55 protein-coding genes (2 of these 55 only partly in view) are annotated in these 56,993 nt (G+C 53.4%); 41 read left to right on the plus strand and 14 right to left on the minus strand.

What is annotated here, in order from left to right; genetic code table 11:
- A protein-coding gene (locus WKR14_RS01670) for an SO_0444 family Cu/Zn efflux transporter (RefSeq protein ID WP_335923320.1) crosses the window boundary here: on the plus strand, positions 1-919 show its 3' portion. 416 nt of this gene lie to the left of the window's left edge; 919 of the gene's 1,335 nt are visible here — the last part of the coding sequence; its start codon lies beyond the left edge, outside the window; the stop codon is at positions 917-919.
- 83 nt (positions 920-1,002) lie between these two features.
- Here the strand turns inward: WKR14_RS01670 and WKR14_RS01675 are convergent, their stop codons facing one another.
- Entirely contained in the window at positions 1,003-1,134 is a 132-nt protein-coding gene (locus WKR14_RS01675; protein WP_263619495.1) for a hypothetical protein, read from the minus strand.
- A 428-nt stretch (positions 1,135-1,562) separates the two neighbouring features.
- Positions 1,563-2,450, minus strand: a complete 888-nt coding sequence (locus WKR14_RS01680) for a DMT family transporter (RefSeq protein ID WP_165564325.1) — start codon at positions 2,448-2,450, stop codon at positions 1,563-1,565.
- A 125-nt stretch (positions 2,451-2,575) separates the two neighbouring features.
- Between WKR14_RS01680 and WKR14_RS01685 the strand changes: the two genes are divergently transcribed.
- Positions 2,576-3,379 carry an AraC family transcriptional regulator gene (locus WKR14_RS01685; RefSeq protein WP_165564326.1) on the plus strand — a complete coding sequence of 268 codons (804 nt, stop codon included), beginning with the start codon at positions 2,576-2,578 and terminating at the stop codon, positions 3,377-3,379.
- Between the two features lie 353 nt (positions 3,380-3,732).
- Here WKR14_RS01685 and WKR14_RS01690 read toward each other — a convergent pair whose 3' ends face one another.
- Together WKR14_RS01690 and WKR14_RS01695 are read right to left on the minus strand one after the other, a co-directional pair.
- Positions 3,733-4,122 (minus strand): GreA/GreB family elongation factor, encoded by a 390-nt coding sequence (locus tag WKR14_RS01690; RefSeq protein ID WP_224867961.1) that lies wholly within the window; start codon positions 4,120-4,122, stop codon positions 3,733-3,735.
- A gap of 229 nt (positions 4,123-4,351) precedes the next feature.
- Complete coding sequence (locus WKR14_RS01695; RefSeq protein ID WP_339087257.1) at positions 4,352-5,326, minus strand: LysR family transcriptional regulator; 975 nt, start codon at positions 5,324-5,326, stop codon at positions 4,352-4,354.
- 651 nt (positions 5,327-5,977) lie between these two features.
- On the opposite strand from WKR14_RS01695, the gene WKR14_RS01705 reads away from it, so the two are divergent.
- Together WKR14_RS01705 and WKR14_RS01710 are read left to right on the plus strand one after the other, a co-directional pair.
- Positions 5,978-6,445 (plus strand): GNAT family N-acetyltransferase, encoded by a 468-nt coding sequence (locus WKR14_RS01705; RefSeq protein WP_198552052.1) that lies wholly within the window; start codon positions 5,978-5,980, stop codon positions 6,443-6,445.
- On the plus strand, positions 6,446-6,763 hold the full coding sequence (locus WKR14_RS01710) for a putative quinol monooxygenase (protein ID WP_101056237.1): 318 nt from the start codon (positions 6,446-6,448) through the stop codon (positions 6,761-6,763).
- A 57-nt stretch (positions 6,764-6,820) separates the two neighbouring features.
- On the opposite strand, the gene WKR14_RS01715 is transcribed toward WKR14_RS01710, so the two are convergent.
- Entirely contained in the window at positions 6,821-7,072 is a 252-nt protein-coding gene (locus WKR14_RS01715) for a hypothetical protein (RefSeq protein ID WP_025011550.1), read from the minus strand.
- A gap of 210 nt (positions 7,073-7,282) precedes the next feature.
- On the opposite strand from WKR14_RS01715, the gene WKR14_RS01720 reads away from it, so the two are divergent.
- A complete protein-coding gene (locus tag WKR14_RS01720; protein ID WP_101056238.1) occupies positions 7,283-8,161 on the plus strand; it encodes a radical SAM protein in 879 nt (292 codons plus the stop codon).
- Here WKR14_RS01720 and WKR14_RS01725 read toward each other — a convergent pair whose 3' ends face one another.
- The gene (locus WKR14_RS01725; protein ID WP_287589649.1) at positions 8,162-9,007 is read right to left on the minus strand and encodes a mechanosensitive ion channel family protein; all 846 of its coding nucleotides are present in this window, start codon (positions 9,005-9,007) and stop codon (positions 8,162-8,164) included.
- 123 nt (positions 9,008-9,130) lie between these two features.
- On the opposite strand from WKR14_RS01725, the gene WKR14_RS01730 reads away from it, so the two are divergent.
- The gene (locus tag WKR14_RS01730) at positions 9,131-9,622 is read left to right on the plus strand and encodes a hypothetical protein (protein WP_101056240.1); all 492 of its coding nucleotides are present in this window, start codon (positions 9,131-9,133) and stop codon (positions 9,620-9,622) included.
- 19 nt (positions 9,623-9,641) lie between these two features.
- Here WKR14_RS01730 and ygiD read toward each other — a convergent pair whose 3' ends face one another.
- Positions 9,642-10,421, minus strand: a complete 780-nt coding sequence (gene ygiD / locus WKR14_RS01735; protein ID WP_226565111.1) for a 4,5-DOPA dioxygenase extradiol — start codon at positions 10,419-10,421, stop codon at positions 9,642-9,644.
- Between the two features lie 411 nt (positions 10,422-10,832).
- On the opposite strand from ygiD, the gene WKR14_RS01740 reads away from it, so the two are divergent.
- Positions 10,833-12,008: a type III PLP-dependent enzyme gene (locus tag WKR14_RS01740; RefSeq protein WP_101056242.1), complete on the plus strand. Its 1,176-nt coding sequence runs from the start codon at positions 10,833-10,835 to the stop codon at positions 12,006-12,008.
- Between the two features lie 73 nt (positions 12,009-12,081).
- On the opposite strand, the gene WKR14_RS01745 is transcribed toward WKR14_RS01740, so the two are convergent.
- Entirely contained in the window at positions 12,082-12,294 is a 213-nt protein-coding gene (locus tag WKR14_RS01745) for a YdcH family protein (protein WP_101056243.1), read from the minus strand.
- Between the two features lie 307 nt (positions 12,295-12,601).
- Between WKR14_RS01745 and udp the strand changes: the two genes are divergently transcribed.
- Positions 12,602-13,360, plus strand: coding sequence for a uridine phosphorylase (udp, locus tag WKR14_RS01750; protein WP_101056244.1), 759 nt, complete (start codon positions 12,602-12,604; stop codon positions 13,358-13,360).
- 63 nt (positions 13,361-13,423) lie between these two features.
- Here the strand turns inward: udp and WKR14_RS01755 are convergent, their stop codons facing one another.
- On the minus strand, positions 13,424-14,176 hold the full coding sequence (locus WKR14_RS01755; RefSeq protein WP_101056245.1) for an outer membrane protein OmpK: 753 nt from the start codon (positions 14,174-14,176) through the stop codon (positions 13,424-13,426).
- A gap of 411 nt (positions 14,177-14,587) precedes the next feature.
- Between WKR14_RS01755 and WKR14_RS01760 the strand changes: the two genes are divergently transcribed.
- The 4 genes from WKR14_RS01760 (at position 14,588) to WKR14_RS01775 (ending at position 17,907) form a co-directional block, all read left to right on the plus strand.
- On the plus strand, positions 14,588-15,049 hold the full coding sequence (locus WKR14_RS01760; RefSeq protein WP_101056246.1) for an NfeD family protein: 462 nt from the start codon (positions 14,588-14,590) through the stop codon (positions 15,047-15,049).
- A 22-nt stretch (positions 15,050-15,071) separates the two neighbouring features.
- Positions 15,072-15,998 (plus strand): SPFH domain-containing protein, encoded by a 927-nt coding sequence (locus WKR14_RS01765; protein ID WP_101056247.1) that lies wholly within the window; start codon positions 15,072-15,074, stop codon positions 15,996-15,998.
- Positions 15,995-16,951 carry an SPFH domain-containing protein gene (locus WKR14_RS01770; RefSeq protein WP_101056248.1) on the plus strand — a complete coding sequence of 319 codons (957 nt, stop codon included), beginning with the start codon at positions 15,995-15,997 and terminating at the stop codon, positions 16,949-16,951. The genes WKR14_RS01765 and WKR14_RS01770 overlap by 4 nt, the downstream gene beginning before the upstream one ends.
- A 425-nt stretch (positions 16,952-17,376) precedes the next feature.
- Positions 17,377-17,907, plus strand: a complete 531-nt coding sequence (locus tag WKR14_RS01775; RefSeq protein WP_339087260.1) for a hypothetical protein — start codon at positions 17,377-17,379, stop codon at positions 17,905-17,907.
- Between the two features lie 54 nt (positions 17,908-17,961).
- Here WKR14_RS01775 and rarD read toward each other — a convergent pair whose 3' ends face one another.
- Both rarD and WKR14_RS01785 read right to left on the minus strand, forming a co-directional pair.
- Complete coding sequence (gene rarD / locus WKR14_RS01780; RefSeq protein WP_101056250.1) at positions 17,962-18,846, minus strand: EamA family transporter RarD; 885 nt, start codon at positions 18,844-18,846, stop codon at positions 17,962-17,964.
- A gap of 106 nt (positions 18,847-18,952) precedes the next feature.
- On the minus strand, positions 18,953-19,417 hold the full coding sequence (locus WKR14_RS01785; RefSeq protein WP_044733531.1) for a thioesterase family protein: 465 nt from the start codon (positions 19,415-19,417) through the stop codon (positions 18,953-18,955).
- Positions 19,418-19,621: 204 nt separating this feature from the next.
- On the opposite strand from WKR14_RS01785, the gene recQ reads away from it, so the two are divergent.
- A complete protein-coding gene (gene recQ / locus WKR14_RS01790) occupies positions 19,622-21,409 on the plus strand; it encodes a DNA helicase RecQ (protein WP_373455063.1) in 1,788 nt (595 codons plus the stop codon).
- On the opposite strand, the gene WKR14_RS01795 is transcribed toward recQ, so the two are convergent.
- The gene (locus WKR14_RS01795; RefSeq protein WP_339087261.1) at positions 21,391-23,154 is read right to left on the minus strand and encodes a diguanylate cyclase domain-containing protein; all 1,764 of its coding nucleotides are present in this window, start codon (positions 23,152-23,154) and stop codon (positions 21,391-21,393) included. The genes recQ and WKR14_RS01795 overlap by 19 nt on opposite strands.
- Before the next feature lie 20 nt (positions 23,155-23,174).
- Here WKR14_RS01795 and WKR14_RS01800 point away from each other — a divergent pair, with 20 nt between their 5' ends.
- The 11 genes from WKR14_RS01800 (at position 23,175) to WKR14_RS01850 (ending at position 35,759) form a co-directional block, all read left to right on the plus strand.
- Positions 23,175-23,378 carry a hypothetical protein gene (locus tag WKR14_RS01800; protein ID WP_146144605.1) on the plus strand — a complete coding sequence of 68 codons (204 nt, stop codon included), beginning with the start codon at positions 23,175-23,177 and terminating at the stop codon, positions 23,376-23,378.
- A gap of 254 nt (positions 23,379-23,632) precedes the next feature.
- On the plus strand, positions 23,633-25,201 hold the full coding sequence (leuA, locus tag WKR14_RS01805) for a 2-isopropylmalate synthase (protein WP_339087262.1): 1,569 nt from the start codon (positions 23,633-23,635) through the stop codon (positions 25,199-25,201).
- Positions 25,198-26,292: a 3-isopropylmalate dehydrogenase gene (gene leuB, locus WKR14_RS01810; protein ID WP_224867935.1), complete on the plus strand. Its 1,095-nt coding sequence runs from the start codon at positions 25,198-25,200 to the stop codon at positions 26,290-26,292. The genes leuA and leuB overlap by 4 nt, the downstream gene beginning before the upstream one ends.
- The gene (gene leuC / locus WKR14_RS01815) at positions 26,292-27,701 is read left to right on the plus strand and encodes a 3-isopropylmalate dehydratase large subunit (protein WP_339087263.1); all 1,410 of its coding nucleotides are present in this window, start codon (positions 26,292-26,294) and stop codon (positions 27,699-27,701) included. The genes leuB and leuC overlap by 1 nt, the downstream gene beginning before the upstream one ends.
- Before the next feature lies 1 nt (position 27,702).
- Complete coding sequence (gene leuD / locus WKR14_RS01820) at positions 27,703-28,308, plus strand: 3-isopropylmalate dehydratase small subunit (RefSeq protein WP_101056255.1); 606 nt, start codon at positions 27,703-27,705, stop codon at positions 28,306-28,308.
- A 508-nt stretch (positions 28,309-28,816) separates the two neighbouring features.
- Positions 28,817-30,163 carry an outer membrane protein transport protein gene (locus WKR14_RS01825; RefSeq protein WP_165564338.1) on the plus strand — a complete coding sequence of 449 codons (1,347 nt, stop codon included), beginning with the start codon at positions 28,817-28,819 and terminating at the stop codon, positions 30,161-30,163.
- A gap of 178 nt (positions 30,164-30,341) precedes the next feature.
- Positions 30,342-30,812, plus strand: coding sequence for a nuclear transport factor 2 family protein (locus WKR14_RS01830; RefSeq protein WP_286995912.1), 471 nt, complete (start codon positions 30,342-30,344; stop codon positions 30,810-30,812).
- A 26-nt stretch (positions 30,813-30,838) separates the two neighbouring features.
- Positions 30,839-32,344, plus strand: a complete 1,506-nt coding sequence (gene glpK, locus WKR14_RS01835; protein ID WP_286995914.1) for a glycerol kinase GlpK — start codon at positions 30,839-30,841, stop codon at positions 32,342-32,344.
- 89 nt (positions 32,345-32,433) lie between these two features.
- Positions 32,434-33,147, plus strand: coding sequence for an NUDIX hydrolase (locus WKR14_RS01840; RefSeq protein ID WP_165564339.1), 714 nt, complete (start codon positions 32,434-32,436; stop codon positions 33,145-33,147).
- A gap of 152 nt (positions 33,148-33,299) precedes the next feature.
- Positions 33,300-34,166, plus strand: a complete 867-nt coding sequence (gene prs, locus WKR14_RS01845) for a ribose-phosphate diphosphokinase (protein ID WP_165564340.1) — start codon at positions 33,300-33,302, stop codon at positions 34,164-34,166.
- Positions 34,167-34,178: 12 nt separating this feature from the next.
- Positions 34,179-35,759, plus strand: a complete 1,581-nt coding sequence (locus WKR14_RS01850; RefSeq protein WP_339087265.1) for a nicotinate phosphoribosyltransferase — start codon at positions 34,179-34,181, stop codon at positions 35,757-35,759.
- Between the two features lie 31 nt (positions 35,760-35,790).
- Here WKR14_RS01850 and WKR14_RS01855 read toward each other — a convergent pair whose 3' ends face one another.
- Positions 35,791-36,093 (minus strand): hypothetical protein, encoded by a 303-nt coding sequence (locus tag WKR14_RS01855; RefSeq protein WP_411911896.1) that lies wholly within the window; start codon positions 36,091-36,093, stop codon positions 35,791-35,793.
- A 568-nt stretch (positions 36,094-36,661) separates the two neighbouring features.
- On the opposite strand from WKR14_RS01855, the gene mraZ reads away from it, so the two are divergent.
- From mraZ to lpxC, 15 genes are all read left to right on the plus strand, one after another.
- On the plus strand, positions 36,662-37,120 hold the full coding sequence (gene mraZ, locus WKR14_RS01860) for a division/cell wall cluster transcriptional repressor MraZ (RefSeq protein ID WP_339087266.1): 459 nt from the start codon (positions 36,662-36,664) through the stop codon (positions 37,118-37,120).
- Between the two features lie 29 nt (positions 37,121-37,149).
- Complete coding sequence (rsmH, locus tag WKR14_RS01865) at positions 37,150-38,091, plus strand: 16S rRNA (cytosine(1402)-N(4))-methyltransferase RsmH (protein WP_165564343.1); 942 nt, start codon at positions 37,150-37,152, stop codon at positions 38,089-38,091.
- A 7-nt stretch (positions 38,092-38,098) separates the two neighbouring features.
- Complete coding sequence (gene ftsL, locus WKR14_RS01870) at positions 38,099-38,413, plus strand: cell division protein FtsL (RefSeq protein WP_039035250.1); 315 nt, start codon at positions 38,099-38,101, stop codon at positions 38,411-38,413.
- Entirely contained in the window at positions 38,410-40,146 is a 1,737-nt protein-coding gene (locus tag WKR14_RS01875) for a penicillin-binding transpeptidase domain-containing protein (protein WP_101056264.1), read from the plus strand. Before ftsL ends, WKR14_RS01875 begins: the two co-directional genes overlap by 4 nt.
- Entirely contained in the window at positions 40,143-41,612 is a 1,470-nt protein-coding gene (murE, locus tag WKR14_RS01880) for a UDP-N-acetylmuramoyl-L-alanyl-D-glutamate--2,6-diaminopimelate ligase (protein WP_339087267.1), read from the plus strand. The genes WKR14_RS01875 and murE overlap by 4 nt, the downstream gene beginning before the upstream one ends.
- Positions 41,609-42,985 carry a UDP-N-acetylmuramoyl-tripeptide--D-alanyl-D-alanine ligase gene (locus WKR14_RS01885; RefSeq protein WP_420884225.1) on the plus strand — a complete coding sequence of 459 codons (1,377 nt, stop codon included), beginning with the start codon at positions 41,609-41,611 and terminating at the stop codon, positions 42,983-42,985. The genes murE and WKR14_RS01885 overlap by 4 nt, the downstream gene beginning before the upstream one ends.
- Entirely contained in the window at positions 42,986-44,068 is a 1,083-nt protein-coding gene (mraY, locus tag WKR14_RS01890; protein ID WP_101056267.1) for a phospho-N-acetylmuramoyl-pentapeptide-transferase, read from the plus strand.
- 6 nt (positions 44,069-44,074) lie between these two features.
- Entirely contained in the window at positions 44,075-45,394 is a 1,320-nt protein-coding gene (murD, locus tag WKR14_RS01895; RefSeq protein ID WP_101056268.1) for a UDP-N-acetylmuramoyl-L-alanine--D-glutamate ligase, read from the plus strand.
- A complete protein-coding gene (gene ftsW / locus WKR14_RS01900) occupies positions 45,384-46,601 on the plus strand; it encodes a cell division protein FtsW (RefSeq protein ID WP_039035202.1) in 1,218 nt (405 codons plus the stop codon). Before murD ends, ftsW begins: the two co-directional genes overlap by 11 nt.
- A complete protein-coding gene (gene murG / locus WKR14_RS01905; protein ID WP_165564347.1) occupies positions 46,598-47,701 on the plus strand; it encodes an undecaprenyldiphospho-muramoylpentapeptide beta-N-acetylglucosaminyltransferase in 1,104 nt (367 codons plus the stop codon). The genes ftsW and murG overlap by 4 nt, the downstream gene beginning before the upstream one ends.
- Positions 47,698-49,167: a UDP-N-acetylmuramate--L-alanine ligase gene (murC, locus tag WKR14_RS01910; RefSeq protein WP_286998616.1), complete on the plus strand. Its 1,470-nt coding sequence runs from the start codon at positions 47,698-47,700 to the stop codon at positions 49,165-49,167. The genes murG and murC overlap by 4 nt, the downstream gene beginning before the upstream one ends.
- A gap of 96 nt (positions 49,168-49,263) precedes the next feature.
- Complete coding sequence (locus WKR14_RS01915; protein ID WP_101095164.1) at positions 49,264-50,028, plus strand: cell division protein FtsQ/DivIB; 765 nt, start codon at positions 49,264-49,266, stop codon at positions 50,026-50,028.
- Positions 50,029-50,031: 3 nt separating this feature from the next.
- On the plus strand, positions 50,032-51,267 hold the full coding sequence (gene ftsA / locus WKR14_RS01920) for a cell division protein FtsA (protein WP_039035199.1): 1,236 nt from the start codon (positions 50,032-50,034) through the stop codon (positions 51,265-51,267).
- 35 nt (positions 51,268-51,302) lie between these two features.
- Complete coding sequence (gene ftsZ / locus WKR14_RS01925) at positions 51,303-52,475, plus strand: cell division protein FtsZ (RefSeq protein ID WP_224867922.1); 1,173 nt, start codon at positions 51,303-51,305, stop codon at positions 52,473-52,475.
- 178 nt (positions 52,476-52,653) lie between these two features.
- Positions 52,654-53,574 carry a UDP-3-O-acyl-N-acetylglucosamine deacetylase gene (gene lpxC, locus WKR14_RS01930; RefSeq protein ID WP_101056273.1) on the plus strand — a complete coding sequence of 307 codons (921 nt, stop codon included), beginning with the start codon at positions 52,654-52,656 and terminating at the stop codon, positions 53,572-53,574.
- Positions 53,575-53,582: 8 nt separating this feature from the next.
- On the opposite strand, the gene WKR14_RS01935 is transcribed toward lpxC, so the two are convergent.
- On the minus strand, positions 53,583-54,035 hold the full coding sequence (locus WKR14_RS01935; protein WP_025010897.1) for a DUF721 domain-containing protein: 453 nt from the start codon (positions 54,033-54,035) through the stop codon (positions 53,583-53,585).
- A gap of 28 nt (positions 54,036-54,063) precedes the next feature.
- On the opposite strand from WKR14_RS01935, the gene WKR14_RS01940 reads away from it, so the two are divergent.
- Together WKR14_RS01940 and secA are read left to right on the plus strand one after the other, a co-directional pair.
- On the plus strand, positions 54,064-54,963 hold the full coding sequence (locus WKR14_RS01940; protein WP_101056274.1) for a M23 family metallopeptidase: 900 nt from the start codon (positions 54,064-54,066) through the stop codon (positions 54,961-54,963).
- Between the two features lie 58 nt (positions 54,964-55,021).
- Positions 55,022-56,993 carry the 5' portion of a preprotein translocase subunit SecA gene (gene secA / locus WKR14_RS01945; RefSeq protein WP_101056276.1) on the plus strand. It continues 752 nt past the right edge of the window, so only the first 1,972 of its 2,724 coding nucleotides appear in the window; the start codon lies at positions 55,022-55,024; the stop codon falls past the right edge of the window.

The following is a 56,993-nucleotide window of genomic DNA, read 5'->3' on the forward strand; positions in this document are numbered from 1 at the left end:
AGTGAAGAAGAGCGATCCGGAAGGGGCTCAAGTCAAAACTGCGGCTCAGTTCAAGCCGGTAGGCGCCGCCAACTACAGTCCTCTCAAGGCCGCGCCGACACAAGCTCAGAGTTCCTGCTGTGCCCCGGCCAAGGTGCAAGAGGCAGACTGCTGCAGTACGGCTAAGATCAGTACCGCTAAGGCCAGCACCGCCGGCAGCTCTTGTTGCTCTTCAGTCAAGGAGGAAGCCACTCAGTCCTGCTGCTCTCAACCTAAGGTAGAGGCGGCTTCATGTTGTTCATCATCGCAATCGGCCTCAAGTTGCTGCGACAGTGACGACATGGCAGCTGAACTCAAGTCGAAGTCTGTCTTGCATAGAGTGCTGGCCGGTCTCAAGTATGCCGCCACGGATCTGGTGCGTGACACCGCCATCTGGTTGCTGGTGGGGTTGTTCTTTGCCGCACTGGTACAGACCTATGTGCCGGGAGACTTCCTGGCCCAATGGGGCGGCGGTATTCTGGCCATGCTGGTGATGGTTCTCATCTCAATCCCCATGTATATCTGTGCCACTGCTTCGACGCCGATAGCGGCAGGTTTGCTGCTGGCCGGGGTTTCCCCGGGCGCCGTGTTGGTGTTTATGCTGGCGGGACCTGCCACCAACATAGCCACCCTGGGCGTAGTCGCTAAAGAGATGGGTAAACGGGCGCTTTACGGCTATCTTGGCGGGGTACTCGGAGTGGCGCTGCTGGCTGGAATGCTGGTGAACCTGCTGGTGGCGAACTTTGGTTTTGAAGTGATGCCGCAGATAGGGGAAGAGCACCAGTTACTGCCACAGGCCGTGGTCAACTGGTCGGGGATTGTTCTGGCGCTGCTGATGGCCAAGGTGATTTACGATAAGATCCCCAGGCGTTGGCTGCGGCGGGATTGCTGCTCCGGCTGACACTCCACTGCACAAGGGAAAGGCGCTCGATTGAGCGCCTTTCGTTTTATCTATTGCCAAACAGGGGCTGCGAAAGGAGAGGGTCATTTGCCTTGTTTGATATTCTCCACAGGATTGAGTTTGGCCTGCTTCTTGGCCATTTTGGCGGCCCGCTTCTCCTTGGCAGAGTGCATGGGTTTCTTCTTTTGCTCTTTGCTGTTTTTGTGCTCTTTCATGGTGTTGATTCCATTGATAGCGAAAGCCTGGCTGGGGTTTTTCTCCCCGCTTCCTGCAATTTAAGATCCACTTACAGCTGGCATACCGGTCAGTCAGACACCGGCGTGATTCAACCAGTTGGTCGGCCTGGGCCGACCTGGATATTTTACGCCTGTTGCCGAAATACTGCTGTCGGCTTCAATAGAATATTTGAGAATAACGCTTTGCTTTTGAGATGGTATTTGACTAAGGAGCGCGAACAAGTTTTATCTGTGCACTGTGTCGGCTTGCATGCCTGAATGCAAGGCGCGGTTCGCAGCCAATGGCCCTGGTCCTTTGCGAGAATTTCCCAAGAGTATTTCACTACAAAGTGGCCAGGTTCGTGCGAAAGGTTGTGCGAGAGAGCGAGTGAAAGCCTGGGCGAATCAGTCTCTGCCACAACCTTCCTTTAAAGCGCTTCCGCCTTGAGCATGGCTCTTGGGCGTCTGGCACGGTACTGCACCAGGCTGACCCCGGTCAGCACCAAGGCCCCGCCGACATAGTGAGGGACTCCCAATTGCTCATCCAGTAACGTGGAAGCCAGCACTGCGGTGAAGATTGGCATCAGATTCATAAAGATGGCGGTTCTCTCTGTACCCAGCAGGGCAATCGCCTTGATCCAGGCCCAAGGCGCCAGAATCGAGGCACAGATAGCGGCATAAGCTATCAAGGGCAGTGAAGCCTGAGTGATGCTGATACTGCTGGCAAAGAGCAGCAGGGGCGACAGCATGAACACGGCGAACAGTATCTGCATATACAGCAGGTCCCAGGTCGGCAGTTGCAGCGACCAGCGTTTTAACAGCACGCCGTAGAGGGCGTAGACCACGGCGGCCAGCAACAACAAGAGATCGCCGGGTACCACAGAGGTTGACAGCCGGGCCAAGTCGCCTTGGCTGAGCATAAACAGTAAGCCGCTGAAGGAGATAAAAGCGCCCAGCAGTGCCAATTTGGAGAGCCTTACTCCGAGCAAAGGCACCGCAAGTAACAGGCTGAGAACCGGCACCAGAGAGGTGATCAGCGCCATATTGGTGGCGCTGGTGGTCGCGGCGGCAAAATACGCCAGGCTTTGGTTCAGCACCATTCCCAAGCTAGCCAACACGGCGAGTTTGCCAAGATGAGGGCGAATCATGGCGCGGCGGCGCCAAACCCCGGGGAGCAGCACTGGGGTCAATAACAAAAGTGCAAAAGCCCAACGGTAGAAAGAGATGGCTTCCGGCGCTATAACATCGGCGGAGAGTTTATTAACCAGACTATTGCCGGCCCAGATGGCTACCGCCAATAATGGAAAAAGATACAAAAAAGGACTCCTCAGCCCTAAGAACAAGGCTTAACAGATAGATAATAGGGGCAGATTATTCCACGTCTTATGTGATATACATATCTGCTATCAGACAAGTTCAATCCGCCTTCGGACATTTGCATATGGCCAACATCTATCATCCACCTGAGCAGCATCCCGGTGACGGCTCACAGGTGTTTTTCTATTACCAGCAGTTTTCACCCGATACGCTGACACCCATGCACAGCCATACCTGGGGGCAACTGCAATTGAGTCGCGGTGGTTTGATGGAGCTGGTGGCACAAGGGCGGCGCTTTATGTCGTTGTCGCAGTGCGGTATCTGGATCCCGGCCGGTATAAAACATGAGAGCTACATGCGCCGCTGCGTACAGTACAGTTCAATGAATGTGCCGCAGGAACTGGCTACCAGGCTGCCCAAGCACATCTGCCTGCTGGAGTTGAGTCCGATAGCGGAAGCTATTTTGATGGACTTGAACTCAAGAGGTGTTGAGCTGGCCCATACGCCTGAGGATCAAAGGCTGCTTAAGGTGCTATTGGATCAATTGAGTCTGGCCAGGGAAGTGCAGCCTTTTTTACCGGTAACCGACCATCCCATGTTGCAAGCTATAGCTGCCGAGCTGGAAGCCGTACCTGAGGGCGGGCGCAGTTTTGCTGCCTGGGCAGATACCTTGGGGACAACAGAACGCACTTTGGCGCGCTTGTGTCAGTCAAAGCTTGGAATGAACTATACCGAGTGGCGGCAACGCTATCGCTTCATCCACAGTTTGCAGCTGCTGCGGCAAGCGATATCAGTAAAAGAGGTGGCATTGACGCTGGGGTATCATCAGACCTCGCCCTTTATTAGTTTGTTTCGCAAGTATGCCGGTTGTACACCACAGGCTTACAGGCAACAACTGGCCCAAGGAAGTGCGCTTGTTCTTCCTTGAAAAAAAGGGGCGCCTAAAGGCGCCCAAAAGGTGGCTCGAAACTAAGCTCTCTAGCTTGGGCTTACTCCTGATCTGCGCGTTTTTCGCGCTTTTCCCGTCGTTTTTCTTTCAGGGATTTAGTTGGTTTTTTCTTCGCTTTTTCTTTACTCATGAGCGTATCTCCTCTTCAATGACCCCTCTCCACGCCGCCGCTTTGCCAGGAGAGAGGGCTGTTTCCCCTTTGACCGACCGGGAAAGAGGCGGTGGTCAAAGGATTAAGCCAAACCCCGGATCATCCTGTCGGGGCCGTTCACGGCTGAATTAAACACTTCAAGGCACTGTCTCCTCTTAATTAGCTGTCTATAAGCATGCAATCAGGCTGGCAGGCAGGGCCTTGGCTGGTTCAGCGATAAGATCTGAAACAGCACAGGGCCACCTGGTACATCCACTTCAATCAGTTCATCCAGCGTACATCCGAGCAGGGCTTCGCCCAGATCGGACAATACCGAATAGCGGCCGGAGTCGGGATCATGTTGTTGTGGATAAACCAACTCTACCTCCAGAAATTCGCCGGTTTTCAGGTTTTGCAGGCGCGCCTTGGTTCCCGGGTGCACCACACCTCCGCCGGGACAGGGTTGCGCCAGTCTGGCGATCACCGATGCCAGGGTCAGTGGTCTCAATGAGACATTGAACGAGTTTTGCAGATAGAGCTGCGATGTTTTGAATGAAAATAGATCTGCCAGTGCAGACAAAGATTTATACACCACCACAACCTCACAGGCTGAAACGGAAAATGAATAGAAAACTTTGTTACTGCCGGATGCGCGGCCGCACCCGGCTTACACTGGAAATGTCAGTGAGGTGCTCTTGAGAGAAAAAGTGTGACTGTACATAATGAGCCTCCGCAACATCAATGCAAGTGCAAGCACTTAAAAATAAGGGAAAATATGACCAACACCCACCATAGCCCAAGGAGATCGTAAAAGCAAACCCTCAATGGTCACAGCAGATATTGGTCGGGGTCATCTGTGCCAAATTCTCCGGGGGAATGACATAGGGAGGGGTGTCCAATACCAGATTGCCCCAACGTTGGAACAAGGCCTCATAGAAGTATTCGATAAAGGTGCGGCATTTTCTCGGTAGATAGGCGCGTTTGGGATAGATGAGATTAACAGTGACATGTTCCATGGGGAAATCTTGCAATATGGGGACTAAGTCTCCGCGTTGTAGTGCGTCATAGGCAATCATCATAGGTAGGCTGGCGATCCCAAGGCCATCTATGGCGGCTTCTCTGGCCAGGGTGATATTGTTGACCTGCAAGCGACTGTCGGGAATGATCTCTTGCCACTGCTTGCCATCAAATATTCGCCAGTTGCCATCTATGTATGGTGATGCCAGGCGTATTCCTTTGTGCTTCAATAGCTCATCGGGTGAGGCCGGTGTGCCAAATTTCTGCAGATATTCCGGGCTGGCCATCAGCATCTTGTGGGCATTTATCAGGCGGAAGTTTTCCAGTCTCGGGTCATTCAATCCCTGCACATGAAACATCACATCGATCCCCTCTTCGACCATATCTACCTTGCGGTTGGTCAGTTCGGCTTCAATCTGCATTTGTGGATAGTCTTCCAGAAACTTGGCAATCACAGGGCCGAGAGCCTGCTGGCCAAACTCTATCGGGCAAACGATACGCAGGTTGCCGCGGATAGTTTGCTGACTGGCGCTGAGTTGATCTTCGGCGCTGCGTAAGTCCGTGAGTATTTTATTGACTTTGTTGAAGTAAATAGAACCCGCCTCAGTCAATTTCAGGCTGCGGGTGGTGCGTAGTAAAAGTTGTACTCCTGTGCTGTGCTCCAACTCGGCTATCTTACGGCTAACCGTCGCCTTGGTGATGCCCATTGCCTTGGCTGCGGCGGTAAAGCTGCCCTTATCAACAACTTGTGCAAAAATCTGTATCCGATTGAGATCCATTTTATTGTTACGCCTGTGAAACAGTGGGTTGAGTATAGGGTATCTAATAAATCTACTGAGACAGTTGTAAAATACCACTGCAAACTTCAGGAGTCTAATGATGTCAATGAGTGAGGCCGTCAGCGTTATTTTCGGCTCTCTTGGAATGTGATTAGTGACGTCGGCAGTCAATATTTATGGAAGCCATAAACAGTGCTGATATAAAAACTGATATTGCTTGTGCTCGACCCTTGGTGCCGGATGGGGTTGTGTGAGGTAAGGGGACTCGACAGAGCCCGACTTCCACATTGGTAACCCGGTTCGCCGATACAGACCTATTTAGATGCGTTTCCCGACCAAACCTTTACTGGTGTTATCGATAGTCTGTCACCGGCCTCCGGCGCCAAACCTATCCCACCTACTGCGGATGTTAATTCGTTTTTCTCCCCAATAGTTCTAGGATACGCCGGGAGAGGGCTTGGCGCTTAACTCGGTACTTCTCTTTGTGGCGCTCACCGTCTTAGCGACCACATCGAGGGGCTGGCCCAATGATTGGATCATGCGTCTCTTGGTCATACATCTTTACCCCTATCGCACTCATTGCTGAGATATTTTGCGCCGGATTTCAGACTGGTGTAGGCTGAGTTTCCGAGAAATAACAGAGAACTACCCGTGCAGTGGCAATTATTACCCTTTACAGAGTTAACCCCGGACACCCTCTATGAATTGATGAAACTGAGGGTGGACATCTTTGTGGTAGAACAAAATTGCCCTTACCCAGAGTTGGATGAAAAAGACAGAGTCGCGGGGGCCATGCACCTACTAGGCCGCGGTAGTTCCGGAGAGCTGTTGGCCTATGCCAGGTTGCTGCCTGCCGGGGTCAGTTATTCCCAGGTCAGTATCGGCCGGGTGGCCGTTGCGGCCAAGGCCCGTGGTGGTGGCCGTGCCAGACAACTGATGCAAGAGGCGATTGTCAATTGTCAAAAGCTGTGGCCAGCTGAAGATATCAAGATTGGCGCGCAGGAGTATCTGCGGGCGTTTTATCAGAGTTTGGGGTTTGAAGCGGTTTCAGAGGTCTATCTGGAAGATGGCATTCCCCACCTGGATATGTTGTTGCATGCTCAAAAGAAGGACACTTGAATGTCATTATATCGTATAAACCAGCGTCAAATAGTATGTGTGGCCAGCTTTCTGGCCAAACCAGGCAAAGAACAGGCCTTGATTGAGGTGCTGGCGGCACTAATCCCGGATACTCGCAAGGAGGATGGTTGCATTCGTTACGAGTTGAATCAGAGTCGCGATGAGCCGCGCAGGATCACTTTCATTGAGAAGTTTGTCGATATCGAATCTTTCGAACAGCACTGCGCCAAAGACGCTATCCAGCACTATTTCCATCAGCAGATGCCTGAGCTGGTAGAGTCTCATCATGTAGAAACTTATCAGGAAATTATCGTCTGATATTTTCAGGATGAACTGAAGTAGGCTTTAAAACCAATGCCCCGTTAGGGGCATTTTTCAGGCTCGGAGGCGAATATCCGGTTGCAAGTCCAGCTCACCTGCCGAGGAGATGGTCGCCAGCTGCGCATGCTGAGCTATGATGGCCAAGGGGCCACTGAGAAGATTACGTACAAACAGCAAGCGATAACCATATCCCTGTAAGCGATAGAAGGCGAGTTGTTGCTCGGCCGTCATGGCATGCCAATGGATGCTATTGCTGACCTGGTCGGCATCCGGCTTTCGTCTGTCAGGTACTTGTGTGGCGATCATAGTGACTTTTACCCAGGTTGGCACTCGCTGACCATAAGGCGCTGCAGTTGTTACGTATTTGGCTAATGTAACAGGCTTACATGGCTTAAAACATGATTTTGTGCAAAAAACAGACTAATTTAGCACTTCAGTGTTAGCCCCAAAGTTTAAGCCCGGTCGTTACCGGAACATAAAGGGGTGATAGTGATTGGGTCATCAAGGAGGATCCGCATGTTGTCATATATTGAACCTGTGTTCCGGCCGCCATCGGAATGGAAATCTCTCATACTGCAGGTAACCAATGGTTGCAGCTGGAACCGCTGCGCCTTTTGTGACATGTATACCCAGGAGCAAAAGCGCTTCAGAGCGTTTAAGTTGGAAAAGGTGGAGCAAGATCTGCGACGGGTTGCAGCTTCCGGAGTTGAGGTGAGCCGGGTGTTTTTGGCCGATGGTGATGCCATGACTTTGCCTTTTGCCAGGCTGGAACAGATTTGTGAGCTGATTCATCGCTACTTGCCCAATGTCAGTCGTATCAGCAGCTATTGCCTGCCACGCAACCTAGGCAATAAGAGTGTGGAGCAGCTACAGCGGCTGCGGCAACTCAAGTTATCCTTGCTGTATGTCGGTTGTGAGAGTGGTGATGACCAGGTGCTGGCCCGTATTGGTAAGGGAGAGAGTTACGCCTCCTCGCTGGCAGCGCTGGAGAAAATTCGGGCTGCCGGAATAAAGTCATCTGTGATGATACTCAATGGTCTGGGTGGCGTGGACTTATCAAAGCAACACGCACTTAATTCAGCGCGGCTGATGAATGCGGCGCAGCCGGATTATCTCAGCACTCTGGTGGTAACTCTGCCACTTGGCCAGGAAAGAATGGATAGTGCGTTTGATGGCGACTTTCAAATGCCGGATCAAAGACAACTGTTGCAGGAGATGCGTTATTTACTGCAGGAGTTGGAGTTGGAGCAGACCATTTTCCGCTCGGATCATGCTTCCAACTATTTGGTGTTGAAAGGCGTACTAGGGCGAGACAAAGCCAGGTTGTTGGCAATGGTTGAGGAGGCGCTCGCAGGACGTTTCGCCCTGCGAGCCGAGTGGCAAAGAGGCTTGTGATCAGTCTTTTTGCCGCTCAGTGATCCTTATGTCCCGTGCCGGGCAAGGGATCTGGATCCCTGCTTGTTGCAGGCCTTGCCAGATTTGCAGATTTATTTGGTACTTATCCTGGAAATAGCTGGCAGTGGGAACCCAATAGCGCACACCTATATCTATGCCTGTGCTGTTGAAACCATTGATACCCACCTGTGATGGGGAGTTGGCATCGACACTGGGATGGCTGCCGAGTACCGCCTGAGCTATGGCTATCGCCTGCTGGGGATCGGCTTTATAGTCAATATTGAAGTGGGTTTCCACTAACTTGTTGGCAAAGGAGTTGTGCAGTATCTCGCCGATAATGTGTTTGTTGGGAATACTTATCTGCTCGCCTTCCTCGTTGGTCAGTATGGTCAGCCCCAGGCGAATATCTTTGACCAGGCCTGTGGTTCCCTTGACCGTGATGGTGTTACCCACGATAAAGGGACGGGTGACGATAATGGTCACCCCGGCTGCGTAGTTGGACAACATGCCCTGAATTGCTAAACCGGCGCCCAGTGAAGCGGCACCTATGGCTGCCACCATGGGAGTGACACTGATCCCCAGTTTACCCAAGGCAACGATGGCAATCATTATGATGATCAGTATCCGTACCAAATGAGTGACAAAGGTGGCCAGGGTGACATCGACATTGTGTTTTTCCAACTGACGGCCTACTGTGTTGGCCACTTTTGCAGCTAGCCACAACCCCAGTAGAAAGATGATCAGTGCACCCAGGAGTTGGAAGCTGTATTTCACCAAAAACTCGGTTATCAGATCATAAACATTTTGCAGCTGCGCCAACTCCAGCTCCAACCCGGTATTTTTCATTGCTTGGCTCCTTTCCTGAAATGCCGCAAGATATGGACACAATATTCCTGAGTCATGTCACTCACTTGTATTCAATAACAGGGTATTCTGCCTCTTTGTTGTGGCAAATTAAAAGGGAACTATATGAAGTCTTTTGCGTTTTTGTTTTCTCTGTGTCTGACCATGCTGGTCAGCCCTATGATCCAGGCTTCCGAATATACTGTGGGCGATAGATTGGCCCCCATTTCGCTGCAGGATCAGCATGAAGCCACCATGGTGTTGGACACTTCGGCAAAGTATCTGTTGTTTGGCCGCAGTATGAAAGGGGGTGAGATTATCAAAACTGCACTCGAAGGCCGTGATAATCAGGCGTTGCAACAGGCGGGTATCTTTTACCTGGCTGATATCAGCGGTATGCCATCCTTGATTGCCAAATTTGTTGCCATCCCACAGATGCGGGATCTGACTTTCAGTATTGCCCTGGACAAAGAGGGTGAGATCAGCAAATTACTGCCCGCCGCCAAGGATGCCGCCAGCCTGATCTCTCTGGATAAGTTGACCATCACCAAGCTGCAATATTTTGATGATGCCGAAGCTCTGAAGCAGGCACTCAAAGAAGCCGGGCTGCAAGACTGAGCCCTTGGCAGCTCAAGTCTTAGCCGAGCTGCAGACTCAACATACTGATAGCCCCCATCTCCAGGCTGTTGTTGAACAGCAGCCTGTGCTCTCCCGGAAAGGCACTTCCCAACAAGTAAAACAGTGGCTGCAGATGCTCATCTGTTGGATGACACAGCTCGGCCGTGCCAGTATCGACCAAGGTTTTATAGTCCAGCAGCGCTGAGTATTCTTCTGCCATTAAGCTCTCGGTAACGGCCTGATTAAACCGGGTCGCCCAAGGCAATGGTGGGCTGCCTGGTGTCAGGGCGCGCAAATTGTGGACCACATTGCCAGACCCTATGATCAGTACGCCTTGCTCGCGCCAGCGCCTTAACTCGCGTCCCACCTGGAACTGTTGTTGCGGGCTGAGGTTTTGATCCAGACTCAGTTGAAATACCGGAATATCGGCCTCGGGGTAGAGGTGAACCAAGGCCGACCAACTGCCATGATCTAAGCCTTGCGAGTCGATACGAGCGACAGGAATGCTCAGACTGGCAGCAATCTGCTTCGCCAACTCCGGCGCGCCGACGGCCGGGTATTGCATGGCAAAGAGCTCGGCGGGAAAACCGCCGAAATCATGTATGGTTTGCGGCCGGCTTGCAGTGGAAATGGCTGTGCCCCGTGTCAGCCAATGGGCCGAAAGCAACAATATCGCTTTGGGTTTGGGGAGTGTTTGTCCCAGTTCTTGCCACTGCTTTGTGGTGGTGTTGTTTTGCAAGGCGTTCATCGGGCTGCCATGGCCCAGAAACAGCGCCGGCATTATCTGTGTTGCGGACATAGAGTCTCCAAATCAGCTGTAGGATGCCGTTCCTGACATATCTGCATTCAGCTTACCCGGATGCTCGATTGAAAATAATCGCAAAATACTCGCCATACCCTTCCATAAAATCGAATATCCCCTGCTCTCTTGCTTGCCGCTATGCTTTATCGTTTCCGGTAGCTGCTTACACCAAGCGCTCTCAAGCGAGCAGCAATTATGGTTTGTATTTGAGGGTGAAAGTAGTAATTGCATGATTATTAATGCTTTTATTTTATAGTTGTTAGGGTTTGAATTTTTGGAATAAAAAGTTGGTTTTAATGTATAAAAATTCATTGCGTGAGAGGCGGAAATAGCGTTTACTGCGCTGGATTTTAACCCGCTTCGGCGAGGCTGTTCGCCGCACTTGAATGTCGAGGAGACGCAGGGCCAATGAGCCAATTTCAATCTATTGATGTCGCTGATTACTATGACAATGAAACCTTTGAACGTATCAAAGCTTTTGCCAGTGATAAGGTGACACCTTTTGTGGTGATAGATACCAAGATCATCGCGAAACAGTATGATGATATGGTGCAGAGCTTTCCCTTTGCCAGCGTTTATTATGCAGTTAAGGCCAACCCAGCACCCGAGATCCTCAGCTTGCTGCGTGATAAGGGAGCCAATTTTGATATAGCTTCCATCTTTGAGCTGGATATGGTGATGGAGTTGGGGGTTTCCCCTGAGCGGATAAGCTATGGCAATACCATTAAAAAACGCAAAGATGTCAGAGCCTTCTACCAGCGTGGCGTGACTATGTTTGCCTCCGACTCAGAGGCCGATCTGCGGATGATTGCCGAAGAAGCCCCTGGGGCCAAGGTCTATGTGCGGATCCTCACCGAAGGGACAGAAACCGCCGATTGGCCTTTGTCGCGTAAGTTCGGCTGCCAGAATGAGATGGCCTATGAGCTTTTGGTGCTGGCCAAGGAGTTGGGGTTAAAGCCCTATGGCTTGTCGTTCCACGTGGGCTCTCAGCAACGGGACATAGGAGCCTGGGATGCGGCAATCGGCAAAGTTAAGGTGATCTTTGACCGGCTCAAAGAGGAACACGGCATAGTGCTGGAGATGATCAATATGGGCGGCGGCTTTCCGGCCAACTATATCGACAAGACCAATAGTCTCACTACTTACGCCGAGCAGATCATTCACTTTCTCAAAGAGGATTTTGGTGAGCAGCTGCCCAAGATAGTGCTGGAACCTGGGCGCTCCTTGATTGCCAATGCCGGAGTGTTGGTCTCTGAGGTGGTATTGATCAGCCGTAAGTCCAATACGGCACTGGAGCGCTGGGTATTTACCGATGTCGGTAAGTTTTCCGGGCTGATTGAGACTATGGACGAAGCGATTAAGTTTCCGATTTACACTGAGGCTCAAGGGGAGCTGCAACCTTGCGTGATTGCCGGGCCTACCTGCGATAGCGCCGATATCATGTATGAACAGTACAGTTACGGTTTACCGGAGGAGCTAGCCATAGGTGACAGACTCTATTGGTTGACCACAGGCGCTTATACCACTACTTATTCGGCGGTGTGCTTCAATGGTTTTCCACCTTTGCAAGACTACTACTTGTAATCTTGGCGAAGAGTGAGGTTTTTGCTGAGATCGATTTAGACAGGGCGCCAATAGGCGCCCTGTCTGTTTTAGATTAACTGTTCGCCTTGAGGATGGCGAACACTTGTTCTTTCAACTCCAGTTTACGCTTTTTCATCTCTTTGACTTCTTGGGTAAATTCACTGGATAGTTGGCTTTCCTTATTCTTTATCTCTTTATCCAGCAGATTGTGTTCATCAAAAAGCTTCTGAAAATGGCTATCGCTGTTCTTGAGGCTGGTGATCAGATCGCGGTATTCCGGAAACATTGGCGCACTCCTGTTGGTTGGGGGATTAGTGTTAACCCTACTCTGTTTGAAATGACGAATTTGTGACCTTGGTCAACGGAAAGATTAACCGTTTGGTGGAGGTGAGTGGGGACTTTTACTGCTATGCTTTTGAACAAGTTGCAGTAAAAATAGTCAGACAATTGTGGCTAACTTGGTAACTCTGTTACGGCTTAATATTTAATTATTGCCGTAAAATCTGTGATCAAGTTAATCTTATCCGCTTCCATACTGGGATAGAGTCTCATTGAGATGAATTTTACAATCAAAATTGAAAGGGGTTTTCACTATGGCTGATGTATTTCACTTGGGTTTGACCAAGCAGATGTTGGATGGCGCCACACTGGCTATTGTGCCCGGCGATCCTGAACGAGTTAAACGTATCGCCGAACTGATGGATAAGCCGACTTTCCTGGCAAGCCATCGTGAATACACCAGCTATCTGGCTTATATTGATGGTAAGCCGGTAGTGATCTGCTCTACCGGTATTGGTGGTCCTTCGACTTCCATCGCTGTAGAAGAACTGGCGCAATTGGGAGTTGATACTTTCCTGCGTGTCGGTACTACAGGCGCAATTCAGCCTCATGTGAATGTGGGCGATGTGATAGTGACTCAAGCTTCAGTGCGCCTTGATGGTGCCAGCTTGCACTTTGCACCAATGGAGTTCCCTGCAGTGGCTAACTTCGAATGTACTACTGCCATGGTGGCCGCCTGCCGTGATGCCGGTATTGAACCGCATATTGGGGTTACTGCCTCATCTGACACCTTCTACCCAGGTCAGGAACGCTATGATACCGTCAGTGGCCGGGTAACCCGCCGTTTTGCCGGTTCAATGAAAGAGTGGCAGGAGATGGGGGTACTTAACTATGAAATGGAGTCCGCGACTCTATTCACCATGTGTGCTTCTCAAGGCTGGCGTGCCGCTTGTGTGGCCGGTGTGATAGTCAACCGTACCCAACAAGAGATCCCCAACGAGGCAACAATGAAGCAAACTGAAGTCAGTGCGGTTTCGATTGTGGTCAACGCCGCCAGAAAACTGCTGGCCTAGGCCTAATAGGTAAAAATGGAAAAGGCGCTCAACGAGCGCCTTTTTAATGAAGCATGATCCGGCTCAGAAATGGTACTGAGCTATTACCGAATAGGTGTTCTGGTCGACACCGTCCACACCATACTTGTTCTGCCAGTAATCATACTCGATACCCACCAAGAGTTTATCTTTTTTGGCTTCACCGAAGAGCGTGGCGCCCAGGTCATATTTTATCTGGGGGTTGATGTGGATATTTTCTTTGTAGCCGTCTTCATCGGCGGCGAATACCCAGTCAATAAAGCCGTCGAAAACAATCTTGCTGTTGCCCACGGGAATGTCCATACGGAACACCGGAGTCAATTGCCAGCCATCGCTGAGATTGGCGCTGTTTTGGGCGTCACGGCGATAGGTGTTGAGTTGGAAATAGGTGAAGTAGGGCAGTTTGAGATCCATACCTACACCATAGAGTAGCGTCTCAACCGGGCCTTCACCCTCTTCAAACGTCAGTGCCAGCGATAGATCGGTTACCGGACCGAAACCCACAGGTTTACCGAGAATTTTGCCTGCGCTGAAACGGGTGGAGATCTCACCATAAGTGGTGTTGTCTTTACCGCCATTGTGGCCGTTGAAATTGATAAAGTCCTGAAACACAAACCAGTCACCGTATTTCCAGCCGCCAGCGGTTTCCAGGGTAAAAGTGGTTTGTTTGTCGGATGGCGCCAGGTCATAGTCCTGGCCATAGAGTGCGGTTACATTGACATCCCACCATTGCACCAGTGGTTCGCTGAATGCTTGAGGTGAGAGCAACAAAGCTGCGCACAGGCAGATTTTTTTCATCTTAGAGTTTCCCTTTGGTAGAGTCAGAAGCGGTTTGCTGTTGTGCCGGCAGCTATCTGTTGACGAAATATTTCGTCAAGGCTGAATTCTGTGATTCGATTGCCGGTCAAAAAGCCATGGCAATATAGGGAAAAACCGCGTTGGACTCAAAGATTTTTTAACTGGCCGAAATACTTGTCGTTTAACGATGTTTTATATTTTATTCAATAGCTTAATTTGTATTTTAAGGGCTGTGGATTCGAGACGGGTTAACTGGTATGTAAAGAAAAGTTGAATTTTGTGAGCTGAAAGTCATTTGTGCGGCTCATTCAAGGCCGTTTCAATTGCTCAGTATGACATATTATGTCGCAAAGGTGCGTAACTACTGATATAGTGCTGAGAATGGATACTTGATTTCTGGGGGAGGGATATATGGCGTCTTCGGATCCCATGCTTTATTGGGCCTTAGTCGGTATAGTGCTGATGCTGGCCGAACTGATATTGCCTGGCGGGATAGTGGTATTTCTCGGTGCAGCCTGTCTGGTGGTCGCCGGGGCCATCTGGGTAGGGGTGGTTGAGGGCTTGGCACAAAGTCTGACCCTGTGGTTTATCTCCTCAATCGTTTTGCTGCTGAGCTTCAGGCAACTGACTCAACGCTTGGTGGGGGGCGACTCTCACGTTGGCAATACCGACGAAGAGCTGGATCTGTTTAATCTGCCGGCTCGGGTCAAGGAAACCATTGGACCGGGTGAAAAAACCGGTCGCGTCGAATTTCAGGGGGCAGATTGGCCTGCTCTGGGAGACGGCTCGGAGATCCCGGCCGGTACTCGGGTGAAGATCATCTGTCGCGACAATATTGCTCTGGTCGTAGAACCACTCGACGACTCTGAATAATCAATCAAGCAGGAAGGACTCTATGTTTGCATTTACCATTTTTATACTCTTTGTTCTGTTTATTCTCTATAAGCTGATGTTGATTGTGCCCATGCGTGAGGTGCATGTCATTGAGCGTTTGGGAAAATTCCGCACAGTGTTGCAGCCTGGCTTTCACTTTTTAATCCCCTTCTTCGATCGAGTGGCTTATCGGCACGATACCCGTGAGCAGGTGCTTGATGTACCGCCGCAGAGCTGTATTTCCAAGGATAATATCCAGCTGGAAGTCGACGGCCTGGTTTATCTCAAGGTGATGGACGGCAAGCTGGCAAGCTATGGTATTGAAGATTACCGTCTGGCGGCGGTAAATTTGGCACAAACCACAATGCGTTCCGAGATAGGTAAACTGAGTCTGAGCCAAACTTTCTCAGAGCGTGACGCGCTCAACGAGGCGATTGTTCGCGAAATCGACAAGGCGTCCGATCCCTGGGGGATCAAGATGCTCAGATATGAGATCAAAAATATCAGCCCATCCAGGCATGTGATCCACACCCTCGAGAAGCAGATGGAAGCCGAGCGCCGCAAGCGCGCTGAAATCACCCTGGCCAGCGCCGAGAAAGAGGCGATGATCAACCTGTCTCAGGGTGAGCGTCAGGAAGCGATTAACATCTCAGAGGGCCAGAAGCAGAAGCGCATTAACGAGGCTCAGGGTACGGCGCAGGAGATTGCGATTGTTGCCAACGCCCAGGCCGAGAGTATGGCCATGGTTGCCAAGGCGCTGGCGGTCAACGGTGGGAACGAGGCGATGAACATGCAGCTGAAAGAACAGTTTATCGAACAGGTCGGTGAGATATTGCAGAAGGCAGATATTTCTGTGGTTCCTACTGAACTGGCGAAGATGGAAGGTTTTTTCGAGGGTATTCAGCAAGTCAGCAATACAGCTGCCGGTAGCAAAGGAGCGCGCAAATGAATCTGGGACAGATAGATACCGACATGATAGTACTGGGGATCTGGGGGCTTATCTTCCTGGTCTTTATCATCAAGCTGTTTCAGTCGATTCGCTTGGTGCCAACCAAATCTGCCTACATTGTGGAGCGTTTGGGTAAATATCATATGACCCTGGATGCCGGCTTCCACGCTTTGTTGCCTTTTATCGATAAGGTCGCCTATATCCATGACCTGAAAGAAGAAACCATAGATGTGCCGCCTCAGGAGTGCTTCTCCAGCGATGAAGTGAATGTCGAAGTCGATGGGGTTATCTATATTTCTGTGGTGGATCCGGTTAAGGCCAGCTACGGGGTAACCGATTACCGTTATGCTGCGATTCAACTGGCGCAGACAACCACCCGCTCTGTGATAGGTACTCTGGAGCTGGACCGCACCTTTGAAGAGCGCGACTTGATTAGTGCCAAGGTGGTAGAGGTACTGGATCAGGCCGGCGCCTCCTGGGGTATTCGGGTGCATAGATATGAAATCAAGAATATTACGCCGCCGGAAACCGTGAAAAACGCCATGGAGATGCAGGTCAATGCCGAGCGTGAACGCCGGGCATTGCTGGCCAAGAGCGAAGGTGATAAGCAGAGCAAGATCAATCGTTCCGAGGGTTTGAAGCAGGAGATGATCAACCACTCAGAGGGTGAGATGCAACGCCGAATCAACGAGGCTGAAGGTAAGGCCGAGGAGATACTGGCGATTGCCCGCGCGACTGCAGGTTCGATAGAAAAGTTGGCCGAAGTGATCGCTGCGCCCGGTGGCAAAAACGCATTGCGGATGCAACTGGGTGAACAGTATCTGGCGCAGCTCAGTGGTCTGAGTAAGCCTGGCAGCAAGATAGTCCTGCCGGGGAATATGGTGGACTTTGAATCCTGGATGGCCTCAATTGGGTTGACGGAAGAGAATAATATCATTCCACCAAGGAGTTAATTTAATCCTCCAGGAATGAAAAGGTAGGGATGCGGCTAAGGATATAAATCGGCATTGTCCGGCGCCGTATCCGTCCCTGTTTGATTCGTCTTGCAGGTGCTTGTCAGCCTCGTGATTATTTACCAGATTGTTTAGTTCTAGGCTTTTGCTTGCGACTCGAATGAGTGCCACAGTTTCCGTAGTGTAAACCTTCTCCAAAGTTGCTTGGTCATGGATTCTGTTTATATATCAATCCCCTGCATTTTAAAATCATCCACTCCTTCTTTGGATTAAAGTCTTGCAGACCACATTAAGGCTCTTCTCGGGTTTTGATTTCAGTTTTAGTCGAGCACGCTTTTTATTACTGTGAGATTTTATTTTTTGACATATTATGTCTCAGAAGCCTAAGCTAAGACCACTTATGCCTATCTGTTAAGGAGCTATAAATGAACAGTGGAAGTTACGAGTTGGCGCCATTGACCGGCGTCGCCAGCGGCAGTTTTATCGCCTTGATACTGATGTTGGCGGCCATCTTGCTGTTTATCCGCAGGCGAAAGATGCCGGCAACGGCCAAGAGCGCCGCCTCGGGTTTACTGTTGGTAACACTGGTGGGATCTGTATGGGTATTTTGGCAAGCGCAGGCATCCAAGGTGGAATTGACGGCTCAAAGCCTGGTGGTCGAGGTGCCTTTCTACGGCCAGAGCCTGGCTCCAGAGCATCTTCGTGTCTCAGAGGCGAAAGTGATTAGTCTCGGCGATGCCAGTGGCCCCAGGCTTGGCATGCGTACTCAGGGCATAGGCCTGCCCGGTTATACCCTGGGGTGGTATCGGCTCAATGATGGCAGTAAAGCGTTTGTGGCTCTGACGGAAAAAGATAGCGTCTTGTTACTGCCGACCGACCTTGGTTACAGCCTGCTGCTGAGTATGCCTGAAGCGGAGAGTTTGCTTAAGGGACTGGGGCAGAACCTGCCGGGATAAATGTTGAATATTGTTTAACCGGCCCGGAAACTCCATCCGGGCCGGTTGTGTTTGTTACCTGCGAGAGCGTTTTCGCAGCATATCCAAAGTAAATACCACCAGGGCGGCCCAGATAAAGCCGAAGGTAATACTCTTTTCGATATCGAAGGGTTCATCGAACAGGGTCACCGCCATGATAAACATGATGCTTGGGCCTATGTACTGGAAGAAGCCCAGCATGATCAGCGGGATCCGCACTGCTGCACCGGCAAAGCACAGCAAGGGGATGGTGGTGATGATACCGGCGGCCATCAGCAGCAGGTTGAGATCCCAACTGTTGCTGAGCATATTGGCGCCGGCTTCACCGCCGCCCAGCAGTAAAAAGCCCAATGCTGCCGGCATTAACACCGCGGTTTCGACCAAAAGGCCTGTCTTGGCGTCGACATTGACCTTTTTGCGCAGTAGGGCGTAGAAACCGAAGGAGGCTGCGAGCCCCAGGGATACCAGCGGAATCGAGCCGAAAGAAACCAGCTGGATCACCACCCCGGCAGCAGCAAGCGTTACCGCCACCCATTGCAGTCTCCCGAGCCGCTCCCCCAGAAACAGCATACCGAGCAACACATTGAACAACGGGTTGATAAAGTAGCCCAGGCTGGCATCCAGCATATGATCATTGTTGACCGCCCAGATAAACAGCAGCCAGTTGCCGGCGATAAGAATCGAAGTCAGCAGCAGTACCGCCAACTGTTTCGGGCGCTTGAGCAACAGCCTGAGCTGCCCGAAACCACCGATAAACTGCATCAGGATCCCCATAAAGACGAAGGACCAGATGATGCGGTGTAGCAGGATCTCGGGGGCCGAGACATGATGCAACAACTTGAAGTACAGCGGCGCAAAGCCCCAAAAAATATAGGCGCAAAGGGCGAGAATGACCCCCTTGCGGTATTCGGTTTCAGGCATAGGTACTACACAATGACGAAAAGGAGAGAAGGGCGATTGTAGGGGGCAAAGCCCCTCGGCTCAAGTTATCGACAACAGATTCAGTGTTTGAGTTTTAAACAGCCTCTCAGCCGACCATGTAAGTCCCTGTACCAAAAGCGATATGGCTGCCTTTTTCATTATGCAGCTCCATTCGACAGACAGAGACCCTGTTGCCGGCGCGGATCACTGTACCTGTGCCGCTGAAGACTTCTCCCCAGCCGGGGCGCAGATAGTCGACCCTGAGATCTATGGTGCTCAGGGTTTGCAGTCGCTGTTGCAACTGCTCCACTGTCCAGTTGTCGCGACTGATCACTAAGCCGGAAAATGCCGTCAGGCCGCCAACCACATCCAGCACAGTTGCGGTAACCCCGCCATGGAGTATTTTTTGATGTATGTTGCCGATTAGCTCCGGCTTCATTTTGATCTCCACTTCGACACCAGAGGCGTCGTATCGGCGGATCCCAAGGCCGAGAAGATTGTGAAAAGGCACATGTTTATCAAATACTTCTGCTACCTTGGCGAGTACCTCGGCTTGAATGTCCTGGCTCATAGGGCTTCCTGCTGTTGTTGTTTTTTAGAGCAATCAATCTAACGCTAATATGGCCGTTTGCCTAGTCCGGGCGGAAAAATCCCCTCTTGGCTGGCACTCTGGTGTTGGCTTCATTTAGAATAGCGGCCTCTTCTTTGGACACAGACAGTCATGGATCAGCCGCTGAATATCGCTCCCGAGAGCCTAAATCATCCCCAAGACCCTATGCAGCAAGCCTTGCAGCAGGTGTTCGGCTACCGCACTTTCCGTGAAGGGCAGCGCCAGGTGATTGAACGTGTGATGGCCGGGGAAGACTGCATGGTGATCATGCCCACCGGCGGCGGCAAGAGTCTGTGTTACCAACTGCCGGCATTGTTGATGCCAGGGCTGACTCTGGTGGTTTCGCCGCTGATCTCCCTGATGAAAGATCAGGTCGACAGCCTGCTGCAGACCGGGGTCAATGCAGCTTATCTCAACTCATCCCTGCCCAGGGAGCAGAGCCTCAAGGTGCTGCGCCAGTTGCATCAGGGGGAGATCCGCCTGTTGTATGTCTCGCCGGAGCGCTTGCTGCAGCATGAGTTTATTGAGCGGCTGCAATCCCTGCCGCTGTCGATGTTTGCCGTGGATGAGGCGCACTGTATCAGCCAGTGGGGCCATGATTTTCGCCCCGAATATGCCCAGCTTGGCCGCCTGAAACAGCTGTTTCCCGGCGTGCCTGTGATGGCGCTGACCGCCACCGCCGATAAGGCGACCCGGGATGATATCTGCCAGCGGCTCAATATCGCCCCCTATGTGCTTCTTTCCAGCTTTGATAGACCGAATATTCGCTATACTGTGGCGGAAAAGCTCAATGCTGCCAATCAATTGCGTCAGTTTATTGCCGCGCAGAACGGCGCCGCCGGGATTGTTTATTGCTCCAGCCGCCGCCGGGTCGATGAAGTGGCCGAAAGGCTGCGGCTACAGGGCTATGCAGCCGAAGGCTATCATGCCGGTATGAGCGGCGACGAGCGTGCCAGTGTCCAGGACAGATTTCTCAAGGAACAGTTGGATATAGTGGTGGCCACGGTCGCCTTCGGCATGGGGATCAACAAGTCCAACGTGCGTTTTGTGGTGCATTACGATCTGCCCAAGAGCATAGAGGCCTATTATCAGGAAACCGGCCGCGCCGGGCGAGATGGTCTCGAGGCCGAAGCCTTTATGCTGTTCGAGCCCGCCGATATCGGCCGGGTGCGCCACCTGATTGAGCAGGGTGAACCCGGGCCGCAGCAACAGGTGGAACTGCATAAACTCAATACCATGGCGGCCTTTGCCGAGGCTCAGACCTGCCGCCGCCAGGTGTTGCTGCACTACTTCGATGAACCGGCGCTGGAGCCCTGCGGCAACTGTGACATCTGCCTGGATCCGCCGAAACGCTACAACGGCACCGAGGATGCACAGAAGGTGCTGTCCTGTATATATCGCTTGGGGCAGAGGTTTGGCATGAACCAGCTGATTGAGGTGCTCAGAGGTTCCAAATCGGCCGCCGTGGTCGACCGGGGGCACGACAAGTTATCCACCTGGGGTGTCGGCAAAGACAAGAGCCATGAACACTGGCTCAGTGTGACCAGACAGCTTATCCATTTGGGGCTGGCGAGCCAGGATATTACCCGCGGCTCGAGTATTCGCCTGAATCCGGCCGCCAGGCCTGTGCTCAGGGGCGAAGTCGCACTGATGTTGGCCGAACCTAGAATTGACTTGCATGTTACCCGCAGGCGCAACGTCAGCAGCAAGGCGCCACTCAACTACGATCGCAAGCTGTTTGCCCGCCTCAAGCAGTTAAGGCGCAGCATAGCCGAAGAGCAGGACGTTCCGCCCTATCTGGTATTCAACGATGCAACCCTGGCGGAAATGGCGGCGATTTTGCCTACCAGCCAGGGTGAGATGTTGGCGGTCAATGGTGTTGGTGAGCGCAAACTGGCCCGCTTTGGCGATCAGTTCCTCGACGAGATAGAGGCTTATCTCGCCGGTGACTGATGTTGCTCGGCGGCTTTCTGCTGACTGAGTTGGTTGACGCCGGCACGTTTCACCAGGCTATCCAGGGTATCGGGCTGCTGCAGCGTCGCGACTCCAATAGGTATACAGTGATCTACTTGCCAGCTCTGCACTATCGGCTTGAGTTGCTCGCTGACCTGCAAGGCGCCCTGAGCAGAGGTGTAGGGCAGCAGGATCACCATCTCATCCATACTGTAGCGCAGCAGTCTGTCTTGCTCTCTGAGTTTCTGTTCCAGCGCCCGCTGCAGGGCGGAAAGATCCACCTGACGTATATGGCTGGTACTCAGCAATAACAGGCTCAAGGGGTAGTTGCCCTTCTTGGCACTGCTGAGCATGGCATCCAGCTGCTGGGCCGCAGGCAGTTTTTCCAGTGCCTCGGTACTCGGTTGTTGCCAGCGGTTACGGCGACTGACCAACCAGAGCAGCGCACCTATGATGGCGAGTGCCAGTACAGAGATGGCGCCGTAAGCCTGGCTCAGTTTGGAGCGCTGATCGGCACTGGCAAGACGAATGTTCTGCTGGGTTTCTACCTGCAACTGTTCCTGCTGGCTGAGCCTGGCCTTGTATTGCATAAAGCGGGTATTGTTGAGCTGCTTTTGGGCCTCGGCTGCGGCCTGGGCCGCCAGTTTCATCGCCTCGTATGCCGGTTTGAACTCTGCTCTTTCGGCGTAATAGTCACTGATAAGCTGTTGGGTATAAGCCACTTCATCGGCCAGTTGCAGCTGCTCGGCCTGCTGCGCCGCCTGCATCAGCAGCCTTATGCCTTCATCGTCGTTGCGCTGGGCGAGACGTACCCTGGCCAATAGCCGGGTAGCACGCATATAGTTGTTTACTTTGCCTTGTTTTTCATAGGTCTGCAGGGCAATACCCACTAACTCATCGGCAATCTCGGTTCTGCCCCTGGCGAGTTCTATCACGGCTATCTGGCTGTAACTGTTGGCAAGCTCCAGCGGTGAGCCTATCTCGGGCAGCAGAATTTTGGACTGTTTCAGCAGGCTGTCGGCTTGGGCCATATTCTCTTGCGCCAGCGCGACTCTGGCGGCCATCAATAACAGCACATGGCGCACCTTGCCTTTGGCTTCATCTGTGTCCAGTGCCAACTTGAGATAATAGGCCGCTTGGCGCAGGTCACCGGTGGAATACATCAGGCTGGCCATGTCGCCGTAAACATAGGCCAGAGGTGGCCATAGCCAGGACGGATTTTGACTGCTGATATCCGGGTAGATGTCCAGCGCCAGGCGCAGATCTTCAATGGCGGTGCCATAGTTGCCAAGGTCGTTTTCCAGCTGGCCCTTGAGTCTCAGGGCGTTGACCAGAGCCTGGGGTTGATTGTGGCGTTTGGCCTGCTCAATGGCGCCATCGAGTAACAGCAGTGATTGCTTCAGATCATCGAAATTGGCATAGGCATCGGCGCGGCAAATTTGAAAATAACTGTCTGCCTGTTCCAGCCTGAGTTGCTTGGCTCTGGCTTCTCCCAGTTCGGCCAGATTGATGGCGGCGCCGTTGTCTCCTAATTGCAGGAGTGCTTCACATTTAAATAATTGTAATCTCAGCACTTGGGCCTGGCTCAACTCTGAGGTCTGACGCTCAAGCTCGTTGATTTGGGTCAGCGCCAGCGTAGGATATTGATAGAGGGTGTTGGCCAGAGTGTCCAACCGCTCCGCGGCCCAAAGCACACAAGAAAATGACCACAGGAGCAAGCTCAGTGCCAAGAGGCGAAAATCCATTTTTTCTCCGCTGAGTGAAGGTGAGTTTTGCCGGGCGAAACCGTGTTGGGATAATAACTATTTTTTATCATTTTTGGCACAAAAATGATGCTATCGGCAAGATTTTATTCATCTATTTAGCTTTGGATCACCAAGGCTTGAATGGTGCAAATCAGCACTTTAAGCCGAAATTTTCAACTGATGCTGAGAAATATAGGCTTGACAGCGAGCAAGGAGGCAGTTAATTATTGAACTTCTTGAACCCGGTGGGAAGAATATAAACCCACTTTAAACGAATTTTTATCTGGTATAGAACGGCTAAATGAACCCACAAATGCAACTGTCTCTCCTCCTCCTTACTCTCGCAGTCCCTGCGCGGAGGAGCTAGACTTGCACGTCGATTAGCAAGCCAGAACTCAAAACCCCGCGCCAGAAACCGCGGGGTTTTTTGTTTCTGGCACGGGAAAAATCAATCGAACCCCCTGAATGGAGAATCCAGATGTCTGACAGAGTGTTTATTTTCGATACCACCTTACGGGACGGCGAGCAGGCGCTGGCAGCCAGCCTGACAGTGAAAGAAAAACTGCAGATAGCCATGGCTCTCGAGCGCCTGGGGGTCGACATCATGGAGGTGGGGTTCCCGGTTTCCTCTCCCGGCGACTTTGAGTCGGTACAGACCATAGCACGTACCATCAAAAACAGTCGGGTCTGCGCCCTGTCGCGGGCACTGGAGAAAGATATCGACGCTGCGGCCCAGGCCTTGTCGGTCGCGGATCAGTTCCGCATTCATACCTTTATTTCAACCTCAAATATCCATGTGCAGAGCAAGCTGAAGCGCTCCTTCGACCAGGTGCTGGAGATGGCGGTAGGGGCGGTGAAGTATGCCAGGCGCTTTACCGATGATGTGGAGTTTTCCTGCGAAGACGCCGGCCGGACTCCGATAGATAATCTGTGTCGCATGGTTGAGGCGGCCATCGAAGCCGGTGCCCGCACCATCAATATTCCGGACACAGTGGGCTATACCCTTCCCAGCGAGTTCGGCGGCATTATTCAAACCCTGTTCAACCGGGTGCCCAATATCGATCAGGCAGTGATCTCTGTGCACTGCCACGACGATTTGGGATTGTCGGTCGCCAACTCCATCATGGCGGTGCAACAGGGGGCCAGGCAGATTGAGTGTACAATCAACGGCATAGGTGAACGGGCCGGGAACTGTTCACTGGAAGAGATCTCCATGATCCTGGCGACCCGCAAAGACATCCTGGGGCTGGAGACAGGTATCAAGGCTCAGGAAATTCACCGCACCTCCTCCATGGTGAGCCAGTTATGCAATATGCCGATTCAGGCCAACAAGGCGATAGTGGGCGCCAATGCCTTTACCCATTCATCCGGTATCCATCAAGACGGCATGTTAAAGGCGCAGAACACCTATGAAATTATGACACCTGAGAGCATAGGCCTGAATCGCAATCACCTGAATATGACCTCACGCTCCGGCCGCCATGTGATCAAGCATCGAATGGAGCAGATGGGTTATTCAGAGCAGGATTATTCATTGGACCAACTGTACGACGCCTTCCTGAAACTGGCCGACAAGAAGGGCCAGGTGTTCGACTATGACCTGGAAGCCTTGGTGTATATGGAGGGCCGGGCGGCGGCCGACGACCACTTCCAGTTGCAGCAGCTGGTGGTGCAATCCGACTCTACCGAGGGCATGGCCACCGCCACTGTACGTATTGAAGCCGCCGGTGAGCTAGTGACCGAAGCCGCCACCGGCAATGGCCCTGTGGACGCCGCCTATAAGGCGATAGCCCGCGCCAGCGGCCAAAGCGTGGATATCTGCAGCTATAAGTTGAGCGCCAAAGGCGAAGGTCAGAATGCGCTGGGGCAGGTGGATATCACGGCTCAGTACCAGGGGCGCAATTTCCACGGTGTCGGCTTGGCTACCGATGTGGTCGAGGCTTCGGCCGCGGCTCTGGTGCATGTGATGAACCTTATTCAGCGCGCCGACCAGGTGGCGGATCATAAACAGAAAATACAACAGAGAAAGGAGTTGGGTGGCGTATGAGTTATCAGATAGCGGTATTGGCCGGCGACGGCATAGGCCCGGAAGTCATGGCCCAGGCCCGTAAGGTGCTGACGGCGGTAGAGCAACGCTTTAACCTGGCAATGGAGTACGCCGAATATGATGTCGGCGGCATAGCGATAGATAACCATGGCTGCCCGTTGCCGGCATCGACCCTGGCCGGTTGTGAAGCGGCAGATGCGATTCTGTTTGGCTCGGTCGGCGGCCCCAAATGGGAAAAACTGCCTCCCAATGAACAGCCCGAGCGCGGTGCGCTGTTGCCACTGAGGGGCCATTTCGGCTTATTCAGTAACCTCAGACCGGCCAAGTTACATCAGGGACTGGAACATCTGTCGCCGCTGCGCGCCGACATCTCGGCCAAAGGGTTTGATGTGCTGTGCGTGCGTGAACTGACAGGCGGTATCTACTTTGGCAAACCCAAGGGGCGTCAAGGGGAGGGCGAGAGCGAAGAGGCGTTTGACACCATGAGATACAGCCGCGCCGAGATCCGCCGTATCGCCCATATCGCCTTCGAGGCCGCTCGCGGCCGCCGCGGCAAAGTAACTTCGGTCGACAAGGCCAACGTGCTGGCTTGCTCGGTACTTTGGCGTGAAGTGGTCGAGCAGGTCGCGAGCGAGTATCCGGATGTGGAACTGGAACATATTTATATCGACAACGCCACCATGCAATTGCTGCGTCGTCCCTGGGATTTTGATGTGATGCTGTGCTCCAACCTGTTCGGCGACATACTTTCCGATGAAATCGCCATGTTGACCGGCTCCATGGGGCTGTTGTCATCGGCTTCCATCAACAGCAGTGGTTTTGGTCTCTATGAACCGGCCGGTGGCAGTGCCCCGGATATTGCTGGCATGGGGATTGCCAACCCGGTAGCGCAGATCTTGTCGGCGGCCTTGATGTTGCGCCACAGCCTGCAGCAGGAAGAGGCGGCGGCAGCGATAGAGCGCGCCGTAGGCAAGGCGCTGGCAGATGGCTTCTTTACCTGTGAGTTGCTGGCGCCGGAGCAGCGGGATAATGCCAAGACCACGGCAGAGATGGGCGACTATATCGCCAATGCGATTCGGGAGGGGGTGTAATGGGCAAGACATTGTATGAAAAGGTGTGGGATGCCCACCTGGTGGCGACGCCGGTGGGAGAAGCGCCGATTATTTACGTCGACCGTCATCTGGTGCACGAAGTGACATCACCCCAGGCCTTCAGTGGCCTGAAGATGGCCGGGCGCCAACTTCGGGCACCGGACAAGACCTTTGCCACCATGGATCACAACACCTCGACCAAGAGCGCCAGTCTGGACGCCTTGAGCCCCATGGCGCGCACTCAGGTTGAAACCCTGGCGCAGAACTGTCGCGAATTTGGTGTGCGTCTGTATGACATTCACCACCCCAATCAGGGCATAGTGCATGTGATGGGGCCTGAGCTGGGCATTACCCTGCCGGGTACGGTTATTGTCTGTGGCGATTCCCATACCGCTACCCACGGCGCCTTTGGCGCGCTGGCCTTCGGTATTGGCACCTCGGAGGTAGAGCATGTGCTGGCCACCCAAACGCTGCGGCAACTCAAGGCCAAGACCATGAGAGTCGAGGTCAAGGGGCAACTGGGCGAGGGCATTACCGCCAAGGATGTGGTGCTGGCGATTATCGGCAAGATAGGCATGGATGGCGGCACCGGCTATGTGGTGGAGTTTTGCGGTGATGCGATTCGCGCCCTGTCGATGGAAGGGCGCATGACGCTGTGTAACATGGCGATTGAGATGGGGGCCAAGGCGGGCATGGTCGCGCCGGATGAAATCACGTTTGCCTATCTTGAGGGGCGTCAGTTTGCGCCCAAGGGCGCCGATTGGGATGCTGCCCTGGCAGCCTGGCAGATGCTCAAGTCCGATGAAGATGCCGTATTCGATGCCTATGTGGAGTTGGAAGGCAGTGAAATCGCGCCGCAACTGACCTGGGGCACTAATCCTGGCCAGGTGGTGGCCATAGACAAACCTGTGCCCAACCCCGCCGATGAAACCGATGCCACAGTGCGCGGCAGTATGGAAAAGGCGCTGAATTACATAGGGTTGACGCCGGGTACCCTGATGACGGATGTGGCCATCAACAAGGTCTTTATCGGTTCATGCACCAATTCACGTATCGAAGATCTGCGCAGCGCCGCGGCGCAGATCCGCGGTCGGCGGGTGGCTGACGGCGTGACCGCCATAGTGGTGCCTGGTTCGGGACAAGTAAAGGCTCAGGCCGAAGCCGAAGGCTTGGATAAACTGTTTGTCGAGGCCGGGTTTGAATGGCGCTTGCCGGGCTGCTCCATGTGCCTGGCGATGAATGATGATCGCCTGGAAAGCGGCGATCGCTGCGCCTCAACCAGTAACCGCAACTTTGAGGGGCGGCAGGGACGCGGCAGTCGTACTCATCTGGTGAGTCCTGCCATGGCCGCCGCCGCAGCCATTGCCGGTCACTTTGTCGATATCCGCTACGCAGGCCAGGAGAAATAAAATGCAGGCTTTTACTATTCATCAGGGAATTGCGGTGCCATTGGATAGCGCCAATGTGGATACGGATCAGATCATCCCCAAACAGTTTCTGTCCAAGGTCACCAAGGATGGCTTCGGTGTCCATCTCTTTCACGACTGGCGCTATCTGGATGATGCCGGTGAGCAGCCGGATCCTGCCTTTGTGATGAACCAGCCCAGATATCAGCGAGCCTCTATTTTACTGGCGCGGGAAAACTTCGGTTGTGGTTCCAGCCGTGAACACGCGCCTTGGGCCCTGGCCGACTATGGTTTGCGGGTGATTATTGCGCCCAGCTTTGCCGATATCTTTTACGGCAACGCCATCAATAATGGCTTATTGCCGGTGATCCTTGAGGCCGCTGAGGTGCAGCAGTTGTTTGAGGAGGTGGCGGCGACCGAAGGCAGTGAAATCAAGGTCGACCTGCAGCAGTGCCAGGTTGTTTCACCCTCCGGGAAACGCTTTGCATTTCAACTGGCAGAATCTGCCCGTCATAAGCTGCTCAATGGACTGGATGCCATCGGCTTGACTCTGTCCCATGAGCAGGCCATCGCCGATTATGAAGCCGGGCTACCGGGCTGGCGTGCCTAATCCTGCCTGTTGTTTCAGCGTACACTTGTACGAGAGCAGACCAGTGGCTTGGTAACTGGGCTGCTCTCTTGTGTTCCAAACAAGTATGTTGACCGTCTTAAACTAGAATTTGTCATTTAAAAACAACCATTTGATTGTTTTATCTATAGGGCGGCAGACTAGAGCTTTGAATACTTAGTGATTTATGCTGTTTGTCTGGTTTAAATTAAGTGAACAAGTGTTTTTATGGGTTTTTATTTTAAGTGTGTTATTTTTCAATAATTTATAATGACTTTGTTGTGGTTTTTTAATCCTTTTCAGCAAACGTTAATGCCATTTACTCTCTGTTTTAAGCACTTTTAAAGTGATTTTGGTCACCTTTCTGTCTTTGAGTGGTGATTTTTGTGGTGTTTTACTCTGTTTTTTGCCTTCTGCTTGCAAAGATATCCTGTGTTAGTAAACTGCGCCGCAACAAAATGGAGTGATTACTCTATTTAGAAATTGCTAAATGAATAGGCAGAGAATAACAATGAAGAAACAACTTATTGCTGTCGCCATTGCGGCCAGCTTTGTGGGTGCAACGACTCAGGTACAAGCGGCGGGTTTCCAACTGGCGGAATCTTCCGCAACCGGACTTGGACGTGCCTTCGCCGGTGAAGCGGCCATGGCCGATAACCCAGCGGTTCAGGGGCGTAACCCTGCCATGCTCAGCTATCTTGAAGGTCGACAGATCTCTGCCGGTGCCATCTATGTGATGCCGGACGTTGACGCCACGGGGCGGGTTTCGCTGGCATCGCCTTTGCTGCCGCAACCTATCACAATGAATGCTGATGCGCTCGATGTGGCCGATAATGCTGCAGTACCTAACTTCTATTACTCCAACCAGCTCAACGACAGCTGGACCTGGGGCCTGGCTCTGAACTCCAACTATGGTTTGTCTACCGAACTGCCGGCCGCCCATGCCGCCTCCATATTCGGTAACAAGACAGCCATTACCACAGTAGAGCTGAATACCAATATCGCTTACCGTATTGATGAGCGTTTCACTGTGGGTGCCGGTTTGCGCGGCGTATATGGTGACGGTGAAATCGGTGCTTCGGTTCCCGGCTGGATTGAAGGTGTTCGTGCCATCCCTGGCTTGCCTGCAGAGGTGACTTCGCGTTTGCCTGCCGCCGGCACTGAGCTTAAGCATCTGGAAGGCGATGATTTCGGTTATGGATGGCAAGTGGGTGCCAGCTGGCAGATCAACCCTGATCATCGCTTGGGCATCGCCTATCACAGCCACGTTGAGCTGGATCTGGACGGTCAGGCGCGCGGCCTGGTCTATACAGGCGGTAATGCCGAGGTTGATGGTTACCTGCCATTGGAGTTGCCGGCATTTGCCGAGCTGGCTTCTTACCATCAGTTGACTGACAACTGGGCGATGCATGCCAGCATCAACTGGACCGACTGGAGCGTGTTCAACAAGCTGGTGGCGTATTTCCCCGGCGAGCAGAAGCCTGTCGGTGGCCTGGAATCCGATCTGGTTAAGGAAGAAAACTTCAAAGACAACTGGCGCTTTGCTCTGGGTACCAGCTACCAGTTGAACAACGCATGGTTGCTGCGTGCCGGTGTGGCCTTGGATAAGACTGCGGTTGACGATGAATACCGTACCATCACTATTCCAGATACCGACCGTCTCTGGTTCAGTGTCGGTGCCGGTTATGCGCCCAGCAAGAACCTGACAGTGGATCTGGGTTTGACCTATATCCGCGCCCACGGTGATGCCCCTATCAACGAGACTCAGGAGCTGATGGGCCTGGCTCAGGTTGCCTTCCAGGGCGATGCCAGCGGCCACGTCTGGTTGGCGGGTCTGCAAGTGACCTACAAGATGTAATACCATTCCGGCCAAGGAATGAGACAAGAGCCCCGCCGAGCGGGGCTTTTTCATATCTGTCAGGTAGGCCAGACCGGCTTGATGGTCACCAAGGTTAGACCTAAGGCTGTTTTATACTTGGCGTGACCGGTCTCAGGGCTTATATTCATGCTATTGCCAACAAAAGAATAATAAGCCCATGAAATATCCACTTCTGTTTGCCAGTGCTATCTCACTGATTTCAATGCCGAGTTTTGCCGAGTCAGATCCTGTCAGTATGTTTATTCAAGGTTTCAATGAGCAAAAGATTGAGCTGATGTTGGCGCAAACCACGGAAGAGGTGACTTGGTTTAATGTCAGCATCACCAAGGTCGACAGACAGGCTTCCGGGCATGCGGAATTGGGCGCGGCTATGACCGACTATTTTCAAACTTTGCCGGGGGCCAAGGCCAGTATTCTTGGCTCGCTGAGCTCGGGTAACTATGTCAGCACCCTGGAAAAGGTCAGCTGGCAGCAGGATGGCGAGCAAAATAGCCAATGTAATATGGGCGTTTATAGCTTGAGGGGCGATAAGATTGCCGCCGTTTGGTATTACCCGGCGCAGGAGTGTGATATTCCCGAAGCGGAAATCGGCTTACCCCGGGGCGATCAGCCTTGGCAACAAAATTAATTCAGCCAACCCAAGAAAGCTTTCACGTGCAAAAGAAATATATTATTGCCCTGGATCAGGGTACTACCAGCTCACGGGCGATTATTTTCGATCAGCAGGCCAATATCGTGGCCGTCTCCCAGCGAGAGTTCAGTCAGCACTACCCGCAACCGGGTTGGGTCGAGCATGATCCCATGGAAATCTGGGCATCCCAGAGTTCGACACTGATAGAGGTTATTGCCCGCGCCGGGATCCACAGTGACGAAGTGGCGGCCATCGGCATTACCAATCAGCGGGAAACCACTGTCATCTGGGATAAGCTCACAGGTAAGCCGATTGCCAACGCCATTGTTTGGCAGTGCCGGCGTAGCAAGGAGATCTGTGAGCAGCTCAAGACCGAGGGGCTGGAGGACTATGTCCGCGACAATACAGGTTTGTTACTGGATCCCTATTTTTCGGCCACCAAGATTAAGTGGCTGCTGGATAATGTCGAGGGTGCCCGCGAGCGGGCCGAAAGAGGCGAGTTGCTCTTTGGCACTATCGACAGCTGGCTGGTATGGAAGCTGACCGAGGGCAAGGTACATGTGACCGACCCCACCAATGCGTCGCGCACCATGCTCTACAACATCCACAAACAATGCTGGGATCAGACCCTGTTACAGGCGCTGGACATCCCAGCTTCGTTGTTGCCCGAGGTCAAGCCGTCGATGGCTGTTTATGGCACAACCCGGATTGCCGGTGAGGGCAGTGAAATTCTTATCGCCGGTATGGCCGGGGATCAGCAGGCGGCGCTGTTCGGCCAGCTGTGCGTCGAACCCGGCATGGCCAAGAATACCTATGGCACAGGTTGCTTTTTGCTGATGAACACAGGTGACAAGGCGGTGCGCTCAGAGCATGGGTTGCTGACAACCGTGGCTGTAGGCCCCAAGGGCGAGGTGCAATACGCGCTGGAAGGCTCGGTATTTATGGGCGGCGCGACCATACAGTGGCTGAGGGACGAGTTGGGGCTTATTCGTGATGCCCAGGACACAGAGTACTTTGCCTCCAAGGTAGAAGATACCAATGGGGTTTATCTGGTGCCGGCATTTGTCGGGCTGGGAGCCCCTTACTGGGACGCCAACGCCCGCGGCTCTTTGCAAGGATTGACCCGCGGCGTAAACCGCAACCACATCATACGTGCGGCGCTGGAATCCATCGCCTATCAGAGCCGGGATCTGCTGGATGCCATGAGTAAAGACAGCGCGGTTGCACTCAAGCAGCTGAGGGTGGATGGCGGCGCCGTGAGTAACGACTTCCTGATGCAGTTCCAGGCCGATATCACAGATACTCAGGTACTGCGGCCGGCCTTGACCGAAACTACCGCCATGGGAGCGGCATTTTTGGCCGGTCTTGCCTGTGGTTTCTGGGACTCGGTGGAAGCGCTTTCTCACCGGAGCGATGTTGAACGTTGCTTCGAGCCGGCCATGGATGAAGGACGGCGGGAGCTTTATTACCGCGGTTGGCAGAAGGCGGTGGACCGTTGTCGCCACTGGCATGAAACCGAGGAACTGTGATGTGCCGGGCGGTTTCTTGTCGGCTGTTATTGTCTCCCATTGAATAGTGACTCAGAATAGTGCCCCAAAGACACCAAAGTGAGCCCGCCATGACAGTGACGACCGAAGCCGAATATCTGGCGCAATACAATATCCATGACTACCCGCTGCCGCTGACCAGTGTCGACAGCGTGCTGCTCTGTGTACGAGAAGGGCAATTGTGTGTGCTCTTGGTCAAGCGTTCCGGGCTTCCCTGCAAAGGGATGTGGGCATTGCCGGGAGGCTTTATTGATCTGCAGCAGGATCAGGATATCGATGCTTCGGCCAAGCGCAAACTTAAGCAAAAGACCGGGATAGTGCCACCCTACCTGGAGCAGTTACAGAGTATAGGCAATGGCCGCCGGGATCCCAGAGGCTGGTCGGTCACCATCAGCTATTATGCGTTGATGCCCCATCTTGAGCCCGTCATGGAAGGTTCTGAAGAGAGCCGCTGGTTCAGCTTGCAGTCGCTGCCCGAACACTTGGCCTTTGATCACGCCGATATCATAACCTTGGCACAGGAGCGCTTACGCCAAAAGGCGCTTTACAGCCTGGTGGCGGCTTTTGCCTTGCCGGAATTGTTTACCCTGGCCGAATTGCAGCGAGTGCACGAGGCTATTCTGGGTAAGCCACTGCAGAAGAAATCTTTCCGGCGGCGAATCGAGCAGGCCGGCGTGCTCGCCCCCTGTGGAGAGGGCCGGGTCGAAGTCGGTCGCCCACCCCAGCTCTACCGGGTATTGCCTGAAGCCGCCGATTATCGCTTTGTACGCAACCTGGAAGCTTGAAACGTCATTTGAGCTTCTTTGGTTTACCACTGTCTTATCCATTGTTTTAATTTTTCTTTTTATATAAGTGTCCTTTTGACTCAAAATAAACTTGACTGCTCTAACTAGCTGTTTTAGATTAAGTGTCAATAAGACACTTAATGGTGAGCGATATGGATATCAGTATTGAGCTAGTAAACAAAGATGCGACCAGACAGGCGTTGACTGTTGAGCAATGGCAGTTTGCCGGTGGTGAGCAACATGTGCGTCTGGCAGGTTTTGATGGACAACAGGTACAGAGCGCGATTATCTGTGCCAGGTTGCAGAGCAGTGATGCCATCATGCAGCTGCTGCTGATCAAAGATGCTTTGGACCGCGCCGCCCCCGGCATTCAGGTTTCACTGCAACTTCCCTATTTCCCCTATGCCCGCCAAGACAGGGTTTGCGTCGCCGGTGAGGCTTTTTCCGCCGCCGTGATGACGGGGTTGCTGCGAAATGCCGGCTTCAGCCAGATCCGCTGCTGGGATCTGCACTCGGCGGTCAGTGAGCAACTGCTTGAGGCCGAGCAGGTACATCAGGCGCAGTTGGTTTGTCAGTTTGCGCAGCTGAAGCAGTGGCTGCAAACCCACCAGGCGGCACTGCTTGCGCCTGATAAGGGTGCCAGCCACAAGATTGCCAAGGTTGCCGATGCGCTGAGTGCCGCTGGGATTGAGGCCGAAGTCTTTCAGGCCAGTAAACGCCGGGATCCGGCGACGGGCGCCATATTGGCATCCGAGTTGAACGCCGATGTTGCTGGCCGCAGTCTGCTGATCCTGGATGATATTTGCGACGGTGGCAGAACCTTTATCGAGCTGGCGCGGCTTTTGAAACAAAAAGGCGCCGCCCGAGTGGGACTCTATGTGACCCATGGCCTATTTTCTCGCGGAATAGAGCCGCTGGAAGGTTTGATTGATGCCGTGTTTACCACAGATTCAGTGTGCCCATTGCATCCGTTTGAGTCGCAAATTGTCGAGCTGCATACCTTGAAACTGTTTGAATAAAAGGAGTTTATTATGAGTATCATCGCCCCCTCAATGCAGAAGGATGTCTACAAAGAGTTTCATGGTCGCGCCTATCATCCTCAGGTGACCGAGGTGTATGCCAACTTCACTTCCCGCAGCGGTCGCAATGCCAACATAATGGATAATGACAAGGTTGCCTTTGTTGGACTGCAGTATTTTATCAAGAGCTATTTGATGGAGGAGTGGGACTGCTTCTTTCGTCAGCCCAAGGCACAGGCCGTGGCCGCCCATAAGCGCATACTCAGTGCCATGCTGGGGTACAGTGTCGATGTCTCTTACCTGGAAAAACTCCACGACCTTGGGTATTTACCGCTGAGGATCAAGGCGCTGGAAGAGGGGACTCTGGTGCCTTATCTGGTGCCGCCGTTGACTATAGTCAACACCCATCCGGATTTCCCCTGGTTGACCAACATGATAGAAACCGTGCTCAGTTGTGAAAACTGGCCGATACAAACCAGTGCCACCACGGCCGTTGCTTACCTGCGCACCTTTAAAGAGTTCGCCGACAAGACAGGCCTGCCCGCCGAGATGGTAGCGTTTCAGGGGCATGACTTCAGTTTTCGCGGCATGTTCGGTAAGCAGGCCGCCGCCATGAGTGGTTTTGGCCATTTGGCCAGCGGCTTTGTTGGAACCGACACCATTCCGGCGGTGCTGTTTGCCGAGAAGTACTATGGTGCCGATGTCGATAAGGAGTTGGTCGGCGCCTCAGTGGATGCCACCGAGCACTCGGTGACCTGTTCCTGGATCCTCGAAGGGGAGATCGCCTTCTTCCGTTATCTGATGCAGACCCAGTCTCCCAAGGGAATCCTCAGTGTGGTGTCCGATACCTGGGATTTCTGGACTCTGGTGACTCAATACTTACCTGAACTCAAGCAGGAGATCCTCGAGCGTGACGGCACCCTGGTGATCCGCCCCGACTCCGGCGACCCTGTGACAATTCTCAGCGGTTATAAGCTGGCGCCTGAATCACTTATCCGCGAATGCAGCCTGGATGAAGCATTGCAAAAGGCGGCCGATAACGGTTATGAGGCGATAAGTTGGCATGGTGAGTTTATCGGTCTGCAGCGCCAAACCCTGATGGCCTGCGAGGTGAAGGGGCTTATAGAGTGCCTGTGGGAGATTTTTGGCGGCACCTTGACTGACAAGGGTTACAAGCTATTGGATAACCATGTGGGTGCCATTTATGGCGATGCCATCACGCTCGAGCGTCAACGACAAATACTGCAGCGTTTGATGGATAAAGGTTTTGCTTCCAAAGTCGTGCTGGGGATTGGCTCATACAGCTATCAATATGTCACCCGAGATACCCATGGCTCGGCAGTCAAGGCGACCCACGTGATAAAAGACGGCGAGCCGCTGGCGATTTTCAAGGCACCCAAGACTGATAGCCAAAAGCGTTCCGCCAAGGGGCTACTGCAAGTGGTTATGCAAGACGGTGAGCTGGTGCTGCGAGACGATGTTTCGGTGACTGAAGAAGCCCAGGGGCTGCTGCAAACTGTTTATGAGGATGGCAAACTGCTTCGTGAAACCAATTTGGCCGAGATACGCCAGCGGGTGGCGGCGCAGCTGTGAAGCCTTGATTCAATGACATTCATAGGCAAGGTCAGACATCGATATCTATGATCTTACCCTTGCCTTCTTCTTGCGCCCTGGACTCATCCCTTTTTTCATCTTCCTGGCGGCGGTTATGTTTACGCCGCTCGCGGGCAAAGCCTTTTTGTTCTTTGCGGCGATCAGCGACTTTTTCACGTTTGTCTATCTCGGGAGGCAGTTGCGATTGCGGGGCTTCGTGGCTGTCGGGCGCTATGGCGGAGGTGGTTTTGACCTGCTCCACTTCGCGTTTGGGCTGAAATACCGCTTTGACCGGGCGTGCCAACATGGCGTAAATGCTGTCTAATCCCATGATGTCCCCCCTGATTTAACGGTGTTTTTTTAGTTGAACACCGCATTGTCTGTAAGCCTTATATCCTTTTATCGGCCAGGAGTGTTTAAAATTTAGACTGTTATTGTTGTTTCTGGTTCCTTGGGCTTTTGGGGTAAGAATAAATTGCTTCTTTGCATTCACAATAGCGGTTCGCCGAATGACCTGACGGCTTTAGGTTATAAGGGGGAAATCTGCTTTTCTGTGCCTTTAGTGTTTTGTTCTGGGTCTTTTGAGTCATGACAAAGTTTGCGCTGGATCGTATTACTCACATGCTCATTTTTGGGAAACTTCTCCACAATCATTTCTTTTCACTGTGAAAATCCTCCTGACCTGTGTCGAAATTTTCCCCTGACAGGTGCGTTTGCACCACTTTTTGCCACTTGGAATTCGTTAATGCAAAAAATGTTGTGACACGCTGCTAACCCGCTTGGTGACTGGCTTTATTCGAGTTTGCATTGCTTGACAATCCTTGTTGACTGTCCCTAAACTTAGCATCTGTGGGAATTTGTGGATATTTGTGGATCTATTAACTGAGCAAGGATGAAACCAAGTGTTTTCCGGCGCAAGTGCTTTGAATCTGGATGCCAAGGGGCGGATCGCTATGCCAACGCGATACCGCGAGCCTCTGCATGCCGATCATCAGGGCAAGCTGGTGATCACTGTGGATATCCAATCTCCCTGTCTGTTGATCTATCCGATAAACGAATGGAACAAAGTTGCCGACAAACTGCTCGGCTTGTCTGATTTCCAACCGCAGGAGCGGGCGATGAAACGCCTGATGCTGGGTTATGCCCAGGAGTGTGAGTTGGATACCAATGGCCGGGTTTTGTTGACTCCGCCGCTCAGACAATATGCCTCCTTGGAAAAGAAGACCATGTTGGTCGGGCAGTTGAACAAATTCGAACTCTGGGATGAACAGGTCTGGCAGCAGCAGTTGGCCGACAGCCTGGAGATGATTAAGAGCCAGGGATTGACCGCCAGTGAGCGGCTGGCCGATTTTTCACTCTGATGAGTGAGACCAGATTAAAGAAGAGAGTGATGAGCCAAAACTTTGCCCACCTGTCTGTCCTGCTTCAAGAAACGGTAGACGGGCTCAATATCCGCCCAGATGGCATCTATATCGACGGTACTTTCGGTCGGGGTGGACACTCACGTCAGATCCTTTCCCGCCTGGGTGAACAGGGGCGGCTGATTGCCATTGACAGAGATCCTGCGGCCATTGAAGCCGCGAAACAGTTTGCCAATGATCCGCGTTTCACCATAGTCCATGGCGGTTTTGGCCAGTTGGCTGACTATGTTGAGCAACTGGGACTGGTGGGCAAGATAGACGGCGTCTTGCTGGATCTCGGTGTGTCATCGCCGCAACTGGATGATGCCGAACGTGGCTTTAGTTTTCTGCGCGATGGCCCACTCGATATGCGGATGGATAACAGCCAGGGCCAAACAGCGGCCCAGTGGCTCGCCAGGGCCGAGATCGAAGATATGGCCTGGGTGTTCAAAACCTATGGTGAAGAGAAAAACGCCCGTCATATCGCCCGTTGTATCGCCGCCGATCGTGATGAGAAGCCGTTTTTACGCACTAAAGATCTGGCTGGTTTGATCGAAAGGATCACTAAACACAAAGAGCGCAACAAGCATCCGGCAACCCGAGTGTTTCAGGCGATTCGCATCTATATCAACAGCGAGCTGGATCAAATAGATCAGGCGCTGGAAGGGGCATTGAAGGTATTGGCGCCCAAGGGACGGTTATCGATCATCAGCTTCCATTCTCTTGAAGATCGTATGGTGAAGCGCTTTATCCGCCGTCACAGCAAAGGTGAGGAAGTACCTTACGGCTTGCCGGTGACCGAGGCTGAGCTTAATCGCTCACGGCAGTTGTTGCCCATAGGCAAGGCGCTGAAACCGTCGGATGAAGAGATTGCTGTAAATGCCCGGGCCCGCAGTTCTGTACTCAGAATTGCCGAGCGTTTGCCCTACTGAGGTGGCGGTGAGTAAGTCGCAACTCAATCTGGCGCGTATAGTGCTGCGGGATCTTTGGCAGCACAAATGGATCCTCTTGCTGGGCATGCTGGTGCTGGGGAATGCGGTTGCTGTGGTATATACCAGCCACATCAGCCGTACCCAGACCAGCGAGTTGGACAAGCTGTTACAGGAAAGAGATCGCTTGGATATCGAGTGGCGCAACCTGTTACTGGAAGAACAGTCGCAGGCGGAGCACAGTAGGATAACCCGGATTGCAACCAAGGAATTGGACATGATAAGGCCCTTACCCAATGAAGAGGTGGTAGTGAGACTTCCATGAGAAAACAGGCTAAAAGGATTCAAAAGCCCCAACTGATCCACTGGCGACTGCAGGTGGTGGTGGCTTTTGTTTGCCTGTTGTTTGTCTCACTGGTGGGACGCGCCGCCTACATCCAGGTAATAGAACCGGAAAAACTGCGTCATGAGAGTGATATGCGTACTCTGCGCACCACCTCCAACCAGGTGCAACGGGGGCTTATCACCGACCGCAATGGCGAGATGCTGGCCGTCAGTGTGCCTGTGCGTGCTGTTTACGCCGACCCCAAGGTGGTTCACGACAAGGATGGCTTCAATGATATGCGCCGCTGGCGGGCGCTGGCCGATGTATTGCACGAGCCGCTGGATGACCTGTTGGCCAGAGTGCAGTCCAACCCCAAAAAGCGTTTTACTTACCTCAAGCGCCAGGTTACCCCGGCGGTAGCGCATTATATTGAACAACTGAAGCTACCCGGTATCTACCTTAAGTCTGAATCACGCCGTTACTATCCGGCCGGTGAGATCAGCGCTCAGTTGGTCGGGATCACCAATATTGATGATGTCGGCATCGAAGGCATTGAAAACACCTACAACAGCTGGCTGACCGGCACTCCCTCCAAGCAGAAGGTGCGTAAGTCCCGTGACGGCCGGGTGGTTGAGCGGCTGGATATCATCCAGGAGGGCGAGAGCCCCAATGATCTGGTGCTCAGCATAGATCAGCGTATTCAGCAGTTGGCTTACCGTGAGCTCAAGCGGGCCACCGAAATGAACCAGGCAACATCCGGTTCCGTGGTGGTACTGGATGTACACACGGGCGAAGTGCTGGCGATGGTTAACACTCCCTCCTATAACCCCAACTCGCGGGAAAATTTGCAGAGTCACAGGATGCGTAACCGCGCCCTGACAGACACCTTTGAGCCGGGTTCGACGGTGAAACCCTTTGTGGTGGTGGCAGCGCTGGAGGCCGGGATCGTCAAGAATGATGAGTTGATCCCGACATCACCCGGTTGGATGCGTATTGGTGGCCGGCAGGTGCGGGATGTCCGCAACTATGGCGATATGTCATTGGCGAAGATTTTGATCAAGTCCAGTAACGTGGGGATCAGCAAGTTGGCGCTGGAAATGCCGGTGCAGCAGCTTTTGGGTACCTATCAGTCCATGGGGCTCGGCAACTATTCAGGGATCAACCTGACCGGCGAGAGTGCCGGTTTGGTGCAGGACAGACACAGATGGTCTGACTTTGAACGGGCGACTCTGTCCTTCGGCTATGGCCTGACAGCCACTCCGCTGCAGTTGGCGCGCATGTACGCCACTCTGGGTAGCGGCGGCATACTTTACCCGGTATCGATTCTTAAACTGAAGCAACCGCCGGAAGGCACCCGGGTGATAGCCCCGGATGTGGCCCGCGATGTGATCAACATGCTGGTGGGCGTGACCGAGAAGGGCGGCACAGGTACTCGGGCGCACATTGAAGGCTATCCGGTTGCCGGTAAGTCGGGCACCAGTCGTAAGGCGATAGCCGGTGGCTATGGCGATGACTATGTTGCCCTGTTTGCCGGTGTCGCGCCGGCAAACAACCCCAGGCTTGCCATGGTAGTGGTGATCAACGAGCCCAAAGGGGACAGATATTACGGCGGCGTGGTGGCTGCACCTGTGTTTGGCAAGGTGATGTCCGGCGCGTTGCAGATGTTGAATGTGGAGCCTGTGAGTGATGATGCTCGCGTACAACTGGCTCAGGTACCTAGGAGAGCAGAATGATGTTATTGCGGGATCTGCTGGCTCCCTGGTTTCATTACTCCGGCGCGGAGACGGTGGCCGAGCCCTGTCTCGACAGTCGGAAAGTGGTTGAAGGTGGCCTTTTCGTGGCCGTTCCCGGACATCAGGCCGATGGTCGGGAGTATGTTGCCGCCGCCTTCAACAAGGGAGCTGCGGCTGCCTTGCTGCATACGGACGATCCGGATGCCCACGGCAAGGTGGAGCGGGAGCAAGGCTTAACCATCTATTTTTTTCAACTGAGTCGGCAGCTATCGGCGCTGGCGGCCCAGTTCTATGGCATTCACGCGGTCAAGCCTCGCCTGGTGGGGATCACCGGCACCAATGGCAAGACTTCTGTCAGCCAGCTTATCGCCCAGTGGGTGTCTTTGCTGGGCGAAAAGGCCGGTGTCATGGGCACTTTGGGGAACGGTTTGCTGGGTGAACTCCAGGAAGCGACCAATACTACCAGTGATGCCTTGGCCGTAATGGCCCAGCTCAAGGCTTTTGAGCAGATGGATGTCAGCGTCTGCGCCATGGAAGTGTCCAGCCACGGTTTGGTGCAGGGACGGGTAGAAGCCGCGCCCTTTGAAGTGGCGGTGTTTACCAACCTGAGCCGGGATCATCTGGATTACCACCAGACCATGGAGGCTTACGCCGCCGCCAAATTGAGGCTGATGCGGTTTGCCTGTCTCAAACACGCCGTAATTAACTTGGATGACGCCACAGGGCAGGCTTGGTTCGAGGAATTGCCCAAGGCCAAGTTGCTCGGCTATAGCATTAAGCAAGATCCCAGAGCGGCAGTTGTTGCCGTTAACTCTCAATATCACGCCAAGGGCGTATGCGCCGAGATCCACTGGCCGGAAGGCAAAGGCGTGCTGGAAACTCCGCTGCTGGGCGAATTCAATCTTTCTAATCTGTTGGCAGCGTTGACGGCGCTCTATGCCATGGGTTATCCGCTGCAAAAGCTGCTGTCGTTGTCACCTGCCCTGAAGCCCGTGCCTGGACGGATGGAGTGCTTCCCATCGAGAAAAGGTTTTTCGCTGGTGGTGGATTATGCCCATACCCCGGATGCGCTGGAGCAAGCGCTCAAGGCGCTGCGGCTGCATACCGACAACCGCCTCTGGTGTGTCTTTGGCTGCGGTGGTGATCGTGACAAGGGCAAGCGACCGCTGATGGCTCGTGCAGCCGAGGCTTTTGCCGACCGCTTGATGGTCACCAGCGACAATACTCGCAGTGAAGAGCCGCAAACCATCATTGATGAAGTCATGGCCGGGCTGACTCGCCCCGAGGCGGCACTCTCCTGTGTTGATAGGGTGACAGCCATTAAACAGGTTTGCGCCCAGGCAGAGGCGGGAGATGTGATTTTATTGGCCGGCAAGGGGCATGAAACCTATCAGGAAGTGGCAGGAAGCCGTCATCACTATGATGAGCGGGCCTTGGCGTTTGAACTTAGCGGAGGCAAAGCATGATCCCTTTGACCCTGCAACAGATAGCCACGGCGCTGAATGCCAAGTTGATTCCGGCAACTGCTGCAATGCAGCTGATTGAGAGTGTCAGCACAGATAGCCGTGATATAGGCACCCAAGGTTTATTTATCGCTCTCAAGGGAGAGCGCTTTGACGCCCATGAGTTTGCGCCAACGGCGGTCAAAAATGGCGCCGTAGCGCTCCTGGTCAGCCGCGAGTTGGCACTCGATGTGCCGCAGCTGCTGGTGGCCGACCCTCACCAGTCCCTGGGGCAACTGGCGGCCATGGTACGCAGCCTGGTATCACTCAAGTGTGTTGCCTTGACCGGCTCCAACGGTAAGACCAGCGTCAAGGAGATGTTGGCGACCATATTGTCGCAACATGCCAAGGTGCTCTACACCGCCGGTAACTTCAACAACGATATAGGCGTGCCGCTGACAGCCTTGCGCCTGGAGCCTGAACACGAATACGCGGTATTTGAGCTTGGCGCCAATCACAAGGGTGAAATTGATTACACCTCGGCCATAGTGCGCCCGGATGTTGCCCTAGTGAACAATGTCGCCAGCGCTCATCTCGAAGGGTTTGGCTCAGAGGCCGGTGTGGCGGCGGCCAAATCCGAAATTTTCAATCACTTGGCTCCGGACGGCTGCGCCATTATCAATGCCGATGACAGATACGCCGAGGTAATGCGTCAGGCTGCGTTAGGCTACCGTCAGTTAAGCTATGGCATTGACGCAGCAGCCGAACTGACGGCCAAAGATTTACAGGCCGATGCCTCGGGGCGTTATCGCTGCACGCTTTGCTGGCAGCAGCAGGAGTATTCGCTGGCGCTGCCGCTGGCCGGCCGACATCAGGTGGCCAACGCTCTGGCGGCAACTTCGGTTTGCTTGGCGCTGGGCCTGGATATGGCAAGCATTATCTCTGGCTTGCAACAGATGCAGCCGGTCAAGGGACGCATGCTGCCCACTGAGCTTGGGCGGGTGCAGCTGATCGATGATAGCTACAACGCCAATCCGGCTTCGGTCAAGGCGGCGATCAACTGGCTTCACGAAATTCACGGAAATCGCATTCTGGTACTGGGCGATTTAGGGGAATTAGGCGACAATGCCCCCCTTTTGCATCGCGAGCTGGGTGAGTATGCCCGGGAGGCCGGGATAGATGCCCTGTTTTGCTGCGGTCAATTAACCCAGAACACCAGCCAGGGGTTTGGTACGGAACATCTGGATACCCAAGGGCGTTTGGTGGAAAATTTAATCGAATATATCAATCAGTTGTCAGGGAGTGTCACTGTATTGGTCAAGGGCTCACGCAGCATGCGTATGGAACGTGTGGTCGAGGCCCTTAAATCAGCCTTCGGGTGTGGGGAGTTAGTGTAGATGCTGGTGTATCTGGCGGAGTATCTAACCCAGTTTTATACCGGGTTTAACGTGTTTTCCTATTTGACCTTCAGAGCGATTCTGGGGTTGTTGACCGCCCTCAGCTTTGCGCTCTGGTGGGGGCCAAAGTTGATCGAGCGTTTGCAATTGCTGCAGATAGGCCAGGTGGTGCGTAACGATGGCCCCGAGTCACATTTCAGTAAGCGCGGCACCCCAACCATGGGTGGATTACTGGTGCTGGCGGGGATCTTTATCAGTGTCTTGCTGTGGGGCGATCTCGGTAACCGTTATGTCTGGGTGATGTTATTCGTCCTGGGCAGCTTTGGCCTCATCGGCTTCCTCGATGATTACCGTAAGGTAGTTCGTAAGGATCCCAAGGGGCTGGTGGCCCGTTGGAAGTACATTTTACAGTCGCTGGCGGCGATTGCTGTGGCTTTTTATCTCTACGCGACCGCATCTCTGCCGGGTGAAACCCAATTGGTGGTGCCTTTCTTCAAGGATGTGATGCCGCAGCTAGGGCTGTTTTTTGTAGTACTGGCCTATTTCACTATAGTGGGTTCGAGCAATGCGGTTAACCTGACCGACGGCCTCGATGGTTTGGCGATTATGCCAACCGTTATGGTAGCGGCGGCGTTTGCGCTTATTGCCTACCTCTCTGGCCACGCGCAATTTGCCAGCTACTTACATATTCCACATCTGCCGGGGGCCGGTGAACTGGTGATCGTCTGTACCGCAATAGTCGGTGCCGGTCTTGGTTTCCTTTGGTTCAACACCTATCCGGCGCAAGTGTTTATGGGCGACGTAGGTTCGCTGTCACTGGGGGCTGCGCTCGGCACCATGGCCGTACTGGTACGCCAGGAGATTTTGCTGGTGATTATGGGTGGTGTGTTTGTAATGGAGACTTTGTCAGTCATCCTTCAGGTTGGATCCTATAAGCTGCGGGGCCAGCGGATTTTCCGTATGGCACCCATACACCACCATTATGAATTGAAAGGTTGGCCTGAGCCCAGAGTGATAGTGCGTTTCTGGATTATCTCTTTGTTCCTGGTTCTGCTGGGATTGGCCACCCTGAAGTTGAGGTAAGCAGTCATGATGAGTCGCTGTTCGCACATAGTGTTGGGATTGGGGGCCACAGGCTTGTCTGTGGTGCGCTATCTGGTGGCTCAGGGCTATGCCCCTATGGTGATGGACAGCCGCCGCAATCCTCCCGGTGCCGAGGCGCTGAAAAATGAATTTCCGGATTTGGAGTTTTGCTTTGGCGGCTTCGATTGCCGTGGTCTGGTGCAGGCGGAGCAGATCATCATCAGTCCCGGGATCCCCATGGATACCCCCGAAGTAAGGGCGGCTCTGGATATGGGCATAGAAGTGATTGGCGATGTGGAGTTGTTTGCCCGCGCCATAGCTGACAAGGGCCCATGTGTGCTGGCGATTACCGGCTCCAATGGCAAGTCGACTGTGACGACCCTGGTCGGTGAAATGCTCAAAGCCGGCGGCAAACAGGTTGCCATCGGCGGCAACATAGGGGTGCCGGCGCTGGAGCTTTTGGGCGAAAACGTTAGTCACTATGTGCTGGAGCTATCCAGTTTCCAGTTGGAAACAACCCATAGTCTTAAATGTTTGGCATCCACTTGCCTGAACATTTCTGAAGACCACATGGACAGATACAGCGACCTGGAAGCCTATCGCCAGGCCAAACTGCGGCTATATGAACTGAGTCGACTGGCGATTTTCAACCGGGATGATCCGCAAACGCAGCCCATGTCACCCATGAACAACAATAGCTTTGGTCTGGGTAACCCCGAAGGGGATGAGTGGGGGATCACCGACGGCAAAATTTTCCACGGCAGCAGTGAAATCATGAATCTGTTGGATGTGGCGCTGCTCGGCAGCCATAACCACGCCAACCTGCTGGCCGCCATGGCGTTAGCCGATGCGGCAGGAGTGGATAAAGAAGCCATGGCCAGAGTGGCCCGCGAGTTTAAAGGCCTGCCGCACAGATGTGAACTGGTGGCGGTCAAGAATGGCGCCACTTGGATCAACGATTCCAAGGCCACTAATGTGGGCGCTACCGTGGCAGCACTCGAAGGGCTCAGCGACTACCTCGGTGATGTGATCCTGATTGCCGGTGGTGATGGTAAAGGGGCTGATTTCCGGCCGCTTGCCAATGTGCTGGGTTCTGTGACTCACCTAATTACCCTGGGACGGGACGGTGACAAGATAGCGGCGCTGAAAGAGGGCGCCATCAAGGTTGGCTCCATGGCAGAAGCCGTGAACAAGGCTGCCGAACTGGCGAGTTCCGGAGACATAGTCATGTTGTCGCCGGCCTGTGCCAGCCTGGATATGTACAGTAACTTTATGGCCAGGGGCGATGACTTCCGCCATCTGGTGGAGGCGCTGGATGAGCAGTGATGAGCGACAACTTAACCTGTTCGGAACCAGCCTCAAGTGGCGCTGGTCCGACTGGTTCGGTGAAAAGCAATCGCAGGGCATGCAACTGTATGACCGGCGTTTGCTGCTTGCTGTTTTGTCGTTGATCGCCTTTGGCTTTGTGATGGTGATGTCGGCTTCTATGCCGGAAGCCCAGAGCCTGACTGGTAATCCATTTCATTTTGTGACCCGGCATCTGTTCTATTTGGCGGGCTGCGTGGTGATCGCCGCAGTGGTGTTGCAGGTAGAGATGCAGCGCTGGCAGCAACTGAGTCCACTGATGCTGTTGCTGGTCGGCGTCATGTTGGTGGCCGTACTGGCAGTAGGCACCACGGTAAACGGGGCGACACGCTGGTTGTCTCTGGGGCCGGTGAGAATTCAGGTGGCCGAGATAGCCAAGTTTGTTTTTGCGGTCTACATGGCCGGTTATCTGGTTAGGCGGCATCAGGAAGTGCGTGAAAACGCCAAGGGCTTTTACAAACCGATTGCGGTTTTTGCCGTCTATGCCTTCTTGATCCTGATGCAACCGGATCTGGGAACCGTGGTGGTGCTATTTGTTGGCACAGTCGGGCTGCTGTTTTTGGCCGGTGCCCGTTTGCTGGACTTCTTTGCGCTGATCCTGACCGGGGTCATGGCCTTTGTGGCTTTGGTGCTGCTGGAGCCCTACCGGATGCGGCGGGTAACTTCCTTCCTCGACCCCTGGCAGGATCCGTTCGGCAGTGGTTACCAGTTGACTCAGTCGCTGATGGCCTATGGCCGCGGCGACTGGTTTGGTCAGGGACTTGGTAATAGCATCCAGAAACTGGAATACCTGCCGGAGGCGCACACTGACTTTATTTTCGCCGTTATAGGGGAAGAGCTTGGATTTATCGGCATAGTTGCCGTGCTGGCAGTGCTACTGTTCGTAGCGCTGCGGGCGATTCGTCTCGGCAGTCAATGCTTGGCCATGGATCGGGCATTTGAGGGTTATCTGGCTTACGCCATAGGGATCTGGATCTGTTTCCAGACTGTGGTGAACGTGGGCGCCAGTATCGGCATTTTGCCGACCAAGGGGCTGACACTGCCCTTTATCAGCTATGGCGGCAGTAGTCTCTGGGTGATGACGGCTGCGGTCATGATGCTGATCCGGATAGATCATGAGCGGCGTCTCAGCCTGATCCAGGCGGTGCAGGGGAGGCTGAAGTCATGAAGGGTAACAATTTGAATAACAAACGTATTTTAGTGATGGCCGGTGGTACCGGCGGTCACGTTTTTCCGGCGTTGGCAGTGGCCAGACGCCTGGCACAGCAGGGCTGGCAGGTGCGTTGGCTGGGTACAGCAGACCGGATGGAGGCGCGTTTGGTGCCTCAGCACGGCTTTGATATAGATTTTATTGACATTAAAGGCGTACGCGGCAACGGCATAGTGCGCAAGCTGGCAGCGCCTTTCAAGGTGCTGCGCTCGATTGTTCAGGCGCGCAGGGTTATCCGCGAATTTCGGCCAGATGTGGTGTTGGGCATGGGCGGCTTTGCCAGCGGTCCGGGCGGCGTTGCCGCCAAGCTCAGCGGTATTCCGTTGGTGTTGCATGAGCAAAACGCCATTCCCGGGATGACCAATAAGCTGCTTTCCCGTATTGCCACCAAGGTGCTGTGCGCCTTTGCCAATACCTTCGAGCCGGGTAAGGCCGAAGTGGTTGGCAACCCTATTCGCCAGGAGCTTATTACACTGGGGGGACAGCCCAGAGCCCAGCATCAGGATGCGCTGAAAATTTTGGTTGTCGGTGGCAGCCTGGGTGCCAAGGTCTTCAACGACCTTATGCCAGCTGTGGTTGCCGAGGTCAGCAAGTCACAGTCAGTGACGGTTTGGCATCAGGTGGGCAAGGGCAATCAGGTGCCGGTGGAAGCTGAATATCAGCAGCTGGGACAGGACGGCAGAGTCAAAGTCGCTGAGTTTATCGATGATATGGAAGCCGCCTATCGTTGGGCCGACGTGGTCATCTGCCGCGCCGGTGCCCTAACCGTTTCTGAGCTGGCGGCCGTTGGCCTGCCCAGCCTGTTGGTGCCTTATCCCCATGCGGTGGATGATCACCAGACCCGCAACGCCCAGGTGTTGGTGGATGCGGGCGCGGCCTTCCTGTTGCCGCAGCCGATTGTCGATGTGTCCAGGCTGGCGAATAAGCTGGCCCTGCTTGGCAGTGATAGAAATGAATTGACCCTGATGGGGCAAAGAGCCAGAGCGGCCGCTGTGCTGGATGCGACCGATAAAGTCGCCCAGGTCTGTATCGAACTGGCAGAGAAAGGAAATAGATGAATAACAGAGCAGAGAAATACGCCCAGCTTCGCGCCATGATCCCGGAAATGCGCCGGGTGCGTCGCATTCACTTTGTTGGCATAGGTGGCGCCGGCATGGGGGGCATTGCCGAGGTTCTGGTTAACGAAGGTTATCAGGTCAGTGGTTCGGATATTGCCGAAAATGCCGTGACTGAACGTTTGGCGGCTCTGGGGGCTCGCATCATTATCGGCCACAGTGCCGAGGCTGTGGTCAACGTTGATGTGGTGGTGGTTTCTACCGCGATTAAAGCGGATAACCCGGAAGTCGCGGCCGCCAGAGCCAGCCGCACACCGATAGTGCGCCGTGCCGAGATGCTGGCTGAGTTAATGCGTTACCGTCATGGGGTGGCGATTGCCGGCACCCATGGCAAAACCACTACAACCAGCCTTATCGCCAGTGTTTATGGTCAGGCCGAGCGAGATCCGACCTTTGTAATAGGTGGCCTGCTTAACAGTGCCGGCACCAATGCTCGCTTGGGGCATAGCCGTTACCTTATCGCCGAGGCCGATGAGAGTGATGCCAGCTTCCTGCATCTGCAGCCTATGGTGAGTGTGGTAACCAATATTGAAGCCGACCATATGGATACTTACGGCGGCGATTTTGAGAAGTTGAAAACCACCTTTGTTGACTTCCTGCATAATCTGCCGTTTTACGGTGTGGCCGTGCTTTGTATCGATGATCCTGTGGTGAAAGAGATTATGCCGCGCATTGGGCGCCACATGGTGACCTATGGCTTCAGTGATGAGGCTGATGTGCAGGCACTTAACTTCAGCCAAGAAGGGCCTCAATGCCGTTTTACCGTGCGTCGCAAGGGCCGGGATGACTTGGATCTGCTGCTGAATCTGCCGGGACGGCACAATGTGCTGAACGCCTTGGCGGCGATTGCCGTGGCCAGTGAAGATGATATAGATGATGCCGCCATAGTGCAGGCGCTGGCGGAGTTCCAGGGAATTGGCCGCCGCTTCCAGCACCTGGGGGCCTTCGATACTCCCAAGGGCGAGGTGATGTTGGTTGATGATTACGGCCATCATCCCAGCGAAGTCGCAGCCACTATCAAGGCGGCGCGTGCCGGTTGGCCTAATAAGCGCCTGGTGATGGCTTATCAGCCACACAGATATAGCCGCACCCGGGATCTGTACGAGGACTTTGTCGAAGTATTGTCTCAGGTCGATGGCCTATTGCTGCTGGAGGTCTATCCCGCCGGTGAAGCACCTATCGCGGGAGCCGACAGCCGCGCGCTGTGCCGCAGCATCAGATTGCGTGGTCAGGTTGACCCTATCTATGTCGCTACGCCGGAGCAGTTGCAGGAGATACTGCCGGATGTACTCAAGGGCGGCGATCTGCTGATGACTCAAGGCGCAGGTAACATAGGGGCCCTGGCGCGCCAATTGGCGAGCAGCGAATTGGGGTTTAGTGATGATAACAAAGATACGATTTCTGAATAGATTTTCATCGCTTAATAGCTTGAAAACAGTATCTTTTGACCAAGAAAACCAGCCCTATATAATGGCCGGTTTTCCGCCAAGCTAACAGGCAGGACCATGGCGCTGAAGGACAGGTTGCACAAGGGCCGGGCAAGGCTTGCCGGAGTCAATTGGTATCTCTGCAGCGGGATTGGCTTTCTGCTGTTGGTACTGGCGGCATTTGGCATGGCGGCTTGGAAATTGGGACTGGTGCTGAATGATGCCGAGGCCTTGCCCATTGAGGCAGTGGCGATAAAAGGCGAGCGCCAGTACACCACGGATGCGGAAATCCGCGGCGCCTTGCAGGACTTGATGCAGCGTAGTTTCTTCAGCGCTGATGTAGCCGAGGTTCAGCAGGCGCTGGAAGCTCTGCCTTGGGTATACAGGGCCTCGGTTCGGCGCGAATGGCCGGCCAAGCTGAAGGTTTATCTGCAAGAACAGGTTGCCGTGGCGCACTGGAATCAGGATGAATGGCTCAATGAACACGGCGAGGTGTTTCTGGCGCCACCGCAACCCGGGCTGGAAAATTTGCCTTGGTTGGCGGGACCTGAACCTATGGCACAGGAGGTATTGACCTCCTTTCGGCAGATGGATGAACTGCTGCGGATAAACAGCTTCAAGCTGGATAGATTGAGTCTCAGCCCGAGACATGCCTGGGAGGCGACTTTGGGCAACGGCATCATGCTGGAATTGGGACGAGAGGACAAGATGGCGCGGATACAGCGTTTTATCAACGTGTATCCGGAGTTGGTTAAACAGGAAAAGAGTGTCGCCAGAGTGGATCTACGCTATGACACGGGTCTGGCAGTAGGCTGGGAAGACGCACAAGAAGAGAGCCGTTAATTAATGACCAAGAACCAAGATAGAAATCTGATCGTCGGATTGGACATAGGGACATCCAAGGTCGCTGTGATCATAGGTGAAGTCTTGCCCGATGGCGAAATCAGTGTCGTCGGTCTGGGTAATCATCCATCACGCGGCATGGATAAAGGCGGGGTCAACGACCTCGATTCTATCGTGCGCAGTGTGCAGCGGGCCTTGGATCAGGCCGAGCTGATGGCAGACTGTCAGGTGTCTTCGGTGTATTTGAGCATTTCCGGCAAGCATATCGCTTGTCAGAACGAAAACGGCATGGTCTCCATCAATGATGAAGAGGTGACCCAGGAAGACGTGGACAACGTTATCCACACGGCCCGTTCGGTGAAGATCCCCACTGAGCGCCGCATTTTGCACGTACTGCCACAGGAATATGCCATAGATGTTCAAGAAGGGATCCGCAGCCCTATCGGCATGTCCGGCATGCGGATGGAAGCCAAGGTACATATAGTCACCTGCGCCAATGATATGGCCAAGAATATCACCAAGAGTGTTGAACGCTGTGGCCTCAAGGTGGACGACCTGGTGTTTTCCGGTATCGCTTCGGCCGATGCGGTACTGACCAATGATGAAAAAGATCTGGGTGTTTGTCTGGTGGATGTCGGTGGCGGTACTACAGATATCGCTGTGTATACCAATGGCGCTCTGCGTCACTGCGCCGTGGTGCCTGTGGCCGGCAATCAGGTAACCAGTGATATCGCCAAAATTTTCCGCACGCCGCTGTCGCATGCCGAGCAGATTAAAGTGCAGCATGCCAGTGCCCGCAGCTCCATGGTGAGCCGTGAAGACAGCATAGAAGTGCCGTCTGTGGGGGGGCGACCATCAAGAACCATGTCGCGTCATACTCTGGCCGAAGTGGTTGAACCCAGATATCAGGAACTGTTCGAGTTGGTATTCAAAGAGCTCAAGGACAGTGGCCTGGAAGATCAAATTGCCGCCGGCATAGTGTTGACCGGTGGTACCGCCTCTATTGAAGGGGCTGTGGATGTTGCCGAAGCCACTTTCGGCATGCCGGTCAGGGTGGCATCACCGCTGCCGGTGAAAGGTTTGTATGAATATGTGGATCAGCCCATCTACTCCACAGGTGTTGGGCTGTTACATTACGGCGCGCGCAGGGTTATCGAACGTCAGTTTGAACGACCCGAGCGTCAAGGGGTGACCAGTCTCTGGAATCGGGTTCAGAGCTGGTTTAAAGGTGAGTTTTAACTTACGTAAACGCAGGTAATACGGAGAATTCAACCATGTTTGAGATCATGGATACTCATTCTGACGAGGCGGTGATAAAGGTCATCGGCGTCGGTGGCGGCGGTGGTAATGCCGTCGAGCATATGGTGAAACACAACATCGAAGGTGTTGAGTTTGTTGCCACCAATACAGATGCCCAGGCATTGCGTAAGTCTGCCGCGGGCACCACTATTCAACTGGGACGAGATGTCACCAAGGGCTTGGGGGCTGGTGCCAACCCGGAAGTCGGTCGCGCAGCAGCCGAAGAAGATCGTGAAAATATCCGTGAGGCTATCAAGGGCTCGGATATGATCTTCATTGCGGCCGGTATGGGTGGCGGTACGGGTACAGGTGCCGCACCTGTGGTGGCGCAGATTGCCCGCGAAGAAGGGATATTGACAGTGGCCGTGGTCACTAAACCTTTCCCCTTCGAAGGCAAGAAGCGTATGGCGTTCGCCGATCAGGGGATCACTGAACTGGCCAAGCATGTTGACTCGCTGATCACTATTCCCAACGAGAAACTGCTTAAGGTATTGGGTCGTGGTACATCACTGCTGGATGCTTTTGCTGCAGCCAACAATGTGCTCTTGGGTGCGGTGCAAGGTATTGCCGAACTGATCACCCGTCCCGGTCTGATTAACGTCGACTTCGCCGACGTGAAAACCGTTATGTCCGAAATGGGTAACGCCATGATGGGCACAGGTGTCGCTCGTGGTGAAGACCGCGCCGAAGAAGCGGCCGAAGCGGCTGTTGCCAGTCCGCTGCTGGAAGATATCGACTTGGCAGGCGCCCGTGGCGTGCTGGTTAACATTACTGCCGGCATGGATATGAGTATCGAAGAATTTGAGACAGTGGGTAACCACGTCAAGGCTTATGCTTCAGACAATGCGACTGTGGTTGTCGGTGCTGTTATCGATCCAGAAATGAGTGATGAACTGCGGGTTACTGTGGTTGCTACCGGCATAGGATCGGAAAGAAAACCTGACATCCAGTTGGTATCCAAACCTGCTCCGCGCCAGGAACCTGTGCCAGAGCCCAAGGTCGAAGCCTATGTGCCTCAGGAAGAAGCTGCTATGCCTGTTGCTCACAAGAGCAATGCAGTTCCGGCGTCTCAACCTGCGGCCAATCCGCATAAGAACGAGCTTGATTATTTGGATATTCCGGCGTTTTTGCGTAAGCAAGCCGACTGATACTGGCGGTTATCACGGGTGTAAATTGGGTAATCCCCTTTGTTTCCAGGAAGCGAAGGTAGGTAAATTTTTGTGAAATTGCCGATTTATGCTAGGATATCCGACCAGCTGCGCCCGAGAAGTGTCGATTTTATCGTCCAAGGCAGAGCTTTTTGTTGAGATGAATACGGGTAACTAAATGATTTTTCAAAGAACTGTTGAAAAAATAGTAAAGACCACAGGTGTCGGTTTGCATTCCGGCAATAAGGTGACTTTGACTATCAAGCCCGCACCAGTCAATACAGGGATCGTACTCGTGCGCACCGATATGCAGCCGGCAGTGGAGATTGCTGCCAAGGCAGAGCAGGTGCGTGAAACGACTATGTGTACGGCTCTGGTCAATGATGAAGGTGTTCGCATCTCAACGATTGAGCATCTGTTTGCTGCACTCGCGGGTTTGGGAATCGACAATGCCGTTATTGAAGTGGATGCTCCCGAGATCCCCATCATGGACGGCAGTGCCAGCCCCTTTGTATTCCTGCTGCAAAGCGCGGGGATCAAAGATCAGTCAGCGGCCAAGAAATATCTGAAGATCAAGCACACAGTGCGTGTTGAAGACGGTGATAAGTGGGCTGAACTGCGACCCTTCAAAGGTTTCAGAGTCGACTTTGCTATTGACTTCAATCACCCTGAAATTGCCCGTAGTCAACAACATATGGTGATGGATTTTTCCTCTTCCGCCTTTGTGAAAGATATCAGCCGCGCCAGAACCTTTGGTTTTATGCGTGATATCGAGTACCTGCGTGCCAACAATCTGGCATTGGGTGGCAGTATGGAAAACGCGGTTGTGCTTGATGAATATCGTGTCCTCAACCCCGATGGCCTGCGTTATGAGGATGAATTTGTTAAGCACAAGATTCTTGATGCGTTTGGTGACCTGTATGTGGCGGGTCACGCCATAGTCGGAGAGTTCTGTGCCTACAAGACGGGGCATGCTCTTAACAACCGGTTGGTGCGGGCTCTGCTTGCCCAGCAGGATGCTTGGGAGTTGGTCAGCTTCGAAAAAGAAGCGGATGTACCTGTCAGCTTTATGATGCCATCCAATGTGGTGATGGCTTAATCGTAAAACTAGGACTGCCTTTTACGGCTGGCTAATGCAGCCAGCCGTTTTAGTTTCTGGCCCAGCTCACCTTCTGTGTGTTCGGCCAGTGCATTGATATGTGAAGCCGCGGTTTCACTCAACTGTCTGTGAACCACTTGGGGTTTTGCCCCCGATGTTGCCAGTGCCGGGTTGACTTTAACCTCAATAGCGGTAAGCATTGGGAGCGTTTCTGCCTGAAGTTGGGCAAGAAGTTTGGTTTTTTGGAAGTTAATCCTGGCGGCCCATGCGGCGGAAGGGGTTTCAATAACCAGCACACTTTGGCGCAGATTGGCGACTTTCAGCTGTTCGCTGACAGGGCCTGACAGCAGTTGTTTGACATGCTGGTTCAGATACAACAAAAGCTCCGCTTTCTCGGCCAGATCGGGCAGACGTCCCGACTGATGCAGTAATTGGCTGAGGTGCTGAGGGAGCTTCTTCATTATGATAATAAGATGGCTGAATTAGGCTATGAGTGTAACAGTTTTTATTCAAGGTCGGAATGGCGTGACGCGCTGGCAACCTGGCAAACGCTGGTTGCTGTTGCCTATATTGCTCCTCGCTGCGGGCACAGGGCTCTATCATTACAACGCCGAGCGATTTGAGTCGCAACAGGCCAACGTCGACAACGAGCGCCAAGCTCGTGAGCAGCAACAGAAACAAGTCAAAGAACTCAAGCAGGCAACCGAAACTCAGTTGGCAACCTTGGTGGCACATGTCGCTAGAATGCAGGCCAAACTGACCCGGCTTGAGGCTCTCGGGCAAACTCTTGCCCAGAATTACCAGCTTGAAGAACAGTTCGATTTCGGCGCCGAGGTAGGTATTGGCGGCCTGAGCGAGCTGGGCACCAGCATAGAGCTGGAGCAGCTGATCTCCGATATGGATCGGCTGGCATCAGGAATTGATAGTAATAATGCTCAGTTGTCACTGCTTGAAACAGTGGCTTCCAATCTCCATATAGATGAAGAGCGTTATATATCAGGGCGGCCAATCAACAAAGGTTGGTTATCCTCGCCCTACGGTTTACGTAATGATCCTTTCAATGGCCGTAGAACTGTGCATAAAGGCATAGACTTTGCGGGTACAGAAGGAGCCGATGTGATCGCCACCGGTGGTGGTGTGGTGACATGGGCCGGGAATATGTTTGGCTATGGTGAGTTGGTGGAGATAGATCACGGTAACGGATTGCGCACCCGCTATGGTCATAATAAAGCTTTGTCAGTAACTGTAGGTGACGTGGTCGCCAAGGGCGAGAAAATTGCCACCATGGGAAGCACTGGGCGTTCGACAGGACCTCATGTGCATTACGAAGTGTTGCGGGGTGGACAGCAGATAGATCCCAAGAAGTACGTCTACCGCAAAGCAGGTTAATTGGAACTGGCCGCCAGACTCGTAAGAGGCTTGGCCTACAACAGAATAAGTGATTCAGATGTTAGGTAAATTACTGACAAAAGTATTTGGTAGTCGTAACGACCGCACCCTTAAAGCCCTGGGCAAGATAGTCAACAAGATCAACGCGCTCGAAGGTGAATATGAGCAACTCAGCGATGAGCAGCTCAAGGCCAAAACCCAGGAGTTCCGTGACCGACTCGAAAAAGGGGAAACCCTTAACGACATCATGGCCGAAGCCTTTGCCACAGTGCGTGAAGCTTCCAAGCGGGTGTTCGAGATGCGCCACTTCGACGTGCAGTTGATAGGTGGTATGGTGCTGGACAGCAACCGCATTGCCGAGATGCGCACCGGTGAAGGTAAGACTCTCACCGCCACGCTGCCGGCCTATCTCAATGCGCTGACCGGTAAGGGGGTTCACGTTATTACAGTGAACGACTATCTGGCTCGCCGTGACGCCGACACCAACCGCCCACTGTTTGAATTCCTGGGAATGACAGTCGGAGTTAACGTCGCCGGTCTTGGCCAGCTGGAAAAGAAAGCCGCCTACAACTCAGATATCACTTACGGTACCAACAACGAATTTGGTTTCGACTATCTGCGCGACAACATGGCGTTTTCACCGCAGGAGCGGGTACAACGTCCATTGCACTATGCTCTGATAGACGAAGTCGACTCCATTCTTATTGATGAAGCCCGTACACCGCTGATCATCTCCGGCGCCGCAGAAGACAGCTCTGAACTCTACATCAAGGTCAATAAGCTGATCCCTAATCTGATCCGCCAGGATAAAGAAGACTCGGACGACTATGTCGGTGAGGGGGACTTCAGCGTGGATGAAAAAGCCAAGCAAGTTCACATGACTGAACGCGGTCAGGAAAAAATTGAACTCCTGCTGACCCAATCTGGCCTATTGGCCGAAGGGGATTCACTTTACTCGGCCGCCAATATCTCACTGCTGCACCATGTTAACGCCGCGCTGCGTGCTCACACCTTGTTTGAAAGGGATGTCGACTATGTAGTGCAGGATGGCGAAGTGATCATCGTCGATGAGCACACCGGCCGTACCATGCAGGGGCGCCGTTGGTCTGAAGGTTTGCACCAGGCGGTGGAAGCCAAAGAAGGCGTGAAGATCCAGAATGAAAACCAGACTCTGGCTTCTATCACCTTCCAAAACTACTTCCGTCAGTATGAAAAACTGGCCGGTATGACAGGTACTGCTGACACCGAAGCCTTTGAATTCCAGCATATCTATGGTCTGGATACCGTAGTGATCCCCACCAACCGGCCGATGATCCGTAACGATATGGCTGACTTGGTGTATCTCACCGCCAAAGAAAAATACAACGCCATTATCCAGGACATCAAAGGTTGTCGTGAACGTGGTCAGCCAGTATTGGTCGGTACAGTTTCCATCGAACAGTCTGAACTGCTGTCCAACCTGTTGGATCGGGAAAAGATCCCTCACAAGGTACTGAACGCCAAGTTCCACGAAAAAGAAGCTGAAATTGTTGCTCAGGCTGGACGTAGTGGAGCGGTAACCGTGGCCACCAACATGGCCGGTCGTGGTACCGATATCGTCTTGGGCGGTAGCTGGAAAGCGGAAATTGAGGAACTGGAAAACCCAACCGAGGAGCAGATTGCCAAGATCCGTGCCGACTGGCAAGAACGTCACGATGCCGTAGTCGCCGCCGGTGGTTTGCACATCCTGGGTACTGAACGTCATGAGTCTCGCCGTATCGACAACCAGCTGCGTGGTCGTTCCGGCCGTCAGGGCGATGCGGGTTCATCACGTTTCTATCTGTCGATGGAAGACAGCCTGATGCGGATCTTCGCCTCAGATCGGGTTGCCAACATGATGAAGAAGTTGGGCATGGAAGAAGGCGAAGCTATTGAACATCCTTGGGTATCACGTGCGATTGAGAATGCCCAGCGTAAAGTGGAAGCCCGTAACTTCGATATTCGTAAGCAGTTGCTGGAATTTGATGATGTCGCCAACGACCAGCGTCAGG

Source organism: Shewanella chilikensis, assembly GCF_037953065.1.
GTDB lineage: Bacteria > Pseudomonadota > Gammaproteobacteria > Enterobacterales > Shewanellaceae > Shewanella > Shewanella chilikensis.

Excerpts from the sequence above, each read along its gene's own strand:
- leuB (WP_224867935.1), top strand. The coding sequence starts at position 25,198 with ATGAGTTATCAGATAGCGGTATTGGCCGGCGACGGCATAGGCCCGGAA.
- WKR14_RS01730 (WP_101056240.1), top strand. The coding sequence starts at position 9,131 with ATGAAGTCTTTTGCGTTTTTGTTTTCTCTGTGTCTGACCATGCTGGTC.
- WKR14_RS01695 (WP_339087257.1), bottom strand. The coding sequence starts at position 5,326 with ATGGATCTCAATCGGATACAGATTTTTGCACAAGTTGTTGATAAGGGC.
- WKR14_RS01875 (WP_101056264.1), top strand. The coding sequence starts at position 38,410 with ATGAGAAAACAGGCTAAAAGGATTCAAAAGCCCCAACTGATCCACTGG.
- WKR14_RS01915 (WP_101095164.1), top strand. The coding sequence starts at position 49,264 with ATGGCGCTGAAGGACAGGTTGCACAAGGGCCGGGCAAGGCTTGCCGGA.
- WKR14_RS01775 (WP_339087260.1), top strand. The coding sequence starts at position 17,377 with ATGAACAGTGGAAGTTACGAGTTGGCGCCATTGACCGGCGTCGCCAGC.
- WKR14_RS01825 (WP_165564338.1), top strand. The coding sequence starts at position 28,817 with ATGAAGAAACAACTTATTGCTGTCGCCATTGCGGCCAGCTTTGTGGGT.
- WKR14_RS01885 (WP_420884225.1), top strand. The coding sequence starts at position 41,609 with ATGATCCCTTTGACCCTGCAACAGATAGCCACGGCGCTGAATGCCAAG.
- WKR14_RS01795 (WP_339087261.1), bottom strand. The coding sequence starts at position 23,154 with ATGGATTTTCGCCTCTTGGCACTGAGCTTGCTCCTGTGGTCATTTTCT.
- WKR14_RS01745 (WP_101056243.1), bottom strand. The coding sequence starts at position 12,294 with ATGTTTCCGGAATACCGCGATCTGATCACCAGCCTCAAGAACAGCGAT.
- murE (WP_339087267.1), top strand. The coding sequence starts at position 40,143 with ATGATGTTATTGCGGGATCTGCTGGCTCCCTGGTTTCATTACTCCGGC.
- rarD (WP_101056250.1), bottom strand. The coding sequence starts at position 18,846 with ATGCCTGAAACCGAATACCGCAAGGGGGTCATTCTCGCCCTTTGCGCC.
- WKR14_RS01725 (WP_287589649.1), bottom strand. The coding sequence starts at position 9,007 with ATGAAAAATACCGGGTTGGAGCTGGAGTTGGCGCAGCTGCAAAATGTT.
- udp (WP_101056244.1), top strand. The coding sequence starts at position 12,602 with ATGGCTGATGTATTTCACTTGGGTTTGACCAAGCAGATGTTGGATGGC.
- ftsA (WP_039035199.1), top strand. The coding sequence starts at position 50,032 with ATGACCAAGAACCAAGATAGAAATCTGATCGTCGGATTGGACATAGGG.
- recQ (WP_373455063.1), top strand. The coding sequence starts at position 19,622 with ATGCAGCAAGCCTTGCAGCAGGTGTTCGGCTACCGCACTTTCCGTGAA.
- WKR14_RS01935 (WP_025010897.1), bottom strand. The coding sequence starts at position 54,035 with ATGAAGAAGCTCCCTCAGCACCTCAGCCAATTACTGCATCAGTCGGGA.
- WKR14_RS01760 (WP_101056246.1), top strand. The coding sequence starts at position 14,588 with ATGGCGTCTTCGGATCCCATGCTTTATTGGGCCTTAGTCGGTATAGTG.
- WKR14_RS01675 (WP_263619495.1), bottom strand. The coding sequence starts at position 1,134 with ATGAAAGAGCACAAAAACAGCAAAGAGCAAAAGAAGAAACCCATGCAC.
- WKR14_RS01765 (WP_101056247.1), top strand. The coding sequence starts at position 15,072 with ATGTTTGCATTTACCATTTTTATACTCTTTGTTCTGTTTATTCTCTAT.
- WKR14_RS01710 (WP_101056237.1), top strand. The coding sequence starts at position 6,446 with ATGTCATTATATCGTATAAACCAGCGTCAAATAGTATGTGTGGCCAGC.
- murC (WP_286998616.1), top strand. The coding sequence starts at position 47,698 with ATGAATAACAGAGCAGAGAAATACGCCCAGCTTCGCGCCATGATCCCG.
- rsmH (WP_165564343.1), top strand. The coding sequence starts at position 37,150 with ATGAGCCAAAACTTTGCCCACCTGTCTGTCCTGCTTCAAGAAACGGTA.
- WKR14_RS01840 (WP_165564339.1), top strand. The coding sequence starts at position 32,434 with ATGACAGTGACGACCGAAGCCGAATATCTGGCGCAATACAATATCCAT.
- WKR14_RS01685 (WP_165564326.1), top strand. The coding sequence starts at position 2,576 with ATGGCCAACATCTATCATCCACCTGAGCAGCATCCCGGTGACGGCTCA.
- ygiD (WP_226565111.1), bottom strand. The coding sequence starts at position 10,421 with ATGTCCGCAACACAGATAATGCCGGCGCTGTTTCTGGGCCATGGCAGC.
- murG (WP_165564347.1), top strand. The coding sequence starts at position 46,598 with ATGAAGGGTAACAATTTGAATAACAAACGTATTTTAGTGATGGCCGGT.
- murD (WP_101056268.1), top strand. The coding sequence starts at position 44,075 with ATGATGAGTCGCTGTTCGCACATAGTGTTGGGATTGGGGGCCACAGGC.
- WKR14_RS01720 (WP_101056238.1), top strand. The coding sequence starts at position 7,283 with ATGTTGTCATATATTGAACCTGTGTTCCGGCCGCCATCGGAATGGAAA.
- WKR14_RS01715 (WP_025011550.1), bottom strand. The coding sequence starts at position 7,072 with ATGATCGCCACACAAGTACCTGACAGACGAAAGCCGGATGCCGACCAG.
- WKR14_RS01740 (WP_101056242.1), top strand. The coding sequence starts at position 10,833 with ATGAGCCAATTTCAATCTATTGATGTCGCTGATTACTATGACAATGAA.
- WKR14_RS01850 (WP_339087265.1), top strand. The coding sequence starts at position 34,179 with ATGAGTATCATCGCCCCCTCAATGCAGAAGGATGTCTACAAAGAGTTT.
- leuD (WP_101056255.1), top strand. The coding sequence starts at position 27,703 with ATGCAGGCTTTTACTATTCATCAGGGAATTGCGGTGCCATTGGATAGC.
- ftsZ (WP_224867922.1), top strand. The coding sequence starts at position 51,303 with ATGTTTGAGATCATGGATACTCATTCTGACGAGGCGGTGATAAAGGTC.
- WKR14_RS01830 (WP_286995912.1), top strand. The coding sequence starts at position 30,342 with ATGAAATATCCACTTCTGTTTGCCAGTGCTATCTCACTGATTTCAATG.
- WKR14_RS01770 (WP_101056248.1), top strand. The coding sequence starts at position 15,995 with ATGAATCTGGGACAGATAGATACCGACATGATAGTACTGGGGATCTGG.
- lpxC (WP_101056273.1), top strand. The coding sequence starts at position 52,654 with ATGATTTTTCAAAGAACTGTTGAAAAAATAGTAAAGACCACAGGTGTC.
- WKR14_RS01940 (WP_101056274.1), top strand. The coding sequence starts at position 54,064 with ATGAGTGTAACAGTTTTTATTCAAGGTCGGAATGGCGTGACGCGCTGG.
- prs (WP_165564340.1), top strand. The coding sequence starts at position 33,300 with ATGGATATCAGTATTGAGCTAGTAAACAAAGATGCGACCAGACAGGCG.
- leuA (WP_339087262.1), top strand. The coding sequence starts at position 23,633 with ATGTCTGACAGAGTGTTTATTTTCGATACCACCTTACGGGACGGCGAG.
- WKR14_RS01755 (WP_101056245.1), bottom strand. The coding sequence starts at position 14,176 with ATGAAAAAAATCTGCCTGTGCGCAGCTTTGTTGCTCTCACCTCAAGCA.
- leuC (WP_339087263.1), top strand. The coding sequence starts at position 26,292 with ATGGGCAAGACATTGTATGAAAAGGTGTGGGATGCCCACCTGGTGGCG.
- WKR14_RS01785 (WP_044733531.1), bottom strand. The coding sequence starts at position 19,417 with ATGAGCCAGGACATTCAAGCCGAGGTACTCGCCAAGGTAGCAGAAGTA.
- mraY (WP_101056267.1), top strand. The coding sequence starts at position 42,986 with ATGCTGGTGTATCTGGCGGAGTATCTAACCCAGTTTTATACCGGGTTT.
- ftsW (WP_039035202.1), top strand. The coding sequence starts at position 45,384 with ATGAGCAGTGATGAGCGACAACTTAACCTGTTCGGAACCAGCCTCAAG.